General features: G+C 63.3%; 61 protein-coding genes (1 of these 61 running past the window's edge). 30 read left to right on the top strand and 31 right to left on the bottom strand.

Annotation, left to right across the window (positions count from 1 at the left end; all coding sequences use genetic code 11):
• Positions 1-71 precede the first annotated feature (71 nt).
• Together AC5ZGW_RS29330 and AC5ZGW_RS29335 are read right to left on the bottom strand one after the other, a co-directional pair.
• The gene (locus AC5ZGW_RS29330) at positions 72-569 is read right to left on the bottom strand and encodes a septal ring lytic transglycosylase RlpA family protein (protein WP_245475217.1); all 498 of its coding nucleotides are present in this window, start codon (positions 567-569) and stop codon (positions 72-74) included.
• 395 nt (positions 570-964) lie between these two features.
• Positions 965-1564 carry a L,D-transpeptidase gene (locus tag AC5ZGW_RS29335; RefSeq protein WP_207231196.1) on the bottom strand — a complete coding sequence of 200 codons (600 nt, stop codon included), beginning with the start codon at positions 1562-1564 and terminating at the stop codon, positions 965-967.
• 231 nt (positions 1565-1795) lie between these two features.
• Here AC5ZGW_RS29335 and AC5ZGW_RS29340 point away from each other — a divergent pair, with 231 nt between their 5' ends.
• Together AC5ZGW_RS29340 and AC5ZGW_RS29345 are read left to right on the top strand one after the other, a co-directional pair.
• Complete coding sequence (locus AC5ZGW_RS29340) at positions 1796-2176, top strand: hypothetical protein (protein ID WP_028165837.1); 381 nt, start codon at positions 1796-1798, stop codon at positions 2174-2176.
• Between the two features lie 197 nt (positions 2177-2373).
• Positions 2374-3324 carry a hypothetical protein gene (locus AC5ZGW_RS29345; protein WP_474419477.1) on the top strand — a complete coding sequence of 317 codons (951 nt, stop codon included), beginning with the start codon at positions 2374-2376 and terminating at the stop codon, positions 3322-3324.
• A gap of 26 nt (positions 3325-3350) precedes the next feature.
• Here the strand turns inward: AC5ZGW_RS29345 and AC5ZGW_RS29350 are convergent, their stop codons facing one another.
• Positions 3351-3536: a hypothetical protein gene (locus tag AC5ZGW_RS29350; RefSeq protein WP_028165839.1), complete on the bottom strand. Its 186-nt coding sequence runs from the start codon at positions 3534-3536 to the stop codon at positions 3351-3353.
• A gap of 190 nt (positions 3537-3726) precedes the next feature.
• On the opposite strand from AC5ZGW_RS29350, the gene AC5ZGW_RS29355 reads away from it, so the two are divergent.
• Complete coding sequence (locus AC5ZGW_RS29355; RefSeq protein ID WP_130227962.1) at positions 3727-3981, top strand: hypothetical protein; 255 nt, start codon at positions 3727-3729, stop codon at positions 3979-3981.
• Positions 3982-4001: 20 nt separating this feature from the next.
• Here AC5ZGW_RS29355 and AC5ZGW_RS29360 read toward each other — a convergent pair whose 3' ends face one another.
• Complete coding sequence (locus tag AC5ZGW_RS29360) at positions 4002-4592, bottom strand: NADPH-dependent FMN reductase (protein WP_130227961.1); 591 nt, start codon at positions 4590-4592, stop codon at positions 4002-4004.
• Positions 4593-4690: 98 nt separating this feature from the next.
• Between AC5ZGW_RS29360 and AC5ZGW_RS29365 the strand changes: the two genes are divergently transcribed.
• Together AC5ZGW_RS29365 and AC5ZGW_RS29370 are read left to right on the top strand one after the other, a co-directional pair.
• Positions 4691-6775 (top strand): methyl-accepting chemotaxis protein, encoded by a 2085-nt coding sequence (locus AC5ZGW_RS29365; RefSeq protein WP_130227960.1) that lies wholly within the window; start codon positions 4691-4693, stop codon positions 6773-6775.
• A 119-nt stretch (positions 6776-6894) separates the two neighbouring features.
• Positions 6895-7143, top strand: a complete 249-nt coding sequence (locus AC5ZGW_RS29370; RefSeq protein WP_028165843.1) for a hypothetical protein — start codon at positions 6895-6897, stop codon at positions 7141-7143.
• A gap of 81 nt (positions 7144-7224) precedes the next feature.
• Here AC5ZGW_RS29370 and AC5ZGW_RS29375 read toward each other — a convergent pair whose 3' ends face one another.
• Positions 7225-8169 (bottom strand): AraC family transcriptional regulator, encoded by a 945-nt coding sequence (locus AC5ZGW_RS29375; RefSeq protein ID WP_130227959.1) that lies wholly within the window; start codon positions 8167-8169, stop codon positions 7225-7227.
• A 303-nt stretch (positions 8170-8472) separates the two neighbouring features.
• Between AC5ZGW_RS29375 and AC5ZGW_RS29380 the strand changes: the two genes are divergently transcribed.
• The 4 genes from AC5ZGW_RS29380 to AC5ZGW_RS29395 are packed head-to-tail and all read left to right on the top strand — an operon-like array spanning position 8473 to position 11213.
• Entirely contained in the window at positions 8473-9606 is a 1134-nt protein-coding gene (locus tag AC5ZGW_RS29380; protein WP_130227958.1) for a DUF2336 domain-containing protein, read from the top strand.
• Positions 9606-9908, top strand: coding sequence for a PilZ domain-containing protein (locus AC5ZGW_RS29385; protein ID WP_028165846.1), 303 nt, complete (start codon positions 9606-9608; stop codon positions 9906-9908). The genes AC5ZGW_RS29380 and AC5ZGW_RS29385 overlap by 1 nt, the downstream gene beginning before the upstream one ends.
• A 39-nt stretch (positions 9909-9947) precedes the next feature.
• The gene (locus AC5ZGW_RS29390; protein WP_130227957.1) at positions 9948-10139 is read left to right on the top strand and encodes a hypothetical protein; all 192 of its coding nucleotides are present in this window, start codon (positions 9948-9950) and stop codon (positions 10137-10139) included.
• Between the two features lie 24 nt (positions 10140-10163).
• Positions 10164-11213, top strand: coding sequence for an HD-GYP domain-containing protein (locus AC5ZGW_RS29395; RefSeq protein WP_130227956.1), 1050 nt, complete (start codon positions 10164-10166; stop codon positions 11211-11213).
• A 32-nt stretch (positions 11214-11245) separates the two neighbouring features.
• On the opposite strand, the gene AC5ZGW_RS29400 is transcribed toward AC5ZGW_RS29395, so the two are convergent.
• The 7 genes from AC5ZGW_RS29400 to AC5ZGW_RS29430 all read right to left on the bottom strand — a co-directional run bounded on the left by AC5ZGW_RS29400 (position 11246) and on the right by AC5ZGW_RS29430 (position 17393).
• Entirely contained in the window at positions 11246-12868 is a 1623-nt protein-coding gene (locus tag AC5ZGW_RS29400) for an ABC-F family ATP-binding cassette domain-containing protein (protein ID WP_130227955.1), read from the bottom strand.
• 117 nt (positions 12869-12985) lie between these two features.
• Positions 12986-13135 carry a hypothetical protein gene (locus tag AC5ZGW_RS29405; RefSeq protein ID WP_016843021.1) on the bottom strand — a complete coding sequence of 50 codons (150 nt, stop codon included), beginning with the start codon at positions 13133-13135 and terminating at the stop codon, positions 12986-12988.
• A gap of 50 nt (positions 13136-13185) precedes the next feature.
• Positions 13186-13662, bottom strand: a complete 477-nt coding sequence (locus AC5ZGW_RS29410) for a hypothetical protein (RefSeq protein ID WP_130227954.1) — start codon at positions 13660-13662, stop codon at positions 13186-13188.
• Between the two features lie 232 nt (positions 13663-13894).
• Entirely contained in the window at positions 13895-14719 is an 825-nt protein-coding gene (locus AC5ZGW_RS29415; RefSeq protein WP_474419474.1) for a tetratricopeptide repeat protein, read from the bottom strand.
• 32 nt (positions 14720-14751) lie between these two features.
• Positions 14752-15438 (bottom strand): substrate-binding domain-containing protein, encoded by a 687-nt coding sequence (locus AC5ZGW_RS29420; protein ID WP_130227953.1) that lies wholly within the window; start codon positions 15436-15438, stop codon positions 14752-14754.
• Between the two features lie 6 nt (positions 15439-15444).
• Entirely contained in the window at positions 15445-16089 is a 645-nt protein-coding gene (locus AC5ZGW_RS29425) for a GrlR family regulatory protein (RefSeq protein ID WP_165435380.1), read from the bottom strand.
• Positions 16090-16358: 269 nt separating this feature from the next.
• On the bottom strand, positions 16359-17393 hold the full coding sequence (locus tag AC5ZGW_RS29430; RefSeq protein ID WP_130227951.1) for a glutamine synthetase beta-grasp domain-containing protein: 1035 nt from the start codon (positions 17391-17393) through the stop codon (positions 16359-16361).
• A gap of 558 nt (positions 17394-17951) precedes the next feature.
• On the opposite strand from AC5ZGW_RS29430, the gene AC5ZGW_RS29435 reads away from it, so the two are divergent.
• On the top strand, positions 17952-18152 hold the full coding sequence (locus AC5ZGW_RS29435; RefSeq protein WP_130227950.1) for a DUF2735 domain-containing protein: 201 nt from the start codon (positions 17952-17954) through the stop codon (positions 18150-18152).
• 90 nt (positions 18153-18242) lie between these two features.
• Here the strand turns inward: AC5ZGW_RS29435 and AC5ZGW_RS29440 are convergent, their stop codons facing one another.
• Positions 18243-18557: an MliC family protein gene (locus AC5ZGW_RS29440; protein ID WP_130227949.1), complete on the bottom strand. Its 315-nt coding sequence runs from the start codon at positions 18555-18557 to the stop codon at positions 18243-18245.
• A gap of 100 nt (positions 18558-18657) precedes the next feature.
• Here AC5ZGW_RS29440 and AC5ZGW_RS29445 point away from each other — a divergent pair, with 100 nt between their 5' ends.
• A complete protein-coding gene (locus AC5ZGW_RS29445) occupies positions 18658-19407 on the top strand; it encodes a tyrosine-protein phosphatase (RefSeq protein ID WP_130227948.1) in 750 nt (249 codons plus the stop codon).
• Here the strand turns inward: AC5ZGW_RS29445 and AC5ZGW_RS29450 are convergent.
• Both AC5ZGW_RS29450 and AC5ZGW_RS29455 read right to left on the bottom strand, forming a co-directional pair.
• Positions 19404-19619 carry a hypothetical protein gene (locus AC5ZGW_RS29450; protein WP_474419472.1) on the bottom strand — a complete coding sequence of 72 codons (216 nt, stop codon included), beginning with the start codon at positions 19617-19619 and terminating at the stop codon, positions 19404-19406. The two genes, AC5ZGW_RS29445 and AC5ZGW_RS29450, sit on opposite strands and share 4 nt — an antisense overlap.
• 99 nt (positions 19620-19718) lie before the next feature.
• Complete coding sequence (locus AC5ZGW_RS29455; protein WP_245474889.1) at positions 19719-20495, bottom strand: SGNH/GDSL hydrolase family protein; 777 nt, start codon at positions 20493-20495, stop codon at positions 19719-19721.
• A gap of 57 nt (positions 20496-20552) precedes the next feature.
• Here AC5ZGW_RS29455 and fabG point away from each other — a divergent pair, with 57 nt between their 5' ends.
• Positions 20553-21233, top strand: coding sequence for a 3-oxoacyl-ACP reductase FabG (gene fabG, locus AC5ZGW_RS29460; RefSeq protein WP_130227947.1), 681 nt, complete (start codon positions 20553-20555; stop codon positions 21231-21233).
• Positions 21234-21242: 9 nt separating this feature from the next.
• Here fabG and AC5ZGW_RS29465 read toward each other — a convergent pair whose 3' ends face one another.
• Positions 21243-21950 carry a hypothetical protein gene (locus AC5ZGW_RS29465; RefSeq protein WP_245474888.1) on the bottom strand — a complete coding sequence of 236 codons (708 nt, stop codon included), beginning with the start codon at positions 21948-21950 and terminating at the stop codon, positions 21243-21245.
• Between the two features lie 192 nt (positions 21951-22142).
• On the opposite strand from AC5ZGW_RS29465, the gene AC5ZGW_RS29470 reads away from it, so the two are divergent.
• Together AC5ZGW_RS29470 and AC5ZGW_RS29475 are read left to right on the top strand one after the other, a co-directional pair.
• On the top strand, positions 22143-22847 hold the full coding sequence (locus AC5ZGW_RS29470) for a DUF2161 domain-containing phosphodiesterase (RefSeq protein WP_130227946.1): 705 nt from the start codon (positions 22143-22145) through the stop codon (positions 22845-22847).
• Positions 22848-23109: 262 nt separating this feature from the next.
• Positions 23110-23412, top strand: coding sequence for a hypothetical protein (locus tag AC5ZGW_RS29475; protein WP_028165863.1), 303 nt, complete (start codon positions 23110-23112; stop codon positions 23410-23412).
• 70 nt (positions 23413-23482) lie between these two features.
• On the opposite strand, the gene AC5ZGW_RS29480 is transcribed toward AC5ZGW_RS29475, so the two are convergent.
• On the bottom strand, positions 23483-24100 hold the full coding sequence (locus AC5ZGW_RS29480; protein ID WP_130227945.1) for a GNAT family N-acetyltransferase: 618 nt from the start codon (positions 24098-24100) through the stop codon (positions 23483-23485).
• 166 nt (positions 24101-24266) lie between these two features.
• Complete coding sequence (locus tag AC5ZGW_RS29485) at positions 24267-24665, bottom strand: PaaI family thioesterase (protein WP_130227944.1); 399 nt, start codon at positions 24663-24665, stop codon at positions 24267-24269.
• A 120-nt stretch (positions 24666-24785) separates the two neighbouring features.
• Between AC5ZGW_RS29485 and AC5ZGW_RS29490 the strand changes: the two genes are divergently transcribed.
• Complete coding sequence (locus AC5ZGW_RS29490; RefSeq protein WP_130227943.1) at positions 24786-25568, top strand: cobalamin-binding protein; 783 nt, start codon at positions 24786-24788, stop codon at positions 25566-25568.
• 102 nt (positions 25569-25670) lie between these two features.
• Here AC5ZGW_RS29490 and AC5ZGW_RS29495 read toward each other — a convergent pair whose 3' ends face one another.
• Positions 25671-26948 carry an ArgE/DapE family deacylase gene (locus AC5ZGW_RS29495; protein ID WP_130227942.1) on the bottom strand — a complete coding sequence of 426 codons (1278 nt, stop codon included), beginning with the start codon at positions 26946-26948 and terminating at the stop codon, positions 25671-25673.
• A gap of 44 nt (positions 26949-26992) precedes the next feature.
• The gene (locus AC5ZGW_RS29500; protein WP_130227941.1) at positions 26993-27715 is read right to left on the bottom strand and encodes a pyridoxamine 5'-phosphate oxidase family protein; all 723 of its coding nucleotides are present in this window, start codon (positions 27713-27715) and stop codon (positions 26993-26995) included.
• 77 nt (positions 27716-27792) lie between these two features.
• Between AC5ZGW_RS29500 and pdxR the strand changes: the two genes are divergently transcribed.
• Genes pdxR through AC5ZGW_RS29515 form a run of 3 tightly spaced genes read left to right on the top strand, consistent with a single transcriptional unit; the run spans position 27793 to position 29761 of the window.
• Positions 27793-29292 carry a MocR-like pyridoxine biosynthesis transcription factor PdxR gene (pdxR, locus tag AC5ZGW_RS29505; RefSeq protein ID WP_130227940.1) on the top strand — a complete coding sequence of 500 codons (1500 nt, stop codon included), beginning with the start codon at positions 27793-27795 and terminating at the stop codon, positions 29290-29292.
• A gap of 56 nt (positions 29293-29348) precedes the next feature.
• A complete protein-coding gene (locus AC5ZGW_RS29510) occupies positions 29349-29501 on the top strand; it encodes a hypothetical protein (RefSeq protein ID WP_165435379.1) in 153 nt (50 codons plus the stop codon).
• Between the two features lie 5 nt (positions 29502-29506).
• Positions 29507-29761, top strand: a complete 255-nt coding sequence (locus AC5ZGW_RS29515; RefSeq protein ID WP_165435378.1) for a DUF6719 family protein — start codon at positions 29507-29509, stop codon at positions 29759-29761.
• A 136-nt stretch (positions 29762-29897) separates the two neighbouring features.
• Here AC5ZGW_RS29515 and AC5ZGW_RS29520 read toward each other — a convergent pair whose 3' ends face one another.
• The 4 genes from AC5ZGW_RS29520 to AC5ZGW_RS29535 form a co-directional block, all read right to left on the bottom strand.
• Positions 29898-30302: a hypothetical protein gene (locus AC5ZGW_RS29520; RefSeq protein ID WP_028165871.1), complete on the bottom strand. Its 405-nt coding sequence runs from the start codon at positions 30300-30302 to the stop codon at positions 29898-29900.
• A gap of 45 nt (positions 30303-30347) precedes the next feature.
• Positions 30348-30509 carry a hypothetical protein gene (locus AC5ZGW_RS29525; protein ID WP_165435377.1) on the bottom strand — a complete coding sequence of 54 codons (162 nt, stop codon included), beginning with the start codon at positions 30507-30509 and terminating at the stop codon, positions 30348-30350.
• A 428-nt stretch (positions 30510-30937) separates the two neighbouring features.
• Entirely contained in the window at positions 30938-31123 is a 186-nt protein-coding gene (locus tag AC5ZGW_RS29530) for a hypothetical protein (protein WP_165435376.1), read from the bottom strand.
• A 190-nt stretch (positions 31124-31313) separates the two neighbouring features.
• The gene (locus AC5ZGW_RS29535; RefSeq protein ID WP_051396930.1) at positions 31314-31862 is read right to left on the bottom strand and encodes a CreA family protein; all 549 of its coding nucleotides are present in this window, start codon (positions 31860-31862) and stop codon (positions 31314-31316) included.
• 240 nt (positions 31863-32102) lie between these two features.
• On the opposite strand from AC5ZGW_RS29535, the gene AC5ZGW_RS29540 reads away from it, so the two are divergent.
• From AC5ZGW_RS29540 to AC5ZGW_RS29555, 4 genes are all read left to right on the top strand, one after another.
• Positions 32103-33686: a L,D-transpeptidase family protein gene (locus tag AC5ZGW_RS29540; RefSeq protein WP_130227938.1), complete on the top strand. Its 1584-nt coding sequence runs from the start codon at positions 32103-32105 to the stop codon at positions 33684-33686.
• Positions 33687-33995: 309 nt separating this feature from the next.
• The gene (locus AC5ZGW_RS29545; protein WP_130227937.1) at positions 33996-34571 is read left to right on the top strand and encodes a glutathione peroxidase; all 576 of its coding nucleotides are present in this window, start codon (positions 33996-33998) and stop codon (positions 34569-34571) included.
• A 145-nt stretch (positions 34572-34716) separates the two neighbouring features.
• On the top strand, positions 34717-35718 hold the full coding sequence (locus tag AC5ZGW_RS29550) for a polysaccharide deacetylase family protein (protein ID WP_496114000.1): 1002 nt from the start codon (positions 34717-34719) through the stop codon (positions 35716-35718).
• A 14-nt stretch (positions 35719-35732) separates the two neighbouring features.
• Positions 35733-36293 (top strand): dihydrofolate reductase family protein, encoded by a 561-nt coding sequence (locus AC5ZGW_RS29555; RefSeq protein ID WP_245474899.1) that lies wholly within the window; start codon positions 35733-35735, stop codon positions 36291-36293.
• 107 nt (positions 36294-36400) lie between these two features.
• On the opposite strand, the gene AC5ZGW_RS29560 is transcribed toward AC5ZGW_RS29555, so the two are convergent.
• A complete protein-coding gene (locus AC5ZGW_RS29560) occupies positions 36401-36853 on the bottom strand; it encodes a DoxX family protein (protein WP_130228060.1) in 453 nt (150 codons plus the stop codon).
• Positions 36854-37013: 160 nt separating this feature from the next.
• The gene (locus AC5ZGW_RS29565; protein WP_130228059.1) at positions 37014-39323 is read right to left on the bottom strand and encodes an NADP-dependent malic enzyme; all 2310 of its coding nucleotides are present in this window, start codon (positions 39321-39323) and stop codon (positions 37014-37016) included.
• A 259-nt stretch (positions 39324-39582) separates the two neighbouring features.
• On the opposite strand from AC5ZGW_RS29565, the gene AC5ZGW_RS29570 reads away from it, so the two are divergent.
• Positions 39583-41559, top strand: a complete 1977-nt coding sequence (locus tag AC5ZGW_RS29570) for an aq_1923 C-terminal domain (protein ID WP_130228058.1) — start codon at positions 39583-39585, stop codon at positions 41557-41559.
• 3 nt (positions 41560-41562) lie between these two features.
• Here the strand turns inward: AC5ZGW_RS29570 and aspS are convergent, their stop codons facing one another.
• Complete coding sequence (gene aspS / locus AC5ZGW_RS29575; RefSeq protein ID WP_130228057.1) at positions 41563-43335, bottom strand: aspartate--tRNA ligase; 1773 nt, start codon at positions 43333-43335, stop codon at positions 41563-41565.
• Between the two features lie 192 nt (positions 43336-43527).
• Between aspS and AC5ZGW_RS29580 the strand changes: the two genes are divergently transcribed.
• The 3 genes from AC5ZGW_RS29580 to AC5ZGW_RS29590 all read left to right on the top strand — a co-directional run bounded on the left by AC5ZGW_RS29580 (position 43528) and on the right by AC5ZGW_RS29590 (position 45932).
• Entirely contained in the window at positions 43528-45006 is a 1479-nt protein-coding gene (locus tag AC5ZGW_RS29580) for a protein adenylyltransferase SelO (RefSeq protein ID WP_130228056.1), read from the top strand.
• A gap of 201 nt (positions 45007-45207) precedes the next feature.
• Entirely contained in the window at positions 45208-45411 is a 204-nt protein-coding gene (locus tag AC5ZGW_RS29585; protein WP_130228055.1) for a hypothetical protein, read from the top strand.
• Between the two features lie 17 nt (positions 45412-45428).
• Positions 45429-45932, top strand: a complete 504-nt coding sequence (locus AC5ZGW_RS29590) for a NuoB/complex I 20 kDa subunit family protein (RefSeq protein WP_080663859.1) — start codon at positions 45429-45431, stop codon at positions 45930-45932.
• Positions 45933-46190: 258 nt separating this feature from the next.
• On the opposite strand, the gene AC5ZGW_RS29595 is transcribed toward AC5ZGW_RS29590, so the two are convergent.
• Entirely contained in the window at positions 46191-46742 is a 552-nt protein-coding gene (locus AC5ZGW_RS29595) for a hemerythrin domain-containing protein (protein ID WP_245474898.1), read from the bottom strand.
• Positions 46743-46941: 199 nt separating this feature from the next.
• Positions 46942-47151, bottom strand: coding sequence for a hypothetical protein (locus AC5ZGW_RS29600; protein WP_130228053.1), 210 nt, complete (start codon positions 47149-47151; stop codon positions 46942-46944).
• 138 nt (positions 47152-47289) lie between these two features.
• Between AC5ZGW_RS29600 and chrA the strand changes: the two genes are divergently transcribed.
• From chrA to AC5ZGW_RS29615, 3 genes are all read left to right on the top strand, one after another.
• Positions 47290-48558, top strand: coding sequence for a chromate efflux transporter (gene chrA, locus AC5ZGW_RS29605; protein ID WP_130228052.1), 1269 nt, complete (start codon positions 47290-47292; stop codon positions 48556-48558).
• 733 nt (positions 48559-49291) lie between these two features.
• The gene (rnd, locus tag AC5ZGW_RS29610) at positions 49292-50446 is read left to right on the top strand and encodes a ribonuclease D (RefSeq protein ID WP_130228051.1); all 1155 of its coding nucleotides are present in this window, start codon (positions 49292-49294) and stop codon (positions 50444-50446) included.
• Between the two features lie 125 nt (positions 50447-50571).
• On the top strand, positions 50572-51636 hold the full coding sequence (locus AC5ZGW_RS29615) for a LysR family transcriptional regulator (protein ID WP_245474897.1): 1065 nt from the start codon (positions 50572-50574) through the stop codon (positions 51634-51636).
• Here the strand turns inward: AC5ZGW_RS29615 and AC5ZGW_RS29620 are convergent.
• Entirely contained in the window at positions 51626-52807 is a 1182-nt protein-coding gene (locus AC5ZGW_RS29620) for an autotransporter outer membrane beta-barrel domain-containing protein (protein ID WP_130228050.1), read from the bottom strand. The two genes, AC5ZGW_RS29615 and AC5ZGW_RS29620, sit on opposite strands and share 11 nt — an antisense overlap.
• Before the next feature lie 372 nt (positions 52808-53179).
• Between AC5ZGW_RS29620 and AC5ZGW_RS29625 the strand changes: the two genes are divergently transcribed.
• On the top strand, positions 53180-53383 hold the full coding sequence (locus AC5ZGW_RS29625) for a cold-shock protein (RefSeq protein ID WP_028165888.1): 204 nt from the start codon (positions 53180-53182) through the stop codon (positions 53381-53383).
• A gap of 90 nt (positions 53384-53473) precedes the next feature.
• Here AC5ZGW_RS29625 and purN read toward each other — a convergent pair whose 3' ends face one another.
• A protein-coding gene (purN, locus tag AC5ZGW_RS29630) for a phosphoribosylglycinamide formyltransferase (RefSeq protein ID WP_130228049.1) crosses the window boundary here: on the bottom strand, positions 53474-53534 show its 3' portion. The gene runs 593 nt beyond the window's last position; 61 of the gene's 654 nt are visible here — the last part of the coding sequence; its start codon lies off the right edge, out of view; it ends in the stop codon at positions 53474-53476.

Below are 53534 nucleotides of genomic sequence, written 5' to 3' on the forward strand. Positions count from 1 at the left end.
AAGGCTTCCTCCTAAAAGAAAGCCTTGAATCACGTTCCGTCTGATTTGAGAATCCCAAGAGTCCACACAGCCTAGTGGACCACATCAAGCTTGACGTTGGTGACGCCCTTGCCGACCATTCCGAGTTCTTGCGCGGCGGAATAGGAGACGTCGACGACTCGTCCCCGCACATAAGGTCCGCGGTCGTTGACCCGCACCGTCACCGAACGGCCGCTCTTCACGTCGGTGACGCGAAGCTTGGTGCCGAACGGCAAGGTCGGATGGGCTGCGGTCAATTCGTTCTTGTCGAACTTCTCTCCGCTCGCGGTCTGCGAGTCCTCACTGTAGAAGCTCGCGACACCCTGGGATGCGACCTTGACATCGCCACCCTTGCGCGACGCCAGCCGCGTGTGCTTGCGCATTGCCGCTACCCGCTTCTTCATCGCGACCGCCGCCGTGCGGGTGTACACGTATGATGCCTGCCTGCTCGCGCCGATCTCCGATCGTTGGCTGACGACGGTTGACTGCGCGCAGGCCGCCAATGAAGCGGCCCCGACGACCACCGCAATGAGCCGCGTGGCCCTCCACATAGAACCGGATGAGACCAAGTGCGCATCAACCTGCGCGCGCGCCCTGATGTCGACGTACGAATTTGCGGCAGCGTCGAAGCACATGTTGCATCCCCAACTCGCGCCCCTAGCCCAAGCCGAAATCCAACATGGTTAAGGGCGGCCTCCAATCGGGCGTAACCGGGGCAGGAAGCGTCAGGGCGCGCTTGTCGCTGCGCAATTCCTTCGATGTGTGGTGATTGCGCCACAGCCGGCGCTGTCATTCTGGCGGCCCCACACCTCTGTCATTCCGGGATGCGTGCGCGAGCACGCAGGCCCGGAATCCATCGGGCCGCAGACGTGGGGTGAAATGGATTCCGGGTTCGACGCTAACGCGTCGCCCCGGAATGACGAGTGGAGAGTTGGATTAGATCAAATCAGCCGCGGCGCGCGCTGAACGGCCCAACCGACGCCGTGCCGGCGGCAGGCGGCAGCACGACGACTGTGGCGCCCTGCTTCACCCGGCCAAACAGATCGATCACGTCGGAATTGGCCATGCGGATGCAGCCGGAGGAGATCGCCTGCCCGATGTATTCCGGCTGATTGGTGCCGTGGATGCGGTACAGCGTGTCCTTGTTGCCCTGGTAGAGATAGAGCGCACGCGCACCGAGCGGATTGGCCGGTCCACCGGCGACTCGCGACGGATAAGGTCCGAGCCGCTCCTGGATGTCTTTGGTCGGAACCCAGTCGGGCCACTCGGCCATGCGGCCAACGGTGGCGACCCCGGAGAACGCCATCGCCTCCTCGCCGACCGCCACACCGTAGCGGATCGCCTTGCCACCTGGCAGCACGTAATAGAGATAGCGCGCGTCGGTATCGACCAGGATCGAGCCCGGCTGTTCCTTGCGCGAATAGTCGACGATGTGGCGCTGGAACTGCTCCGGGATAGCGGCCTGCGCGTAAGGCGGATGGGCCAACAATTGCCGATCGCGCGGCGTCATGCTTGCATCTGTGGATGGCGACAGCGTCGTCTGCATGCAGCCGGCGAGCCCCACTGCCCCCGTCAGCAAAACTGCGAGCCCCAATCTCGACACCGCACGTCTCCCCTGCGTTAACCTATTACCCAGTTGCTGCCAGAATAATGCTGAAATCATGGCAACAGCCATTGGAACACGTCTGTTTGATTGAATCAGCATGTTCTGCCTTGCCTCGGTTGCACGGCGCGAGCGTCGACGCTAGCCTCCTCAAAAAACAGGAGGTTCCCAAGGATGCGCTCTCGTTTATTGATCGCGGGACTGTTGCTTGCTGCTCAGCCCGCGCAGGCCGATCCGCGCTCGGCCTATGTCACGTTGGTGCTGCAGGCGTTTGCCGCCAAGGTCGAGTGCCCCAACACCGACCTCGTCTATCAGGACCTGGTGCAGAAGGCCCAGGAGATGCACCTGCCCGATGGCACCACGGAGAAAGTGCGCAAGGCGATCGCGTTCATGCACACCGGGGGCAAGATGGGCGAGCGGCAGGACGACGAGCTCATGGCCGAAGTCGCGGTCGCCACGCAGGCGACTGATCTCGACCAGCGGCGGCTGGGCATGACGACATGGTGCGAAACGCAGAAGACTCACCTTGCCGGCTTCATCCGTCCGAAGAACTAGCTGCGTGCCCCTTGCGCGGCTGATTCCCGAGTTCCGGGGAAAACAGTCGCCGTGGGCGGCCCCAGACTCTCCCTCCTCTCGCCTTGCTTTGGTCACACCTGGCTGGAGTCGTGGGGCTGGGCAGAGGATGGTTGACGTAGTGTTAATCCGCCGGCCGCTTCCAGAGCGGGTGGCATTGGACTGAAGATGGAGCGCCAATGCTTTCCACGCTGAACACTAATCCTGCTAAAGAATCCGATCCGCACGATGTTTTCGTGATCGACCCCGAAGTCGTTCTCGCCGCGCGCGGAGATCGTGTACCGCCAACGCCGCCTGCCGAAGTGAACCAGACGCCGGCACCGCAGAGCTACGTGACAACCGGCGCCTCGGCGCCATCGCTCGATACTGCCTTTCGCGTGACGGCCAGCGATCACATCCAGCTCCCGAGCGAGCCTTCGCCGTTCGCCAAATGGGCCAAGCGCGCCGCGATGGCCTTCCTGTTCGCTCTGCTCAGCGCCTTCGCGGCGGCAGCCTGGAAGCATCATGGCGACACTGCCAAGCAGATGATTGCGGACTGGATACCGCAGGTCTCGCTGTTGTCGTCGTTGTCCTCGTCACCGTCGGGTAAGGCGACGGCGCCCGCCGAGCAACCGGCCCCGCCCGCCGATCAGGCCGCGACAGAGCAATCAGTCTCACCCGCCGTTCAAACCGCCTCGACCGATCAGGCGGTCGCTCAGCCGGACACCCCTGCTCAGGCACAGCCAGCGCAAGCCGCCGCGCCGACCACGGCCGCCGCCCTCTCTGCTGATTCCTCACAGTTGCTGCAGTCGATGGCGCACGATCTCGCGACGATGGGCCAACAGATCGAGCAACTCAAAGCCAGCATCGCGCAGCTCAAGGCTGGCCAGGATCAGATCGCCCGCGACATCGCCAGGAATTCTGAGGCCAGGGTGTCGGCACAAGCCGTGCAGCCGCGTGCCGCGCTGCCGCCGCGGCCGGTCGCAGCGCCCGTGCGCAGGCCGAAGCCGCCGACATATCCGCCCGCGCAAACCGCCGCTGCAGCTCCGCCCCTGCCGCCACCATCAGCGCCGGCGCCGTTGCAAACGGTGCCCGAGCCGCCGGCGCAGGATGGCGGACCGGTGGTGCGGCCGCCGATGCCGGTGCGATAGCTCTCGTCAGCTAGTGCGATAGCTCATCAGCTCTGGTGGGGGCCGCGCATGATCTTCATGGCGGCTTCGATGTGGCGCCATTCACGGGCCTCGTCGGCCTCGCCCTGGCTCTCGCAGGCTTGCGCCTTCTGCGCGGCCCGGGCGATCGCTTCAAACCCGTGCTGCTCCAACATCTGCCGCGCGATCACGTGAATCTGCGTCTCTGGCATCATGTCGCTCTCCCGATGTTGCCTGCGCCGGTCGTCAGTTGGTTCTAAACCGGCGAACGACAACGACGTTCCCAAGACCTGGGCTCATCGGTCATTTTCCGATTGTTAAGCAAAGTCCGGCGCATGGGGCCGCTTGGCAAAAATTTTCCACAATTGCTTCTAGAAAAGTCTGCATCGAAAAGGAGAACCTCCGATGCGGATCGCAGCAGTGATCTTCGCAGGTTCGGTGGCCGCGCTCGCGCATTTTGCGACGCCGGTCCTCGCGAAGAACTCGGAAACCCAGCCGGACGCCCAGAAGGCCGACGAGAATCGGGCTACATCGCCCTGCCGCGCCTATCAAAAGGCAGCCGACGGTTCATGGCAGGAGATGCCCTGCCAGGAGATGGGCGCGCCTGCCGAGACCAAGCGCAAATCGGCCACCGGAAATTCGGATCAGCGAACGCGCTAGTTAAGGGCCCTCCCCTCAACTCAGTAAGGCGGCTTCTTGCGCGCCCGCTGCTCCTTGGCGGCTTCGACCCACCACATGAGATCATCGGCAAAGCGCGGAAAGGCCCGCTCCAGCGCCTTGCCGCCCTCGCCGATCGGCTTTCCATCCGCCGACAGCGTCTGCCCGATCGGTCCGACGCCGATCGTGCTTGAAATCACCACCATGCCCATCTCGGAGAGCGTGCCATGCCAGGCGGTCGCGGCACGCGCGCCGGAGAGACGTCCGGCGGAATAGCTTGCGATCGCGGCAGGCCGCCAGAACCACTCCTCCAGGAAATGATCGGTGAGGTTCTTCAGCCCCGGCTGGATGCCCCAATTGTATTCGCCGGTGATGAACACGAAGCCGTCGGCCTCGCGGATTTGGCCCGCAAGCTTCTCCAGCGCAGCGGGCGCCGTGCCCTTCGGATACTCCTTGTACATGCGGTCGAGCATGGGCAATCCGACCCCCTTCGCGTCGATGAATTCGACGTCCTCGCCGCGGGCGCGCAGGCCCTCGACCACGAAGCTTGCAAGCCGAATGCCCATGCGGTCGGAGCGATAGGAGCCGTAGAAGACGAGGATACGATGGGCCATGCCGGTCACTCCGATCGGAAAGCGTAAACGCGGATTTAATCCGCGCTGGTTACCATGGAGCTGAACGCTCCTCTATCGTCCAGAATGGCATCAGTCACATGAAAATCGGAACCCTCTTGACCACCGCCATCGTCTCGCTCTCCGCCGTGGGCGGTGGACTGGCCCTCTACGTCGCGGTTTCGAAATACCAGACCATGGAGAACGTGTCGGCAGCGCAGGAGCGGCTCGCAATCGTTCGCGCGATCAGTGACATCCCGCGCTATCTCAATTCGGAGCGTGGCTTTGCCACCAACATCCTGTTTGGGCCACCGGTGATCGATCCGAAGCAGCGGGCCGATCTGAACGAGAAGGTGCGCACGGCGACCGATCGCGCCCGCGACAAGATGATGGCGCTGCGTAAAGCGCTGCCCGGTTCGCTCGAGGACGGCGGAGCGATCGGCGCCGGCATCGATGGGGTGAACGCAAAATTCAACGCGTTGCGCGAGGCGATGGACAAGGCGATCGACGGCCCGGCAGAAGCGCGCAAGGACGCCGCCAAGAAAATCGTCGCCGACAACGCAGTGCTCAACAATGCCGCAGCCTCCCTGCTCGACGGCCAGGTGCGCAAGTTGGCCCTGATCGACGGCGACGCCTATCGGCAGTCGGTCTACGCGAATATCGCCTGGTCGCTGCGCGACGTCGGCGGCTTCAATGCAAGCCAGCACAAGAACCTTGTCGGCGCCAGGCGCGCGGCGACCGAGACCGAGAAGGTCGATCTCGCTCGCGCCCAGGGGCGCGCGGACCAGGTGCTGATGTCACTGCAGGAACTGCGTGGCAATCCCAACCTGCCCGCCAACGTCGCAGTCGCACTCGACCGCATGAACGAGGCCTATGTCGAGCGGTTCGGCAAGGAGCTCAAGCTCGTGAAGGAAGGTGCGGCCAGCGGCAAGTACGAGCACGATGTCGATGCCTTCTACGTGGAATCGCAGCACGGGCTCAATTCGATCATCGGGGTGCGCGACGCCTTCTACGACAATGCCGAGCAGGTGCTCTCTTCCGCCTACTCCTCTGCGCGTGTCAGCTTCCTGGTCGCGCTCGCCGGCCTGATCGCCGTGGTCGCGGCGAGCATTGCGCTGGTCATGATGGTGCGACGCCGGATCTGCAGGCCAATCGTGCAATTGACCGCCAGGATGTCGCGGCTTGCTGCGGGCGACGTTGCGGACGAAATCGCGGGCGCCGAGCGCAGCGATGAGATCGGCGCAATGGCGCAGGCCGTACGCGTCTTCAAGGACAACATGATCAAGGCCGATCGCCTCGCGGCCGAGAAGGAAGCCGAGAACCAGGTCAAGATGCGCCGCGCGCAAGTGCTCGACAACCTGACACACACATTCGAGGCGAAGGTCAGCGAGCTCATCGGCGGGCTCTCGGCCGCCTCTGCCACTATGGAGGAGACCGCACAGTCGATGTCCTCCACGGCGTCCGCCACCAACCGGCAGGCCGCTGTCGTAGCGACGGCCTCCGACCAAACCTCGACCAATGTGCAGACGGTTGCCAGCGCGACCGAAGAGCTGACGTCCTCGATCTCGGAAATCGGGCGCCAGGTCACGCAGTCGACCGAGATCGCGGCACGCGCCGTGGAGAACGCCCGCCGCACCGGCGACACCGCCCGCTCGCTTGCCGAGGGCGCGCAGAAGATCGGCGATGTCGTCACGCTGATCCAGAACATCGCGGCGCAGACCAACCTGCTGGCCCTGAACGCGACGATCGAGGCCGCGCGCGCCGGGGATGCCGGACGCGGCTTTGCCGTGGTCGCCTCGGAGGTGAAGTCGCTGGCCGGCCAGACTGCGAAGGCGACCACCGAAATTTCCGAGCAGATCGCCACCATTCAAGCCGCAAGCGATGAGACGGTGAAAGCGATCCAGAACGTCGTCGACGTCATCACCGAGATCGACCAGATCGGCACCGCGATCGCCGCCGCGATCGAGGAACAAGGCTCGGCCACCAAGGAGATCTCGCGCAGCGTGCAGGAAGCGGCGCGTGGCACGCAGGACGTCAATTCGAACATTTCCGGTGTCCAGCGCGCCGCCGACGACACCGGAGCCGCCGCCAGCCAGGTCCTTGGCGCCGCCGAACAGCTTTCCGCGCAGTCTCGCGACCTCGCGGGCCAGGTCAACCGCTTCCTCGCGGAAGTCCGGGCGGCCTAGTCGCGGGTATGGCTTGTCGATTTGGCGGAGGAATCCGTGCGCTATCAACTTGATTGGCGCAAGATTCCGATATCCAATCCGCCCGGCTATTTTGGCAAATCAAATAGGGAGAGAAGCCCATGCTCAAACGGATATTGTTGGTAGCGGTCGTCACCACCTTTGCGATCGGCTCGGCATTCGCGCAGGAGTCCTGCGAGACCAAGGCCGTCGGCAAGGACGGCAAACCGCTGTCGGGCGCGGCAAAGACCTCGTTCATGAAGAAATGCACCACCGAGTCCTGCGAGGCCAAAGCGGTCGGGTCCGATGGCAAGAAGCTCGCCGGCGCCGCCAAGACCAGCTTCATGAAGAAGTGCCAGAGCGGCGCATAACCGCGCAGTCTAGATTCTTGTTTTGACGCGTTTTCTTCACGCGAACCGGTGTCCACTTCGCTCGAAAACGCTCTAGCTGATTCAGGATCGCCGCGACCTCGAAAGGGTCTCCGATGGCGATTCGCCGAAATGCGCCCGATATATCCTGGAGAAGTCGCTGAGGTGCCAAAAGCCACAGGCGAGTGCACAGGCCTTGACGCTATGGGTGCCGGCCAAGAGGTTTTGGCGAACGAGCCACAGCCGTCGCAGGCGGAGATATCGGTGCAGGCTCATGCCCCGATAGCGCTGCACCGCATCGTGCATGGTACGCACTGACACGCCGATCTCCCTGGCAAGATCGGTGCTGTAGATCGGCTGCGCGAGCTCGCTGGACAGGACCGCCTGCACATCCTTGAAAACCTTGAACTGCCGCGCAGCGTTCGCCCGCGCCGTCCACTTTGCCGGCACGACCTCCGCGAACGCATGATCGATCGCGGCCATCAGGGATTCGCGGATCGCGACCGCTACTCCGGGAACCTCAGGCGCCTCGGCCAAATGCGGCGCGATCGCCAGGATCTCCCGCACCAGCTGGCGCAGCCGCCGTTTCGCCGTCTCGCTGGTTTCATAGAGATTGAAGCTCAGTCCGGTCTTCGGCCACCCGCGATCCTCGACCTTGGGCTTGAAAACGATCGAGGCATATTGCCGGGGGGTTCTCTCAAGTGCGCTATAGGCGGCCCCGCCGCTGCCAATCACCAGCAACGACCGATCGTGCTCGATACCATTGAAGCGAATGGCGGTGCCCTCATCCATCGGGAACCCGACGGCGGTCGTGTTCGGCGCCAACTGCACGTCGATGACCCGCGGAAACGCCTTCGTGTAGTTCAGGTCGCAACCCGGCAAGTTCAGGATGGTTTGCTCGGCCGAAATATCCCGGGCGAGCGGAATGCACTCCACCTGCACGTTTCGAATAAAGCTCCGAAACGTGTCGATATCATCGAACCGAAATATCTTCGGCACCAGCGTCGGCGCCGGTGAATGATCGTTCATTTAAAATAGTTCTTGTAAGAGCAACACCAGTCGAGGGCACGGCAATCATGCCGCGCTGCAAAAAAGCGGCGATCTTCGCTCGACGACTCGTCTCGTACTCTTCTCCAGTCTCCACCCAGTTGGAGCGCAGTGACTGCGAAAGACAACGTGGCAAAATACCATTGCCGAATTTCGATACTGTTTTCTGGTAGAATCTTAAAGAGGGCACAACCCCAAAAGACCAATTTACAGTGGTAATTAACAATCTAGGCGCGAAATCGGCTGAGGGACAGCGACGTCCTGCAGCGGATTATTGGTGCCGCCATGACTGCCATTGCCTCGACTGAGCTTATTGCAGAACTCGAAGATGTTGTCAGAGCCGGTTCGCCCGAACGCCGCATCCGGATATTGCGGCAGGTGGCGAGCCTGTTCCTCGCGGACGCCGACCGGCTCAGCGAGCACCAGATCGAAATATTCGACGACGTCCTGGTCCGTCTGATCGGGGCGGTCGAAGCACGCACGCTGACCAAACTCAGCGCCCCCCTTGCCGATTTGAGGTCGGCCCCGAGGGAGGCGGTGCGCCGCCTCGCCCAGCACGAGGACGCGGCCGTCGCCGTCCCGATCCTTCGCAAGTGCGAATGCCTGTCTGAGGACGACCTCATCGAGGTCATCAGGACCCGCGGCGAAAAGCACCTCGGCGCCATCGCCGGACGCAGCGCGGTGAGCCGCAGGCTCACGGATGCCCTGCTGATGCGCGGCGATGCCGCCATCTGCGGCATCCTCGCAAGGAATCCCGGTGCGCAGTTCTCTGTTGTGGGCTTTGCGACCCTGGTCGATATGGCCCTGCGCGACGATGATATCGCCGACGCGCTGGTGCAGCGGCCGGATCTGCCGCGCGATGTGCTTTGCGAGTTGGTGGCGAAGTGCAGCCCCTCCGCGCAGGCCCGCCTGCTCAAGACCGCGCCGCCCGAGCGACATGTCGCGATCAGAACGCTGATCGAAGAGACCACCGCGCGCGGGCGCGCCCGCAAGCCTGTTGCCGTGGACTATTCCGAGGCAAAGGCGACGGTGCTCGCGCTCAACAATGCCGGCCAGTTGAACGATTCCATCGTCAACCGTTTTGCGATCCGGCGCGACCACCCCAGTGTCATCGCCGCGCTGTCGCTGCTGGCAACCGTTCCGATCGAAACCATCGAGCCGCTCCTGGAGACGGAGGATTGCTACGGCCTGGTCCTCGCCTGCCGGGCGTCGCGGCTCGATTGGCAGACCGCGGTTGCCATCATCAGGAGCCGCAAGGGCGTGAAGCCGGCTTCGCCGCAACAACTCGAACAGGCCAAGGAGGCCTTTGACACGCTTTCGCTTTCCACCGCGCAGCGCGCCATCCGCTTCGGATCCGTAAGCGACATCGGCGCCAGGCCCTTGTCTGCCGATACAGCTTCAGTTGGGGGAGTGCATTGATGGCTTATGGAAACCGAAAAGCCGAGCGCGTTCATTTCGAGCACCGCTATCCGGTCAACCTGATGGGCGTTGACGGCACCTGGCAACGAAGCTGCGTTCTTCTCGACGTGTCGCAGACCGGCGCCAAGCTCGAGGTCGACGGCCCGCTCGACGTGCTGCGGGCGCAGGAATTCTTCCTGATCCTGTCATCGAGAGGACTTGCGTTCCGGCGCTGCGAACTGATCCGGGTCGACGGGATGCAGATCGGTGTGAAGTTTGTCGCCGAACGAAAGAAGAAAGGGCGCGCCATCATTCCAAAGTGAGCATGCCCGCCGCACAATTTTCCCAGGGAGGAACGACCGATGACCGTCCACAAGATCGCAGCCTTCTCCGTCACCACGAATTGCGCGGAGCCGCTGCGCGGAATCGTCGAGATCGACATGGCCGGAAAGACGCTGCGATTCGAACTCAACGAGGATGTCGCGCACAGTCTCTGCAGTGACCTCGATCATTTTCTCACCCAGGCCGAGCAGCGCGCCTTCGACAACATCTGAAGCAATGCCGGCAATACCATCTCGATGTCTATTTACGTTGTAGCCGATACGCAGGCCGGGCTTTCGTCCTTGTGCGCCATGCTGGAGCCGAAGCATCCCGTTACAGGGGATCTGCTTGGAGCCGCCAGCATTCGCGGCAATGACATCGCGGCCGTTGTCGTCAACGCCGACCTGCGTGTCGTCGACAACATCACGGCGCTCAAAGCCCTGTCAGGCACGTTCTCGCGAATCCCAAAGCGCATCTTCGTCGTCAACGAGCGGACCCGGCTGGCGGTGGTCCAGGCCTACGCGCTCGGCGCGACGCATGCGTTGCTCAGTCCGGTCAAGCCGGCCCAGTTGCTGGCAAAGCTCGCGCCGGGCGAGACCTCATCGATCGTTCCGAGCGAACCCGCCTCGAGCGCGCGGGAGGCTGCATCGGTCGGAGCGGCCAGCTTCGCCTCGATGTTCTCGGCGGTCACCTGCGGCTGGGCCGTCAATGTCGCGGAGGCCAAGGACGCCGGCAACGTGATCGCAGAGACGATCGCCGAGCGTGGGCTGTCCGACTGGCTCGCGACAGTTCGCCGTCACCATGAGGGCACCTACCAGCACTGCTTATTGGTCACCGGCATCGCCGTCGATTTCGGCCTCAGCCTTGGCATGGCGAAGGCCGATATCGAGCGTCTTTATGCGGCGGCAATGTTTCACGACCTCGGCAAGGCAAGGATTCCGCTCGCCGTCCTGGACAAGCCCGGCAAGCTCGATGCCGAGGAACGTACGCTGATCGAAACCCATCCTGCCGCGGGCCATGCCGTGCTGAAGGGAACGCCCGGCATCTCGGCCGAAATCCTCGATGCCGTACGGCACCATCACGAGTTTCTTGATGGCAGCGGCTATCCGGACGGGCTTTGCGCCGAAAGCATCTCCGACATCGTGCGTATCCTGACCATCTCCGACATCTTCTCCGCATTGATCGAGCAGCGGACCTACAAACAGGCGATGCCGCGGGCGGCGGCATACGAAGTCCTGCAGGGCATGAAGGGCAAGCTCGAGCGGCCGCTGGTCGAGGCGTTCAGGGACGTCGCCCTGAACCGTTGATCCGCCCTCGCCGTCCCCGAGGCAGTCGAAAGCTAGCTCCGCAGCCCCGGTGCTTCCTGGCCAGTGCGGGCGACGTACTCCGTATAGCCCCCGCCAAATTGGTGGATACCGTCCGGCGTCAGTTCCAGAACGCGGTTGGAGAGCGCGGCGAGAAAATGCCGGTCGTGCGAGACGAACAGCATCGTGCCCTCAAACTCCGACAGCGCGTTGATCAGCATCTCCTTGGTCGCGAGATCAAGGTGGTTGGTCGGCTCGTCCAGCACCAGGAAGTTCGGGGGATCGTAGAGCATCTTCGCCATCACCAGCCGTGCCTTCTCGCCGCCCGACAGCACCCGGCACCTCTTCTCGACATCGTCGCCGGAAAATCCGAAGCAGCCGGCAAGCGCGCGGAGCGAGCCCTGCCCTGCCTGCGGGAACGCGTCTTCGAGTGATTGAAACACCGTGCGTTCGCCGTCGAGCAGATCCATCGCGTGCTGCGCGAAATAACCCATCTTGACGCTGCCGCCGAGCACGACCGTGCCATTGTCCGGCTCAGTCGAGCCGGCCACCAGCTTCAACAACGTCGACTTCCCGGCGCCATTGACGCCCATCACGCACCAGCGCTCGCGCCGGCGGATCATGAAGTCCAGTCCTTCATAGATTCGCTTGCTGCCGTAGCCCTTGTCGACGTTCTTCAGCGCAACCACGTCTTCGCCGGAGCGCGGCGCCGGCAGGAATTCGAACGCCACGGTCTGGCGGCGTCTCGGAGGCTCGACCCGCTCGATCTTGTCGAGCTTCTTGACGCGGCTTTGCACCTGGGCCGCGTGGGAAGCGCGCGCCTTGAAGCGCTCGATGAACTTGATCTCCTTCGCCAGCATCGCCTGCTGACGCTCGAACTGAGCCTGCTGCTGCTTGTCGGCCATCGCGCGCTGCTGCTCATATAACTCGTAGTCGCCGGAGTAAGTGGTGAGCGCGCCGCCATCGATCTCGATCACCTTGCCGATCACGCGATTGATGAACGCGCGGTCGTGCGACGTCATCAACAGCGCGCCCTCGTAGCCCTTCAAGAATTGCTCGAGCCAGATCAGGCTTTCGAGATCGAGATGGTTGCTCGGCTCGTCCAGCAGCATGACATCCGGACGCATCAAGAGAATGCGCGCCAGCGCCACGCGCATCTTCCAGCCGCCCGAGAGCGAGCCGACGTCGCCGTCCATCATCTCCTGGCTGAAGCCAAGGCCGGCCAGCGCCTCGCGCGCCCGCCCCTCGAGCGCGTAACCGTCAAGCTCCTCGAACCGTCCCTGCACCTCGCCATAGCGCGCGATGATGTCGTCCATCTCATCGGCGCGTTCAGGATCGGCCATCGCAGCCTCGAGCTCCTTCAGCTCGGCCGCAACGATGCTGACGGGGCCTGCGCCGTCCATCACCTCGGCGACCGCGCTGCGGCCGGACATCTCGCCGACATCCTGGCTGAAATAGCCGATCGTGATGCCGCGATCGACCGCCACCTGCCCTTCGTCGGGCACATCCTGGCCTGCGATCATCCGGAACAGCGTCGACTTGCCGGCGCCGTTCGGCCCGACGAGGCCGATCTTTTCACCCCGGTTGAGCGCTGCGGAAGCTTCGATGAAGAGGATTTGGTGGCCGGCCTGCTTGCTGACGTTGTCGAGACGGATCATTGCGCTATCTGGTGGGACATCTGTGCGGGGCGCTCTTAGTCGATTTCGCCCGCCAGCGCAAAGACGTTCCGCCACCCGCTCCGCTTCAGCGCGATTTTCCTTCCGAAACGAGCCCTGCTAGTGCCGCTTGAAATACTGCACGTCGCGCTCGTGCTTTTCGGCCGCGGCGCGAGACTTGAAGGTGCCGAGATTGCGACGTTTGCCGGTCTTCGGATTGACCTTCCGCGAATAGAGGCGGTATTCGCCGGATCGTAATTTGCGGATCATGGTCGGGTCTCCTTTTGCCCGATCAACCACGCCGCACCCTCTCGGTTCCATTACGGCTTGCGCTGCGGCGGAAAGAGCTGATTGCCAAATGGCTGCGGCCCGGTGGGAACACGGATGGCGATGAAGCTTCGGCCCATCGATGTGTGACAGGAGTTGCAGCCTTCGGTCAGACTGGCATAAGCCTTCGCAAATTTGCGGCCATCCTTCGCCGCGATCGCGTCGGAAACCGACTGCAACGGATCCTTCAGCGTGGTGACATTGCTGACGGGGATGCCGGAATACATCATGGCCGCCTCCGCAAGACTGGACTCGAGCTGGCCCAGTTCGTACGTCGCAAGCTCCCAATTCTGGGCCGTGGCGGCCAACCACAATTTCTGGTGTTGCCGTTGCGCAGCGCTCATGATGTCGCCAAGCCGCGGGACATATCGGTCGCTCGAAGAAGGCTGCTTCAGATCCGACTGCGCGATCGCCAATGTTGTCGACGCCGCAGACAGAAGCAGAGCCATCACCAGAGCACGCCGTTTCATCGCAAACTCCATTTCTTCCCGCGGCAGCGACCGCAGAACATTGTTTTGCTTGCAGCCTAGCGAGGAGAGTCGTGGGAGTCTTGCGCTTGATCAAAGCCGCCTGGGAAATTCGGCCAAGCAACACAACAGCCGTCATTGCGAGCGTAGCGAAGCAATCCATTGTCACCGCAAGTTTCGAGAGATGGATTGCTTCGCTTCGCTCGCAATCACGGCTGGGTTACCATTGATCGCTCTAGAAGCAGAGATTAGTCACGACGTTGCCGCGCTTGTCCTTGATCGTCATCGGACATCGCGCCCGCTCCAGCGCCTTCTTGGCGTCCTCGTCGCCGAGGGCGGCGGCGCGCTCGTAATAGGCTTTTGCGGCATCCGAATCCTTCGGACCGCCGCGGCCGGATTGCGCGAAGGCGCCCATCCGCTCCAGCGCGGCGGGATGATTTTGCGCCGCCGCCTTCACGAACAGCGCGCGTGCCGCGACATCGTCCTTCTCGCCGCCGGAGCCCTCGGAGAGCATCAGGCCGAGCTGATATTGCGCCTCGGGGTTGGTCTCGGCGGCCTTCGCGAGCAATTCGCGGGCGCGCGCCGGGTCGGCCGCCGAGGCTCCGCCGAGCGCGGCCAGATTGGTGACGCCGCGCGGATTGCCGGCCTGCGCCGCGCGCTCAAACAACTTGCGCGCCTGCGCTTCGTCCTTCGCGACGCCCGCGCCGGTCCCATAGAGCACGCCGAGCTCGACCATCGCCGAGGTCGAGCCCTTGTCTGCCGCCTTCCGCCAGGCCGCGACCGCTTCCGCCGTTTGCCGATTGGCTGCATAGGCACGCCCGAGCTGATACATCGCCCGGCGCGAGGATTTCGCAGCAACTGCGCAGTATTTGATCGCGGTCGCAATGTCGGCCGAGGCGACCTCCGGCACGCCCTTGACGTCGGCGGGCTTGTCGGGATCGGAGGGATCGGCCGCGAGGCGGTCGCACAGCACGAGGTCGGCCGATTGCGCATGGGCATGGCCCGGCGCCGCGAGCACTGTGACGGCGAGAAGTGCGGCTGCATGAATTCGCTTGATCATGGCTGGCAAGTTGCGTCCAACGGCCGGCAAATTCAAGGCTCAAGCCCCGACTCGCGCAGCACCGGCGCGACCTCGTCGGAAGCGAGATAGCGCAGCAGCCGGTCGGCCTGCTCCGCCTTCCCCGAAGCTGTCATGCGGCCGGCGGAGAACACCGCCGGCGTCTGCAACACGCGCGGAATTGGTCCGACGACCTCGATGCCGGCAACCTGCTTCAATTCGCTGATCTGCTGCACGGCGAGATCGGCCTCATCAGTGACGAGCCGTTCCGCGGTGAAGCCCGACGGGATAATGGTCGCGCGCGCGTTGATCTCGGCCGCGATGCCCAGGCTCTCGATCAGTCGCGCGAAGAAAATCCCGCTGACGCCGATCCGCGAATACGCCACCGAGCGCGCAGCCAGCAGCGTCGCGCGCAACCCCGCCTCGCTGGCGATGTCGGGATGCAAGGCTCCCTCCTTCACCGCGATGCCGACACAAGAGCGCGCGAGATCGACGCAGCTCGCCGCGGCGACGCTTGCTTCCCGCGCGAGCTCGGCGAGCCCCTCTTGCGTCAGGATGAGGATGTCGGCGCCCTCGCCGCGCCTGATCCGGTCAAGCAGGGCGAGCGTCGGCGCGAAATCGGCGTCGATCCGCACGCCGCCGGCGGCCGCATACTGTCCGGCAAGATCGGCAACTGCGCCTTTCAGCGCCAACGTGGAGAGCAGGCGAATGGTGTCGGGCATCGCGTCTTACAGTCGGCGCATCAGCTTCAGCACCGCCGTCAATCGCAGGCTGCGCTTGCCGGCGAGCGCGGTTGCTTCCAGCACCGCTCCCTCTTCATTACAGGTGCCGGAAAAGCCAATGCCGACTTCGTGGCCGCCGAAGATCGGATTCTCGCCCCTGGCCGGTGTGTGCTCCTGGTTGAGGATCTGGCCTTTCCAGCGGCCATTCTCCGAAACGTAAGTACCGAGATAATAGAAGAACGCGTCACCGCCGACGATCCGGCCATCCTTGAGCAGCATCACGCCAGTCAGGCCGCCTGAGACCCCATCGAGCAGGCGGAGATGAATGGAATAAAGGCCGTTGGCAATCCCGCCCTCGCCGACACCGCCGGCGATCGGGACCGCCTGCTCCTCGATCGGCGTCAACAATGCCTGAAACGGGACGCCCGGCACCTCCCGCAACCCTCCCTCGAAGCGATAGGTGTCGCCATTGGGCCGGCCCTGCGCCACCAGTGTCGCATCATCGGTGCCGGCCATGGCGGGATAGTTGGGATCCGGATTGTGGCGCACGGTCCTGACCACGACCGAGACATCGTCGCCGCTTTCCTCATAGGTGCCGATATGGGCAAAGGCCGAATTGCCGCCGAGCATCTTGCCGTCATGCGCGTGCATGACGCTGCGGCCGACCGCATCATTGAGCTGAAATCTGACCTTGTAGAAGCCTCCGAAACCCACTTCGGCCCCCGGCCCGCGCGCATCCAAGCCAAGTGTAGCGCGCTTTCGGCAAGGTCGATACCGGCTTTGCGCTAAACAAAGCGTGTCGACGGTCTGGAAGCGCAACCAGTCCAATGCCGTTTAAAATGCAAAAGTCCGCCAAAGCCGAACGGCATTGGCGGACTTGATTGCGGTCCCAGGCGCCCCCAGCCCGGGCCGGGAGCGTCTTAGGCCGCGGCCTTCTTGCCGGTCGGGACTTGAGAGACGGTCTTCAGGATCTGCGAAGCGATCTGGTAGGGGTCGCCTTGGGAGTTCGGACGGCGATCTTCCAGATAACCCTTGTAGCCGTTGTTGACGAAGGAGTGCGGAACGCGGATCGAAGCGCCGCGGTCGGCCACGCCGTAAGAGAAGGTATCGATCGAGGCCGTCTCGTGCTTGCCGGTCAGGCGCATATGGTTATCAGGGCCGTAGACCGCGATGTGGTCAGCGCGGTTGGCCTTGAAAGCTTCCATCAGCGCCTCGAAGTACTCCTTGCCGCCGACTTCGCGCATGTACTGGGTCGAGAAGTTGGCGTGCATGCCGGAACCGTTCCAGTCGGTGTCGCCGAGCGGCTTGCAGTGGAATTCGATGTCGATGCCATAGCTCTCGGTCAGGCGCAGCATCAGGTAGCGCGCCATCCACATCTGGTCAGCGGCGGTCTTGGAGCCCTTGCCGAAGATCTGGAATTCCCACTGGCCCTTCGCCACTTCGGCGTTGATGCCTTCGTGGTTGATGCCGGCAGCAAGGCAGAGGTCGAGATGCTCTTCCACGATCTTGCGGGCAACATCGCCGACATTCTTGTAGCCGACGCCGGTGTAGTACGGGCCCTGCGGAGCGGGATAGCCGCTCGAGGGGAAGCCCAGCGGACGGCCGTCCTTGTAGAAGAAATATTCCTGCTCGAAGCCGAACCAGGCGCCGGCGTCATCGAGAATGGTGGCGCGCTTGTTGGACGGATGCGGGATGACGCCATCGGGCATCATGACTTCGCACATCACGAGCGCGCCGTTGGTGCGCGCAGCGTCCGGATAGACGGCGACCGGCTTCAGCACGCAATCGGAGCTGTGGCCTTCAGCCTGCATGGTGGAGGAGCCATCGAAGCCCCAGAGCGGAAGCTGCTCGAGCGTCGGGAACGACGCGAATTCCTTGATCTGAGTCTTGCCGCGCAAGTTCGGTGTCGGCGTATACCCGTCGAGCCAAATATACTCGAGCTTGTACTTAGTCATTGAGCCTCTCTGTTGATGATGCAAAACGCGAGGGGCCGAAAAGCCACTCGGTTGCCCCGCGCGTACCCGGCCACCATCGGCCAAGAATGTACCAAGCAATTTGAATGCCAATCGCTGCAATGCGGGAGCGGGTCTCTGGGGAAAAGTCCAGACGGCGCTAGCTCTTTTTTACTGCGACATAGAAGCGCGGCTGGCATGCGTACCAAGCGGCCAATTGACGCTCCCAGGGTACCGCCAGCGCCCGATTCTCCGGCAATTTCCTCTAGGCGCCCACCGTCCGATTAAAGCCTTGGCAGGCTTTCGCGGCATTGCTCGGAGACGCCGCCGCCCGACCGCAACCCTCGGCCCGGCTCAAGCGTTGGTCACCTGCTTGTTGCCTCACGCGAAGCAAAACCAAAAATGCCTAGAGAATAATCATCGAGTGACATTTTTTGATCAACTTGCATCCGGGCGGGGCACGGCCGATATCGCAAGTCCAAGTAACTATCCAAGTAACCACACGAGAACGAGTCGGGCGCACCATGGAGGATCGCGGCTCCGATCAGAGGAGAGGATGACATGAATACGGGTCTGAATCAGGGATCTGCCAAGATCTACCAATTCCCGGTTGGCGGCCGGGCGTCCATCGCAGGACGCCGCTATAGTGAGACCAAGTCGGCGCTCGAGATTGCTGCTTCACAGGTGAACAAGGCCGATTGCAGCGGTAGCTGGTACCACCAAGCGGCGATCGAAGAATCCAAGCCAACGCGTGACCACTAATGCCGGGTCAATATCGGATAGCTTCCCGACGGGAATGTCGGGGATCGGTAGCGTCGAAAAGGGTCGGAACGAGCGCGTTTCGGCCCTTTTTCATGCCAGCTCGCAGGCCGTGGCCCGGCGCTTGGCGTGCTTGAGCGTGGCAAGGCCGGCTTTCGTGATCCTTAGCGTAACGCCACTGCCGGAGTAGCGCGCGCCTGATAGCGTCAGCCGCTTCAACAGCGTTATCGCCTTGCCGTCGAGCTGCAGATGGGCGCGGGAGTCGTATTGGAAAAATCCGACGATGAACTGCGTGCCGTCGGCGCAGCGATAGTTCTGGAACGAGCTTTGGGCCGAGGCTTGCGACCTGCCGGCGAGGGTTCCCGCCACCAAGACCGCCGCGAAAATGGCCGCCTGCCGATGATTCATGCTTCGCCCCCGGAGCTGCCTTGAGTATAGACGAGCGCGGGATGCGCACCATCTCCTATCCGGTCATCTGCTTGCCGTACACGATTGCTTAAGTCACCCGATGCAAGACTCCCCTGCCCGACATTTCAATCTCGCCGGCGCGAGCAATTTCCGTGACCTCGGCGGCTACCTTACGCGCGACGGCCGCAGCGTCCGTTGGCGCCAGATCTTTCGCTCCAACCATCTCGGCCGCCTCACCGACGACGATGTTGCGGTGATCCGCGGCCTCGGCGTCCGCAGCGCCTTCGATTTCCGTGGCCGCGAGGAGCGCGCCGAGGGGCTTTGCGGCGTGGCCGAGATCACCGTGCATTCCCTGCCGGTCGAACCGACGGTGATCGCCGCGCTGCACGCCATCGCCGCCAGCGGCAATCCGCCGACCGAGAACGACGCCATCGAGGTGATGCGCGATTCCTACCGCAGCTATGTGCAGGAGAACACGCCGCGCTTCCGCGCGCTGTTTGCGCATCTGTTGGAGGACCGCGCGCCGCTCGTCATCCATTGCAGCGCCGGCAAGGACCGCACCGGCTTCGCCTGCGCGCTGATCCTGCATACGCTCGGCGTTCCCGACGAGGTGATCTCGGAAGATTATCTGCTGACCAACCGCTTCTATCGGCGCGATGCTTCCGTGCCGAGCGATCTACCGGACACTGTCCTGCAGGTGATCGGCACGGTGCGGGCGGCGTTCCTGGCCACGTCGTTCGAGGCCATCAGCGCCGGCTATGGTGGCCTCGACAATTATATCCGCGACGGCCTTGGTGTCGGAGAGAGCGAGCGCAAGCAGCTTGCCGCGCTCTATCTCGAGAGAACTTAAGCAGCCGCTTCCAGCTCGGCGTCGAGGTCGGCAATGACTTCCTCGAAAGCCGAGATCGCCTGCTGCACGGCCGCGATGTGCATCAACTCCCAGCCGCTGACCGGACCGGTGCGATTCTGCAGCGCGACGACCAAGTCCCGCCGCTGCTCCTTAAGCTGAACGAGCGGTAAACCGTGATCGGGTAAGTTTCCCATGGTCTGATCCCCTGCCATGATGAGACCTCGCTTCTAGCGAACGGATTCTGCAATCGACTTACGGAAGTCCGGCAAATTTTACCAATCAAGGGCAAGGCCGTAGTCTTACGTGCATGGCTACGCTACGGCGGCAGCTTTCCGGATAGCATCGTTAAGGCCCCTAGACATGCGGAGCGTGCTGCCGTCGCTCTGATGCAATCGATCGGGATCGGTGGGGTCGACCATACGATCGAAACCGATATTGTTCTGCGCGTGCCAATGCTGCATCAGCGCCCAGCGGCGAAACACATTGACTCCTGCCCGCTCTGCCACTGCGGCGATCAGCCAGACCATGCGCTCGGAAAGCTCGGCCTTATCGTCGATCAGCATCGCCGGGACATGTTGCGGATCGATCAGTAGCACGTCCATCTGGCCTGCATGGGCACGAAGCCGGTCTACGCCGACGGCAATTTTCTCCGCGACGTCGTCGACGTTGTACTTCTCCTTGTGGAAGACGGCGTTGGTGCCGACCTGCCAGATCACCAGTGACGGTGCCGGCGCTTCGGCGAAAATGTCCGAATCGAAGCGATCCAGTTCTTCGATCGCCTCTTGACCGCCTACCCCCCTGTTGAGCACATCGATCCTTGGATTATCGCAGGCACGCCTCAGATACATTTCCAGCCAGTATGGATAAGGCAAGACATCTTCCCGGCCAGCGGTCGACGATGATCCCATCGCCACGATCTTGAGCGGCCCGCCGTGCCGAAGCGCCTCGGCCAGGCGTGTCAGCGGATATTTGAAGGCGATCAACTGATCAGGCAATTCGGCATCTGCAAAATTGTCAATCATTTCGGGCCTCACAAATTGAATACTATTTAACGTTGAGGGCCTATTTCGCGACGATTTTGCCGGCATTGCAAATGAATTTCCGCTGAGTTTAGTCTGTCTGCTCGGGTAGTGCGGAGCTGTCTCATGAACGGAAAAGTTATCGTCATCACCGGCGCATCCGGGGCGCTCGGCAAGGTGGTCGCTGAGGAAGCCCTGGCGCGCGGCGCACGCGTGTCCGGCATTGATCACGCGCCGTCATCGCTTTCGCCGACGTCGGGCCGGATCGAGTTCGGCGGCGTTGATCTGACCGACGCAGCCCAGGCAAAAAAGGCGATCGACACTGCGGCGGCGCATTTCGGCCGGCTCGATGCGCTCATCAACATCGCCGGCGGCTTTGCCTTCGAGACGGTCGCAGACGGCGATCCCGCAACCTGGCAGCGGATGTATGCGCTCAATGTCACGACCGCGCTCAACGCCTCGCGCGCGGCGATCCCGCATCTTCTTGCGTCCAGCGCCGCGCGTATCATCAATATCGGCGCGCTCGGTGCACTGCAGGCAGGCGCCGGCATGGGCGCCTATGCAGCTTCCAAATCCGGCGTGCACCGCCTGACCGAAGCGCTCGCCGCCGAGCACAAAGGCAAGATCACGGTCAACGCCGTGTTGCCTTCGATCATCGACACCGCAGCAAACCGCGCCAGCATGCCGAAGGCGGATTTCTCAAAATGGGTGGCGCCAAAGGAACTCGCCGACGTCATCCTGTTCCTCGCCAGCGACGCAGCGAGCGCAGTCACCGGCGCGCTGTTGCCGGTGAATGGCCGCGTTTGACTCTCTCGCTCACGCCTCCACCAGCTTCTTCAGCACCGCCTTGAAGCGGACGCTGCGCTTGCCAGCGAGCGCAGTGGCTTCAGCTTCGGCACCTTCGGAATCGTAGGTCCCGGAGAAGCCGATGCCGACTTCGTGGCGGCCGAACAGCGGTCGCTCTCCCAGGCTCGGCGTATGCTCGCGGTTGACGATCTCGCCCTTCCACCGGCCGTTCGCGGCGGTGTAGGCACCGATATAGTCGAAATAGGCGTCGCCGCCCCAGATGCGGCCGTCATGCAGCATCATCACGCCGGTATTGCCGCCGTCGAGCCCATCGAGCATGCGAATGTGGATGGAATAGAGCCCGTTGCCGATGCCGTCGGGTCCGACTTTGCCCGGCGCAGGCGCATCCTTGTCGTTGATCGGGGTCAGGATCGCCGTGAACACGACGCCGGGTAAGGCAGTGGTCCCGCCTTCGAAATGAACCTCGTCGCCCTTGTGCGTGCCCTTGAAGGTCATGACGATGTTGTCGACCGGGAACATCGGCACATAGTTCGGATCGTGGTTGTGGCGCGTCATCTTCACCTCGGATGAGATGATGCCGCCTTCCTCCGTGTAGCTGCCGATGAAGGACGAACCGGAATTGCCGCCATAGAACTTGCCGGAGGCGGTTGCGAACATCACGCCGCAGCCAGTGCCCCGCACTGTCCTGAACGAGAATTTGTATAGTCCCTGCAGCACCCTGGCGCCTGCTTCTCACGCGACAAATGCACCATACCCCGCGCGGACCGTTTGCTCGCGCAGGCTCACCGATTGCCATTTGGTCTAGTCGTCCCGCAGGAAGACTAACCGTTTTGCCACCGTCCCGGCAAACGCTTTGCGGTAAACTTCTGCAACTGAGTCGCGGCATTTCGCGACTGGAGAGTTTTGCGCGTGGAAACCTCGCTCTATCTGCCCGTCAAACGATTTCTCGAAAAGCTCGGCTTCACGGTGAAGGGCGAGATCGGCGGGTGCGACCTCGTGGCGCTCAGCGGCGACGATCCGCCGGTCGTCGTGGTCGGTGAGCTGAAGCTCACCTTCAACCTGGAACTGATCCTGCAGGCGGTCGGTCGCGCCGGCGCCTGCGACGAGATCTGGATCGCCGCCAAATTGTCGTCGCGCGGCAAAGGCCGCGAGAGCGACGCGCGCTACCGCAATCTCTGCCGCCGCCTCGGCTTCGGCATGCTGGGAGTGACCAGCGCCGGCGAGGTCGAGGTGCTGGTGAAGCCGCCGACCACGGCGCCGCGCCGTGATCCGAAGAAGCGCTCGCGCCTGGTTGCCGAGCACAATCGCCGCAAGGGCGATCCCGTGATGGGCGGCAGCACGCGCTCGCCGATCATGACGGCCTACCGCCAGCAGGCGCTCGCCTGCGCGTCAGCGCTCGCCAATGGACCGCGGCGCGTGCGCGAGCTCCGGGTGGATATTCCGGATGCCGGCAAGATCCTGCTGCACAATGTCTACGGCTGGTTCGACCGCGCCGAGCGTGGAATCTATGTGCTGACCGAAGCGGGCCGCGCCGCGTTGAAACGTTGGCCACAGCCGCCGGTTGATGCTGCGGCCATCGAAACAGCGCCCTCGATCCGGATGACGACCGCGTAGCGACGCACGATTGCGGTGCATAAGCGGTCACGATCGCGCGATCTGGAGAAAGTCTACCGTGCATGGCTGGATTGCCATGTCAGTTTCATATTGCAATGCAACAATATGCAGCCTAGGTATCCGCCCAAAGCATGATCCGGAAAAATAGCTACCGGAATTTCCTCGCGACAGACGAAGCGTTTGCGCGGAGATCATGCTCAAAACGAAGCGGCGGGCGGATGACGACTGATGGAACCCTCATCCCGCTCCCAGTGAGGCCCCGATGAGCGAAGACTGGCAAACGAAATATGGTCCCCGACGCGTGAGGCGCGATCCGCCGACGCTGGAGGAAGCGATCTTCGCCGCCGTCGGCATCACCGACGACCTTGAGCAACAGGCCGAGATCGCGTCCGCCTTGATGGGCCTCCCTTACGAGGAGGTCCTGGCTGAGGTGAAGAAGACGGCGCGCACCACCGCGAGGTCGGCGACCCGCGTGATCACGGGCGAGCAAGGCGCGCAGCGCGCGGTCGTGGTCGAGCGGCGCGTGGTCCGGCGGTTTGGCAACGACAAGCGCACTGGCACCTGAACTGCGATTGGCGATTCGTTCAGCTGAGCGAATTGCCCGCAGAATTGGGGCGCACGAGTGCGCGCGCCGATCAGGCGGCGCGGCCCCAGCCGTACATCTTGAACACCATCTGCCAATAGGCGCGGTTGAGATCGGCGATCGCGCGCGCGGCCTCCAGCGGCGCGACGGTCGTCGCGGGGACCAGTTCCGGCTGGCCATGCCGCGCAAGATCGATGCTGCCGGTGGATTCGCCGTGGCGGAAGGTCAGCTTCGCACCGAACTTGCTGGCGAGCGCACGCATCGCCTGGTTCTGCGCGCCTGTGGTGATCCGAAGCGAGCGATAGCCCCTCGCCCGCGCCTCCGCGATCACATTGCGGAACAGGATGCTGCCGACGCCCTTGCGGCGCGCCGAGCGCTCCACGCTGAAGGCGATCTCAGGCTCTCCGTCCGGCGATTGCTCCGGCGGATGCAATTCGGCCGCACCACGCACCACGCCGTCCTCGAAATAGGCGATGATGACAGTGCCGTCGTTGGCGCATTTCTCGGCGTAGCGCTTGATGAAGCCGTCATCCATGAAGCCATGGAAGCGATCATAGCGGCTGGTTCGGTCCAGCCTCAGCAGATGGTCCTGCAGAAGCGGCAATTCCGATTGGCTCAGCGTCCGAACAGTGCCCTTGGCTGGCGCCGAACGGGTAGAATCGTAGTTCATTCCATAACTCCTCGTGGTAGCCCTCGAGGAGGCGTCGAGTCCCTAGATGCCCAATATTGTGCGTCGCAGCATGAAATTCAAGTACCTAGATTCACCGAATGTTGCATTTGGATTCACTTGATCTTTCACCCTGAATCTATTGATGAATTTCGGGACGGCGAGCGCACTATAGTACCATTTGGGTCTGGGTCACGATGGCGACCAGTCTGCCGTCCTCGGTTTCCAGCCGAGTCTGCCAGACCTGCGTGCGCCGGCCGCGATGCACAGGCGTGGCGATGGCGATCACCGTGCTCCCCTCCTTGGCGCCGCCGATGAAGTTGGTCTTACTCTCGATCGTGGTGGTTCCCTTGGCATCCTCGGGCAGATTGATCACGGTCGCAGCCGCCCCGACCGAGTCCGCAAACGCCATCACCGCGCCGCCGTGAATGGTGTGATGCAGCGTGCAGAGGTCCGCCCGCACCAGCATCCTCGCCACCACGCGGTCCTTGTCGGCCTCTGTGAACGTGACGCCCTTGAGTTCCGCAAACGGCATTTTCATCGATTGGATCTTTTCCAGCGGCGTCATGCGTCCTCCCGTTTTGTTGTGCGCGCGGCAGCGGCGGAGAATGGACGGAGCCGGTAAATCAGGCAATGACGCCCGAGGTAATGGCCGATGTGACAATGCGCCAATGAGAGAGATTTTCCGATGCGCCACTTCCCTCCCCGCCGGATCGTCTGCCTGACCGAGGAGACCGTGGAGACGCTGTATTTGCTCGGCGAGCAGGACCGCATCGTCGGCGTCTCCGGCTATGCGGTGAGGCCGCCACAGGTCCGGCGCGAGAAGCCGCGCGTCGCGGCGTTCATCTCGGCGGACATCCCGAAAATCCTGGCGCTCGAGCCCGACCTCGTGCTCGCCTTCTCCGACATCCAGGCTGACATCGTCGCCGATCTCGTGCGGGCCGGTGTCGACGTCCACGTCTTCAACCAGCGCGACATTGCCGGCATCATGGCCATGATCCGCACTCTCGGCGCCATGGTCAGCGCCGCCGAACGCGCCGACCAGCTTGCGACGAGCTTTGAACAGCGCCTCGCCAGCATCGCCGCGACGCCGCGTCCGCAGCCGAAGCCAAAAGTCTATTTCGAGGAATGGGACGATCCCCTGATCAGCGGCATCGGCTGGGTATCGGAATTGATCGAGATCGCCGGCGGCGAAGACGCACTGCCGGGCTTGCGGTTACAGAAGGCGGCGAAAGATCGCATCATCGCGCCCGAGATTGTGCGCGACGCCGCGCCTGACGTGATCCTCGCCTCCTGGTGCGGCAAGAAGGTCGTGCCCGATCGTATCCGCAACCGCCCCGGCTGGAACGACATCCCCGCCGTGCGCAACGACCGCATCGTCGAGATCAAGTCGACGATCATCTTGCAGCCGGGCCCAGCCGCGCTGACCGATGGGCTGGATGCGATAGTAGCTGCACTGTGGCCGTCGTGAGCCTCGCTCTCGCCTTCGTCATTGCGAGCAACGCGAAGCAATCCATTTCTCCACGCGCGGCGGCATGGATTGCTTCGCTGCGCTCGCAATGACGGAGGGAGCCTACACCCTCTCCACCCCGCACCATTCCGCGATGAACAGTGCGGTGGCCTTGGTGGATTTGCGCAGCGACTCCAGGTCGACATATTCGTTGAAGCCGTGCATCGCCGCGCCGCTGGCTCCGAAGCACAGGCTCGGGATGTTGTAGTTCAATCCATAGAAGCGGGTGTCAGTGAGCGCGGTGAAGGCGCGGTCTTCCACCGTGCCGCCATAGACGGCGCCGAACGCCTTCGCGAACGCCGCTTCCGGCTCGGCCGCGTCAGTCAGCTCATAGCCCTCGGACAGGAAGCCCGACCACTGCACTTCTGGCGGATTGTTGGAAAGGAAGCGATGATCGCGCGCGGCCGCAGAGACACAGGCCAAAATCTCCTTCTGGCGCTCCGCAATCGACCAGCCCGGCAGCACCGCGATGCGGCAGTCGACATCGCACCAGGCCGGCACGCTGGAAGCCCAGTCGCCGCCCTTGATGATCCCGGGATTGAAGTTGATGGGATGGGCGACGTCCTTGAAGTGCCGGTCGGCCTTGGCGCGCTCGTTCCATTCAGCCTCCAACTTTTCCAGCGCGTGGATCAAGTGATACGCCGCCATGATCGCATTCGACCCGGCGCCGGCCTCGAACACATGCACGGGGAAGCCGCGCACCTTCAGCCGAAACCAGATCACGCCGACCTGCGAGCGGATCATCTTGCCGTCGGTCGGCTCCGGGATGAGGCAGGCATCGGCGCGATAACCGCGCTGCAGGGTCGAGAGCGCACCGACGCCGGTGCTCTCCTCCTCGATCACGGACTGGAAGTGGATCCGCCCCGTGGGGCGCAAGCCTGCAGCCTTGATCGCATCCAGCGCATAGAGGGCGCCAATCGTGCCCGACTTCATGTCGCAGGCGCCGCGGCCATACATGCGCCCATCCTTGATGGTCGGCGAGAATGGCGGCGTCTCCCACATGTCGAGCGGGCCGGTCGGCACCACGTCGCAGTGCCCCTGCAGGATCAGCGATTTGCCGCCATTGCTGGGCGGCCGATAGGTGCCGACCACCGTACGGGCCCTGGAGAAATCATGCTCGATCGGGCCGAAGCCGCGCAGGTTCTTCAGATCGTCAACATTGATATGCCAGTCGTCGACCTCGTAGCCGCGTGCGCGCAGGAGATCGCCGATCATGTCCTGGCACGGACCTTCCGCGCCACGCGTCGATGGGATCGCGACGAACTCCTTCGTGGTCGCGAGCTGCGCGTCGAAGCCGGCATCAACGGCGTCCAGGATCCTTTGTTGCGTATCGGCACTCATGCGGCGGCTCCAACTCCAGGTTCGATCAACGCTATAGCGTGATCTCAGCCACCGGGGTACTGCGCAAAATAGGCATCTCGCAATGCTTCTTCGAGCAGCCTGCCTTCCGAATAGCCGTCGAGCGACGCCGGCCGCGTCACCCCGTCGAGCAGCCGCGAGCACGGTTCCGGCGCGCCAAGCACGGTGCGCACCGGAATGCGCTCGGCATAGATCGGGAGCTCGTAATCCTCATCATCGTCGGCGACGCCTTTGGCGCGGATCTTGGCGGAGGCCTCCTCGATCTCCATCGCGATGAAGGAGGTCGCCTTGATCTCCTGCGTATTGCTCGGCCGCAGGCTCGCGGTGCGATCGGGAAAGAAGCGGTCGACCATCGCGACCAGCGCACGCTGCTTCTCGTCCGGATCGGTGACGATATAGGCCGTCCCGAACGCCATCACCGCGCGGTAGTCCGCCGAATGATTGAAGCCGCAGCGCGCCAGCACCAGGCTGTCGAGATGCGCAACCGTGAGACAGACCCTCTGGCCGGCGGACTGGTTCCTCAGCATGCGGCTCGCGCTGCTGCCGTGCCAGTAAAGCTTGGTCCCCTCGCGCCAGAAGAAGGTCGGCGTGCAATAGGGCTGGCCGTCGATCGCATAGGAAACGTGGCACAGCATCGAGGAATCGAGGATGCGGTGCACGGTTTCATGATCATAGAAGCCGCGATCATGGCGGCGCTTCACCTGGTTTCGTGGTGACAGCGGATAAGAGGCGGCAGCACCTTCGCTCACGGCAGCTCCTGTTTCTGGATTTTGAACGTTTCGAAGCAGTTGTAGCGCCGGATTTGGTCTGCGATAGTGCCAATTCCATGCGAAAAATTTCGACCAATTCTGCGTCGCCGCGCAAGGCCGAGCTGCCGCTCGACCTTTCCGGACCGCATGTCACACCAGGCGCTTCCGCCCAGCAGCGCCTCTACCAGGCGCTTTGCCACGCCATCCTCGGCGGCATCGTCAAACCCGGCGAGCCGCTACCGCCCTCCCGCACTCTCGCAAAGCAGACCGGCTTTCGCCGCAACGCGATCGTCACCGCGTATGAGCGTTTGATCGCGGACGGGTTCGCAGTGGCGACCACGGGCTCGGGGACGTTCGTCGCGGCGCGCATCCCTGCGCGAGCCCGCGAGGCACCGAAGCCGAAGATCACCATCGATGCGCCCCAGCAAGGCGCGCTGGCGCTTGGCTGCACGCATATCGATAGCCGCGCCCTGCAGCGCTTCCGCGCCTTCGTCGGCCGAAGGATGCGCGCCTTCAGCGCCGAGCATTTCCACTACGGCGATCCCAGGGGCAGCCGCGAGCTCCGCGCCGCAATCGCCGACCATTTGTTGTCGGCGCGCGGCCTGCGCTGCGATCCCGAGCAGATCATGCTGACGTCCGGTACGCTGCACGGCCTGCGGATCGTGCTCAGCGCGATCCTTAGGCCGCGCGACCAGATCTGGTGCGAGGACCCGGGATACCCGATCGCACGCCGAACCATCGAGCATTGCGGCTATCGCGCGGTTTCCGTTCCGGTCGATGCATCGGGCATGGTGGTTGCGAACGGCCGGGCCCGGGCACCGGCGGCCCGTGCGGCCTATGTGACGCCATCGCATCAATTTCCGCTCGGCGTGCAGATGTCGATGCCGCGCCGGCTGGAACTGCTGGACTGGGCCAAGGCCGCCGATGCCTTCGTGTTCGAGGACGATTACGACAGCGAATTCCGGTATGACGGCGCTCCCCTGCTGTCGCTCGCCGGCATCGACCATCTGCGGCGCGTCATCTACATGGGCACATTTGCCAAGACACTGTTTCCCGGATTGCGCGTCGGCTATTGCGCGCTGCCTGAAAAATTGATCGGCTCGGTGACGGCGGCCCGCGCCGCGCTCGATCGCTTTCCCGGCACGCTGATGGAAGGCGCGGTCGCGGACATGCTCAACTCCGGCGCCTTCGCCGCCAACCTGAAGAAGGTGCGCAGGCTCTACCGCGAGGCCCGCGACGTGCTGGCTTCGACGCTGTCGGCGGCTTCCGAAGGCGAGCTGTCGGTGCCGGTGCCCTCGCAGGGTCTGCATCTGGTGGCACGGTTCGATCCATCGACCGAACCGCTCGTCGCGTCAGAGGCTAGGAGCGCGGCCGGGGTCGACGGCTGGCTGCTCGCGGAGACCTATCATCGTGCGCGTCCCCTGCCCGGCTTCGTGCTGGGGTTTGCCGGCCACGACCTTCCGCAACTGAAAGCATCGGCCGAACGACTGGCGAAGGCCTCGCTCACCGCGCTGCACGAGAGCCGTAAGCCGAGAGCCCGCGTCGCCAAAACGTCAACGGCGCCCGCGGCTCTATGAGAATCGCGGGCGCCTCATTAAGCTGAAAATGAAAAGCTGTACGGCGGAGATACCGGATGCCCGGCAATCGCAACGTCCTGTATCTGATCATCGGTGTGCTGCTTGCCGCCATCGGCGTGCTCAGCTACCAGCTCTACCAGGCCAAGAAGCAGCCCGAAGGTTTCCAGATCAACGTCGGCCCCGACGGGTTGAAGATCCAAGGCAAGTGATGCTGATGATTTCGAAAAGAGTTCTGCGCGTCGGTTGCATCGTGCTGCTTGGCTGGCTTGCATCACCGCTGTCAGCGTCAGCCCAGGTGCTGGGACGCGAGCAGGACATCATCGATTTGCGGCTGGGCCAGCGCGTGATGGTCGACGACGGATCATGCCCTGCGGGCCAGATCAAGGAAGTCTCGGGCTCGCAGATGACGAGCCAGGGCGTGACGCGCGTGCGCAAATGCATCCCGCGCCTCGGCACCAAGAAGCGCTGAGGTGTCCGTTATGCCCCGCCCAGGCGGGGCATCCAGTAACCAACATCGCCAGTTGTGCGCACAAGAAGCGCCGCGGAATACTGGATCGCCGGTCAAGGCCGGACGATGACCTCGTGGGATGATCGAGAAACGCCGCTCACTCCGTCGCCGGATCGAACATGCACTGCAGCGTCGGCTTCGCGATCTTGGTGAAGGTCGGGCCGATCTCGGACTGCTTTGACGGCGGCACCCAGTCGGTCTCGATCGTCGGCACGCCGGTCTCGCTGATCCCGCGCAGCAAGGCTTCGCGCAGATCGGGATCCTCGACGGTGGCGGCAGCATAGTCGTGCAGACAGCCGCATACGGCTTCCGGATGCGCCCAGCGGCCAAGCATGTGGGGGGCGCACTGGCGCACGAATTCACCGCGCGGGTCGGGCAGCACCTTGAACAGGGTGCGGAATTGCACCGGCTGCGTCTGATGCGCTGTCGGCGCCTGCGCTTGCGCCGAACTGGCAGAAATGATCGATGCCGCGATGACGGCGAGACAGGTGCGCAAGAGCATGCAGTTCATTTACCGTCGGCTTTCCTGCAGACTTCTTTACGACGCTCAGTTGGCGGCAACGACGATAGCCTGAATCGTGGCGCCTGCAATCGGCGAACCCGTATAGGAGAAGCTGCCGATCCCCGGAAGGTCGCTGTTGGAGGACCCGGCCATTGAGGGTCCAGCCAGGACGAAGGCGAAGGCAAGGATGAAGCTGATCGTCCGCATTTGGCTGTCTCCGGTCTTCCAGCGTTCCCGCCGTCGTATGGCGGTTTGATAACCACGCCCTGTTTCCGGACATCTGCGCGAAAACCTCAAAATGGTTTCATTCCACTGCCGAAATGTTTCGTCAGCTCCGTGCGACGAAACATTGGTGCGAAAAACGCAATGATTTCAGTACCCGCATTTCTGGTACACCAGCGCCCTCGTGCCGTGCCTCGCCACTAGCGAAGAAATGATCACCGCGCGAATGACATAGATCAACGCCGGCAACCGCGGTTTGGCGCTAGATTATTGGGGTGCCGGTCAACAACGTCGCGAGTTCTTAATCTTTGGCCGCTAGGAGCACTGCAGTGAACTGAACCCAACAGCTTGCTCCGCCGACTCAGTCGCACAACTCGCAACCTTTGTTGATGGTCGCGCGTTAGCTACTTCTCTCAATCCAACGAAGGATCGCAGTCGTGGGCAATGGCAACATCGACGTTGGCAAGGAAACCGCGACCCGCAAACCCGGCCAGCAGCAGATGGCGGGTGCGATGTCGCAGCAGGACATCCACGTCATGGGTGACAATGAATGCGCGCAGCAGAAGCTTGTCCGCCTCGTAGGCTGCCGCGATCCCCAAGCCCGCCTCCAGGCCAGCATGCGAGGGTCCGACTGGAAGAAACGGCAGTTCTAGAGCGTTTTCGAGCGAAGCATGCCCTCGGACTTGATCCGAGGGTGGACACCGGTTCGCGTGAAAACGCGTCAAAACAAGAATCTAGAGCTTCGGTTCCGATTCAATCAGAACCGAAAATGCGCTAGCCCTTCCTCCACTACTGGATGAAGTCGCCGCACTTCTGCACGACAGCGTCGGCCGCGCCCCACGGCATGATCGGCACGGAAGAGGTCGAGTTCTTCGGCGAGCCTTCGATCAGCTTGTCCGAATAGACCATATAGACAAGCACGTTGCGCTTGGCATCGCACCCGCGGACGATCTGCATCTTCTTGAAGAACAGGGACCGGCGCTGGCGGAACATGTCGTCGCCCTGGCTCATCTTGTCCTTGAAGCGGATCGGGCCGATCTGCCGGCAAGCCAGTGAAATGTCGGAGACTTCCTCCGCTACTCCCAGCCAGCCCTTGAAGCCGCCCTTCTCCGGCACCGTGAAATGACAGGCCACACCCTCGACCTCGGGATCGTCGACGCCATAGGTCGCGAGCTTGTCGTTGGGCGAAATCCATTTGAACACGGTGGAGCGGCGGAAGATCAGGTCGGGCTCGTCGGCAGCGACTGCCGCCTGCACCAGTCCCAGCGCCAGGACGACTGTGGCCAAAGCCAGCCTCTTCCAAGGCAGTTGCGGAGAAGTGATGGCTTTGGCGTGCATGATGGCTCCGCTACGTTGTTGGCGCGGCCTATGTATGGCGAAAAGGCTGCAAGGAAAGGCTGAAAGGAAAGGCTGCGCGCATTGAGAGGCGCGTTGGCCGGTTTAACCTAATGTGAGGCTTTTTTGCTACGCTTTCTACGAAAAGCGCTACGATCACAGAAGGGTTAAAGTGCCTGCGCTGGTGAACGTATTTCGCCTCTGCGACAACCAACCAATAGCGGACTGGGAATCTTAAGGACTATGCGCGTGAGCGGACGTCGGGTTTCAACATTGCATACTGCAAGTGAACGGGCTTGGAAGATCGCGCTTCTGGCGACGGTAGGCACGCTCGGCGCCGCCTCGCAGGCGGATGCCGCGCTCTACTACTACCGTGACTATGATCCCACCTACTATCAGCCCGAGCCGCAGATTCAGCCGCGGCGGCAGAAGCCGCGCAAGCCCGCTGCAAAAGCTGCAGCCCCGGAGAAAGAAACCGGTATCAAGCCTCAGACTCCGCTGATCATCACGGTCTCGATCCATGACCAGAAGATGCGGGTCTTTGACGCCAACGGTCTGTTTGCCGAGAGCCCGGTCTCGACCGGCATGAAGGGCCACTCCACCCCGATGGGTATCTTCAGCGTCATCCAGAAACACAAATTCCATCACTCCAACATCTATAGCAACGCGCCGATGCCCTACATGCAGCGGATCACCTGGTCGGGTGTCGCGATGCATGCCGGCGTGCTGCCCGGCTATCCGGCTTCGCACGGCTGCATCCGGATGCCGATGTCATTCGCGATCAAGATGTGGAATTGGACCAAGATGGGCGCGCGCGTCATCATCACGCCCGGCGAGATCACACCCGTTGCTTTGTCGCATCCGCTGCTCGCCACGCAAAAGGTGGCGCCGCAACCCGTTGCCGAAGAACCGAAGGTGGATGCTCCGCTTGGCGTCAAGGGCGACAAGGGCGCGGAGCTCAAGCCTGCCAACGAACCCGGTATCGAGCTGCGCGCCACCGTGGGTCATGCCGAGTTGCAAACATCGCTGCGCGAGCAGACCCATACTGCGGACGCTAGCGGTGCGATGCCGGCCACCCGGCTGGACAACAGCGCGGTCGGCGAAGCGAACTCAGCCGGCGAGCAGAATCCGATCGACATCACTGCCAGCACGGAAGCTTCGAAATCCGAAATCCTTGCCGGTGAACGTGTGAAAGCCGCGAGAACGGCCGAAGCGGTCAAGCAGGATGCACCGAAAGTCGACGCCGCCAAATCGACCGAGCCCAAAGAATCCGAGCAAGCGGCCGAGCCCGCCAAGCCGGGCGACGCGCCCGCTGCCGACGTCAAGAAGGATGGTTCACGTTTGCCAGCCGCCGCAAAGCTCGATCAGCCGAAGCGGACCGGCCAGATCGCCGTCCTGATCAGCCGCAAGGATTCCAAGCTTTACGTTCGGCAGAATTTTGCGCCGCTGTTCGAGGTGCCCGTGGTGATCGCGCCTGGCGACCGGCCGCTGGGCACGCATGTGTTCACCGCCCGGGTCGACAAGAGCGATCCCAACCTCCTGCGCTGGTCGGTGGTCTCGTTGCCGACTGCACGCACAGCGGCGCGGCTCGAGGAAGATGCCTATCCGGGACGGCGCCGCCGCGGCGCGACGGCCTCCGCCGAGGTCAAGCCGCAGCCGCTCGCGAGCAGCCCGGCAGAAGCGCTCGACCGCATCACCATCCCGCAGGACGCGATGGCGCGCGTCAACGAGGCGCTGACCACGGGCGGCTCGATCATCGTTTCCGACCAGGGCATCAACCAGGGCGAGACCGGCGAAGGCACGGACTTCATCATCCCGCTGCGCTGAACGTCTTGGCTGGGAGCGCAGACCAGCTCCGGCCTTCTCCAGCACAATAAATTGAGGCTCTCTCCTCCGTCATTCCGGGATGCGCCGAAGGCGCAGACCCGGAATCCATCGGGCCACAACACGTGCGGATGAATGGATTCTCTGATGTGCAATTGCACATCATAGCTCGCGCTTCGCGCGCCCCGGAATGACACGCAAATCGACGCCGCAAGCACGGCTTCGCCTCTCCGCCGTAACGTCTTGTTGAAAGCCCCGCTCCACCCGGCCGGGTTATTGTTCACCGAATCTTCACGCTGAAGGGGAATGGCCATGATCAGCCGCAGGATTTTTGTCGCGGGTGCGGTGGCGGTATTGGCCGGACCTTTGTACTCCCGGAGCTTGCGAGCGGAGCCGGCGATGAGCCGGGTCACCGCTTATGCCTTCTCGTTTCCGGCGCTGGAGGGCGGTGACATCCGGCTTGCCGAGCATGCTGGCCGTCCGCTCCTGATCGTCAACACCGCCTCGCTCTGTGGCTTCACCCCGCAATATGCGGGGCTGCAGGCGCTGTGGACGGAGTTCCGCGACCGTGGCCTGGTCATCATCGGCGTCCCCTCCAACGATTTCGGGAGCCAGGAGCCCGGCGGCGCCACCGAAATCGCCGAGACCGCGCATCACCAATATGGCGTCACCTTCCCAATGGCGGCCAAGGCCGTCGTGAAAGGCCCCAATGCGCATCCCTTCTACAGATGGGCTGCCGAGGCGCGTCCGAAGGATGTCCCGCGCTGGAACTTTCACAAATATCTGATCGGCCGCGACGGCTACATCGCCGACGTCTTCCCTGAACAGGTTGCGCCGGAGGACACGAGGGTCAAGACCACCATCGCCCGGGCGCTGGCGGCGGCCTGATCCCCTGCAATTTACCTGTGCAGGAAGTCGGCCTCCGTTGCATTGGCGGGGTGTGACCATCTAGGCTACTATTAGTTGGGGTGGGCGGCAGTTCGAGCGGGCTTTGGATACCTCCACCCGCACGATAGCTCTAGGGAACACAGCCATGCGCATTGCGGCAGGTCTGATTTTGGCGGGCGCAGTTTCGCTGCTCTCGTCCACCGCGGTTTGGTCGCAGACTCCCCCAACGGTCAAAGGTGCTCCCGTCGCCAAAGGCGCGAACGCCGCTCCGGCGCCCGCGCAGCCGGCGGCCACTCCGCAGGCAGCGCCTGCGCCGGTTCCTGCGGCCGCCCCCGCACAGCCACCGCAGCCAGCACGCGCCGCTTGCAACAATCCGAACGCGCTCGGCGTCGGCCGCACGGTCGAGATCGACACGACAGGCGGACCCGGCTTCGGCTTCGAGCATTTCAAGCAGCTCGACTTCCTGCGCGACCACGAGGTGGTCCTCACCTTCGACGACGGCCCGTGGCCGAACAACACGCCCGCCGTGCTGAAGGCGCTGGCGGACGAATGCACCACCGGCATCTTCTTCCCGATCGGCAAGCACGCGACCTACCATCCCGAGATCCTCAAGCAGGTTTACAACGCCGGCCACACCGTCGGCGCGCACACCTGGTCGCATGCCAACCTGAACAACAAGAAGCTGACTGAAGACCAGCGCAAGGACGAGATCGAGAAGGGCTTCGCCGCGGTCAAATGGGCGCTCGGCGTCTCGCCTTCACCGTTCTTCCGCTTCCCGGCGCTGCAGCATCCGCCCGAAATGGTGACCTATCTCGGCACCCGCAACGTCGCCATCTTCTCCTGCGACCTCGACTCGTTCGACTTCAAGGCGAGCAAGCTGCAGACGGTGATCGACACCGTGATGAAGAAGGTCGACAAGCTCGGCAAGGGCATCATCCTGATGCACGACTTCCAGAAGCACACCGCCGAAGCCCTGCCCGAATTGTTGAGCCGGCTGAAGGCCGGCGGCTACAAGGTCGTCGCAATGCGCGCCAAATCCCCGGTGCAGGTGCTGCCGAAATATGAGGAAGAGCTGGCCAAGGACGCCAAGCTGCCGACGGTGAGCGCACGGCCGGTCAACAGCGTCGTGACGACGGTCAACGAATAGCCTCCCGAGTCGTCGTGCCGGCGTTGCGTTTCGAAGGCTATGTGATTGTCTCCGCCGATGGCCGGCTGGCGAACGCAAATAATGTGATGCCGAACGAATTGAAGTTCGAGGGCGACAAGAAGTTCTTCTCCGCCGCCCTCGACCGTGCCGACTTGATCGTGCATGGCCGCAATTCCTACGAAGACCAGCCGAACTCGCCACAGCGAAAACGCATCATCGTGACGCGCAAGGTGCCCGCCATCGCGGCCGATCCCGCGAATCCGAAAGCTACGCTCTGGAATCCCGCCGGCGCCTCGTTCGAGACGGCGAGCGCGCAAGCGGGTGTCACTTCCGGCACTGTCGCGATCATCGGCGGTCCTTCAGTGTTCGATATGTTCATGGACCGCTACGACACGTTCTGGCTGTCGCAGGCGCCGCGGGTGAACCTGCCGGACGGGGAGCCATGCTTTCCCGGTGTCCCTGCCCGCTCGCCGCAGCAGATCCTTGCATCCCACGGATTGAAGCCGGGCGAGCCGCAAATCCTCGATGCCAACCAAGGCGTCACCGTCACGCCGTGGCGGCGCGACACAGCGTGAGGCTGCCGTAGCCCGGGTGGAAGCGCCAGCGTAACCCGGGGCCGCTCGCAAATACGGATACCGCCATCCCGGGTTACGCGTTCCGCTCCACCCGGGCTACAAGTCTCTCACGCATCGCCGTAAGCTGCCTCAGTGCTCCGCGGCGTGCGGCCGTAGCCGGCGAGGATGAACAGCGCGCCGATGATCGACAGGTTCTTCAGCGCCTCCATCAGCGTGTGGGCGTTGTCAGGCGCCGGCTGATTCCAGAAATCGTGGAAGTAGAAGGTCGCGCCGACCACGAGGATGATGAGCAGGATCGAGAAGAATCGCACCAGCCAGTTCAATGCGATCATCAGGCCGGCGATAACTTCGAACACGCCGACCGAAATCGCGATCAACTGCATGATCGGCATTGCCGCCAAGGTTTCAAGCTGGTGCGCATAGGGCGCTGCAATCTCGGGAATGGTGATCTTGGCTGCGAAGGAATCCGCGGTCGCCTGGATCGCCAACAGCTTGGTTGCTCCCGAATAGATGAACAGGACGGCGAACAAAACTCGTCCGAAAGCAATGAACCCCGGCATGGTCGTCCCCATTGATCGCAGTCGTGAACCGAGCCCGGAACGATTATGGTCGTTCCGCCTGCCGCGAGCAATTCGAATTCGTCTCCGCCAAGATCATGATCCGATGAATCGGATCATGATCTCATCTTCTTGTTTGAGCAGGAGCTTTTCGGATCATGCTCTAGCCGAACAAGGTCGGCTGCGCGCGGCCCGCACGCTCCTGCGCCTCGACCGCGGCGACCGCCGTCATGTTGAGGACACCGCGCGCCGTCACCGACGGCGTGAGGATATGCGCCGGCCGCGCCGGGCCGATCAGGATCGGGCCGACGGGAAGCGCGTCTCCCAGCGACTTGATCATCTGGTAGGCGATGTTGGCCGCATCGAGATTCGGCATGATCAGGATGTTGGCCTCGCCTTCCAGCTTCGATCCCGGCAGCACCAGGTCGCGCACGGCCTTGGACAGCGCGGTGTCGCCCTGCATCTCGCCGTCGGCCTCGATCTCCGGATGCTTTTCTTTAAGGAGCTGCGTGGCGCGCCGCATCTTGCGCGAGGATTCGGTGTCGTAGCTGCCGAAATCCGAATGCGACACGAACGCGACCCTAGGCTTGAAGTTGAAGCGCTGGACGTGGATCGCTGCGAGCGAGGCCATCTCCGACAGCTCTTCCGGGCTGGGATTCGGCCGTACCTGCGTATCGGCAATGAAATAGGCGCCCTTGGTCGAGATCATCAGCGCCAGCGCCGCGTAGTCGCTGACCCCGGGCAGGAAGCCGATGATCTCGCGCACGTGGCGCAGATGGCTCATGTAGCGGCCCTCGACGCCGCACAGCATGGCATCCGCCTCGCCGCGCACCACCGCCAGCGCCGCGATGACAGTGTTGTTTGTGCGCACCACCGTACGCGCCGCATCCGGCGTCACGCCGCGCCGGCCGGCGACCTCGATATAGGACTGCACATAGGAGCGATAGCGCGGATCGTCCTCGGGGTTGACGAGGTCGAAATCCTTGCCGGCCTGGATCGCAAGGCCGAACCGCTTGATGCGGGCTTCGACCACCGAGGGCCGCCCGACCAGGATCGGCCGCGCCAGCTTCTCTTCCAGCACCACTTGCGTGGCGCGCAGCACGCGCTCGTCCTCGCCTTCGGCGTAGATCACGCGCACCGGCTGCGTCTTGGCCTTGGCGAACATCGGCTTCATGACGAGGCCGGAGCGGAAGGCGAAGCGCTCGAGCAGCGCGGTGTATTCGTCGAAATTCTTGATCGGCCGTGTCGCTACGCCCGATTCCATCGCCGCCCTTGCCACCGCCGGCGCAATGCGCAGGATCAGGCGCGGGTCGAAGGGGCTTGGGATCAGCGAGCCGGGCCCGAAACCCTGCGTCTCACCGGTGTCGTAGCGCGACGCGACCGCATCCGAGGGCGGATCGCGCGCGAGCTGCGCGATCGCGTCGACCGCCGCATGCTTCATCGCCTCGTTGATCGCGGTTGCGCCGACGTCGAGCGCGCCGCGGAAGATGAAGGGAAAGCACAGGACGTTGTTGACCTGGTTCGGGAAGTCCGAACGTCCCGTGCAGATCATGGCGTCGGGGCGCGCCTTCCGCGCCTCGTCCGGCATGATCTCCGGCACCGGGTTGGCGAGCGCCATGATCAGCGGGTTCTCCGCCATCTGCTTTGCCATTTCCGGCTTCAGCACATTCGGCGCCGAGAGGCCGAGGAAGATGTCGGCGCCGCCGATCACGTCGGCCAGCACCCGCGCATCCGTGTTCTGCGCGTAGACCGCCTTCCAGCGGTCCATCGAGGTGTTGCGGCCCTCATGGACGACGCCGTCAATGTCGCAGACCCAGATGTTCTTGCGCTGCGCCCCCATCGACACCAGCAGATTGAGGCAAGCGATCGCAGCCGCGCCTGCACCGGAGCAGACGATCTTCACCTCGGACAGCTTCTTGCCGTTCAGCAGCAGCGCGTTGACGATCGCAGCCCCGACGATGATCGCGGTGCCGTGCTGGTCGTCATGGAAGACCGGGATCTTCATCCGCTCCTTGAGCTGCGCCTCGATCTCGAAACACTCGGGGCCGCGGATGTCCTCCAGATTGATGCCGCCGAAGGTCGGCTCCAGCGCCGCCACCGTCTCGACCACGCGCTCGATCGTGTCGGCCTTGATCTCGATGTCGAACACGTCGATGCCGGCGAATTTCTTGAACAGCACCGCCTTGCCTTCCATCACCGGCTTCGAGGCCAGCGGGCCGATATTGCCGAGCCCAAGCACCGCGGTACCGTTGCTGACCACCGCGACCAGGTTCGCGCGCGCCGTCAGCGAGGCCGCCTCGGCGGGGTTTTTTGCGATCTCGGTGCAGGCGGCGGCGACGCCGGGCGAATAGGCGAGCGCCAGGTCGCGCTGGTTGGCGAGCGGCTTGATCGCCTGTATTTCGAGTTTGCCCGGTCGCGGCAGCCGGTGATAGGCCAGCGCCGCCGAATGGAGATCTTCAGAAGAGGATGACATCGTACTCTCGCGTTTCCGGCCTCAAGCTCTTATTCTATGCAAGTCTTGTTCTATGCAGTCTAACAAGGCCAGTTGTCCGGCAGATGGAGCCGGATGTGAAGCACGCCGGGCCCCCTCGATGCAACATCGGATCGCACTCCCGTCAACAGCCGCCCGCCTGCGCAATATTTGAGGCCATACCGCCCTTTCCTTCTCCGGTCATCCCCTTGAGAACATGGCAGTTTGTCCCCGGGATGATCGGTAATTCGGAGCTGACCGGATGATACGGATTTTGATCGGCCTGATCGCCGCGGTCGTGGTCGCCGCCGCCGGCCTGCTCGGCTTCAATCTCTACGTGCAGCATCGCATGACCAGCGGCATCGAGGCCGCCTTCGCGCAGGTCCGCGCCGCCGGCGGCAAGGCCAGTCATGGCAAGGTGACGGTGGATATGCTGGCGCGCACCGTCACGGTCGTCGACATCGTGGGCGAATCAGCGGCGCAGCCACCGGCGCGCTTAAGGATCGCGAGCCTGACCGCCGCCGGCGTCCGCCAGCCCGACCGGACCCGCGTCTCCGCGGAGAGCATCGAGCTGGCCGATATCGAGCTGGCAACCGAGGTGACCGACAAGATGCCGGTCAAGGTGACCTACAAGGTGCCGCGCTTCACGGTGAAGGACTATTCCGGCCCCTCCAACTCGGCGCAACTGCCGGCCTCGGAATCCCTGCTCGACATCTATCGCTTTGCGCTCCAGCAGTTCACTGCGGTTGCGGCCTCATCGGTCACGATCCCGTCGGTGACCGGCACGATCAATGGCGGCGCGGCGACGCCTGATGGTGGCGAGTTCGCCTATTCGGGCGTTGCGCTGCAAGACATCAGGGATGGCAAGGTCGCCAGCACCAAGGCGGACAGCTTCACCTTCACGTTGAACACGCCGCAGGCGGGCAAGCGCGCGAAACTGACCGGCACTCTCTCCAATCTCGTCGCCCATGATTTCGACGCCGCTGCGGCCGGCACCGTGCTCGATCCCGGGAGGTCGAACGACGACAGCTATCACCGCATCTACCGGGAAGTCTCGGCCGGCCCCTATGTGCTGGCCACCGACCAGGGCATGCGGGCGCAGATCGACAGCATCACGGTCGACGATATCGCCGTGCGGCCGTCAAAGCTGCAACTGGCGGCGATCCTCGCGCTGATGCCGCAGCCCGGAGCCGGCCCTCCGACCCAGGCTCAGGCGCGCCAGATCATGGCGAAGATGGCTGACGTCTATGAGGGCATCCGCATCGGCAATGCGGAATTGCGCGGACACACGATGCTGACGCCGCAGGGGCCTTTCAAGCTGGCGGCGATCCGCGCCAATCTGGAAAACGGCCGCGGCCAATTGGCGCTTGAGGGCCTGGACGTCGAGACGCCAAAGGGGCCGTTCAGGTTCGACCGTCTTGCGCTGAATTCCTTCGACATCCCGCAATTGATGCGCTTCGCGGCGCGCGCCAACGCCGAGCCAAGGACCACGCCGGATGAAATTTTCGGTCTGTTCAGGGTGCTCGAAGGCATCGAGGTCAAGGGCGCGGCCACGCCCTTCCGCGACACCGACAAGCTCGTCAATATCGACACCATCAGCCTGAGCTGGGGCCAGTTCGTCGGCCCCGTCCCAAGCAAGGCGCATCTGGTGGCGAAGCTGAACGTGCCCGTAGACGCGACCGATCCGGCGATGCAGCCGCTTGTGGCGGCCGGCATCGACCGGGCGGCCATCGCCCTGGATCTCGGCGCGGGCTGGACCGAACAGTCCGGCGCCTTCGTGCTCGCGCCCGCAAGCCTCGAGATCGGCAACCTGCTGAAGGCGTCCGCCCGCGTTGCGCTCGCCAATGTGCCGCGAGCCGTGTTCTCCACCGATCCGATGCAAGCAGCGAGCCTCGCCGGCCAGATTGAGGCCGGAGCCATCGAGCTCAGCTTGCGCGACGGTGGCTGCGTCGATCTGATCGTCGCGCAATATGCCCGAGCTCAGAATGTCAGTCGCGAGGCGGCGAGAGGTGCCATCATCGACCAGATCAAGGCGTTTGGCCAAGCCGTCGCCGCCAATCCCGATGCCGCCGCCGCGGTGGACGCCGTGGTCCGCTTTGTCGAGAGTCCCGGACAAACGCTGATCATCAAGCTGACGCCCCGCGGCAAGGTGCCGGGGCTTCAGCTCGTTCAGCTCCTCAAGACCGACCCGCTGATCGCGCTCGCGCAATTCCAGGTCGAGGCCTCGACGGGACTCTGAGCATCACTTATTGGGCAAATTCACCCTGATGTGAAGCTCGCGGAGCTGCTTCGTCGTGGCTTCCGACGGCGCGCCCATCAGGAGATCGACGGCCTGCTGGTTCATCGGAAACAGCGAAATCTCGCGCAGGTTCGTGGTGCCGCAGAGCAGCATCACGATGCGATCGAGCCCCGCCGCCATGCCGCCATGCGGCGGCGCGCCGTACTGGAACGCGCGGTACATGCCGCCGAAACGCTCGACCACGTCCTCTTCGCCATAGCCCGCGATCTGGAACGCCTTCACCATCGCTTCCGGCTTGTGGTTGCGGATGCCGCCGGAGGCGATCTCATAGCCGTTGCAGGCGATGTCGTACTGGAAGGCCTTGATGGTCAGCGGATCCTGCGTCTGCAGCGCTTCCAATCCGCCCTGGGGCATCGAGAACGGGTTGTGCGAGAAGTCGACCTTCTTGTCTTCCTCGTTGTACTCATACATCGGGAAGTCGACGATCCAGGCGAGCTCGAACCGGTCCTTGTCGATCAGGTTCAATTCCTCGCCGAGCTTGGTGCGCGCGAGGCCGGCGAACTTCCAGAACTTGTCGGGCTCCCCGGCGACGAAGAATGCCGCGTCGCCTTCCTGCAGGCCGAGCTGCTCACGGACCGCAGCGGTCCGTTCGGGACCGATGTTGTTCGCAAGCGGGCCCGCGCCCTCGCCGCCTTCGCGCCAGAAGATGTAGCCGAGGCCCGGCTGGCCCTCGCCCTGCGCCCAGGAGTTCATGCGGTCGGCGAACGCGCGGCTGCCGCCGCCCTTGGCCGGGATCGCCCACACCTGGTTCTTCGAGTCTTCCAGCATCCGCGCGAACACCTTGAAGCCGGAGCCGCGGAAATGCTCTGAGACCTCCTGCATGATGATCGGGTTGCGCAAATCGGGCTTGTCGGTGCCGTATTTGCGGATCGCGTCAGCAAATGGAATCCGCGGCCAGTTCTTGGTGACCGGCTTGCCCTTGGCGAAGTCCTCGAACACGCCCGTGATGACCGGCTCCATCGCCGCAAATACGTCGTCCTGAGTCACAAAACTCATTTCGACGTCGAGCTGGTAGAACTCGCCGGGCAGGCGGTCGGCGCGCGGGTCCTCGTCGCGGAAGCAGGGCGCGATCTGGAAGTAGCGATCGAAGCCCGACATCATGATCAATTGCTTGTACTGCTGCGGTGCCTGCGGCAGCGCGTAGAACTTGCCGGGATGGATACGCGAGGGCACCAGGAAGTCGCGCGCGCCCTCCGGCGAGGATGCGGTGAGGATCGGCGTCTGGAATTCGAAGAACCCCTGCTCCTTCATCCGCTTGCGCATGGAATCGACGATCGCGCCGCGGGTCATGATGTTCTGGTGCAGCTTCTCGCGACGCAGGTCGAGGAAACGGTACTTAAGCCTTATGTCTTCAGGATATTCCTGTTCGCCGAACACCGGCAGCGGCAGCTCGGCGGCGGGGCCGAGCACCTCGATCTCGCTGACATAGATCTCGACCTGCCCGGTCGGAAGTTCCGGGTTGTCGGTGCCTTCGGGGCGGCGGCGGACCTTGCCGTCCATCCGCACCACCCATTCCGAGCGCAGCTTTTCGGCATCGTGGAACGCCGCCGAATCCGGGTCCGCCACGCATTGCGTGATGCCGTAATGATCGCGTAGGTCGATGAACAGCACGCCGCCATGGTCGCGAACGCGATGAACCCAGCCGGAAAGGCGGACCGTCTCGCCGATGTGGCTCTCGCGGAGCGCGCCGCATGTATGTGACCGGTAGCGATGCATGGACTTCCCAAACAGATGTCGGAGGGTTCGAATCGGGCGACCAGCGGCCTGCCCGAATTTGGGGGTCGGTTTACCCGAGGCCGCGAGGTGCGGCAACCAAGGGAACGCCTTGATTTGCGCCCGAACCGGACATTTTCGGCCCCGATGGCGCGAAGTGTTTGCCTAATCGGGGCCCGAGCCTATCTTTACACTATGACGGTGCATTTCCCCTTCCAGAACTCCTATGCGGCACTGCCGGCGAACTTTTTCGCCCGTGTCGCGCCGACCCCGGTTGCCGCCCCGCGCCTGATCAAGCTCAACCGGCCGCTCGCGGTTCAACTCGGGCTCGATCCGGACCTTCTGGACACCCCGGAAGGGGCGGAAATCCTCGCCGGCAAGCGCCTGCCCGAGGGCGCCGACCCCATCGCGATGGCCTATGCCGGCCACCAGTTCGGCCAGTTCGTTCCGCAACTTGGCGACGGCCGTGCCATCCTGCTCGGCGAGGTCATTGACCGGGACGGCGTCCGCCGCGACATCCAGCTCAAGGGTTCCGGCCCGACCCCGTTCTCACGCCGCGGCGATGGCCGCGCCGCGCTCGGCCCGGTCCTGCGCGAATACATCGTCAGCGAAGCGATGTTCGCATTGGGCATTCCCACGACGCGTTCGCTCGCGGCCGTCATCACCGGCGAGCATGTGATCCGCGAGACCGCGCTTCCCGGCGCGGTGCTGACACGTGTGGCGGCGAGCCATGTGCGCGTCGGCACCTTCCAGTTCTTCGCCGCCCGCGGCGACACCGATGGCGTGCGTGCCCTCGCCGATCACGTGATCAACAGGCATTATCCTGAAGTGGCAAAGTCGGATCGTCCGTATCACGCTTTGCTCGAAGGCGTCGTCGCCCGCCAGGCCGAGCTCGTCGCGCGCTGGCTCCTGGTCGGCTTCATCCACGGCGTGATGAACACCGACAACACCTCGATCTCGGGCGAGACCATCGACTACGGCCCCTGCGCCTTCATGGACGACTACAACCCCGCGCAAGTCTACTCTTCAATCGACGAGATGGGCCGGTACGCCTATGGCAACCAGCCGCGGATCGCGCTGTGGAATCTGACGCGATTGGCTGAATGCCTGCTGCCGCTGTTCTCCGACGACCAGGAGAAGGCGATCGAACAGGCGCAATTCATCCTCGGCGATTTCTCCGAGAAGTTCAGCGCCGCCTATGCAGCGGGTCTGCGTCGGAAGATCGGCCTGTTTAGCGAACGCGACGGCGATGAGGCGCTGATCGAGGGTCTCCTGGATGCCATGGCGAAAAACCAGGCCGACTTCACCCTCACCTTCCGCCGCCTCGGCGATGCAGCCCTGGATGCATCGGCCGACGAGAACGTCCGCGCCCAGTTCATGGATCCGCAGGCCTTCGACGAGTGGGCCACGCGCTGGCGGGAACGCCTTGCCCTCGAGCCACAAACGCCGTCCGAGCGCCACTCGGCCATGTGCGTCGTCAACCCCGCCTTCATCCCGCGCAACCACCGCGTCGAAGCAGTGATTGCGGCGGCGACGAACGATGACAACTACGCGCCGTTCGAGGAACTGTTGACGGTGCTGTCAAAACCCTACGACGACCAGCCGCAATACGCAGCTTACGCCGAGCCGCCGCTGCCGGATCAGCGCGTGCTGCAGACATTTTGCGGGACGTGAGCCGACCTCCCCGTCATTCCGGGGCGATGCGCAAGCATCGAGCCCGGAATCCATTTCGCCGCCAGCGCAGGCGGTCCAATGGATTCCGGGCCTGCGCCTTACGGCGCATCCCGGAATGACGCGCTAAGCTTGCCTGCCTTCCTTAGCAACAATTCGCCGCTCCCGTCGTTGGCCCGACACCCATCAGCGATGGAGCATGGCATGAACGAGCGCAATCGCGATCCGGGAACTCCGATAAAGCGCGTCGAGCCGAACGGCGTCGAGCCTGAGTTCTCCGAGGATGATCTTCAACGACAGCAATTCGGTCCGCGCGGAGTGCCCGGGCAACCGGACCCGGCAAGGATGACGCCGCAACGGGCCAAGAAGACACCAAAGAATGCCAATCCGGGCGGACATACCGCCTGAGTGTTGGGAGACCGCGTATGTTGGACACCCTGTCACTGGCAGAAAATGTAGAGCATAACCTCGGCGATCGCGGCTACTTCGTCGCGCCGCTCGATGACCTCGTGACATGGGCGCGATCGGGTTCGCTGATGTGGATGACCTTCGGCCTTGCCTGCTGTGCCATCGAACAGATGCAGGTCTCTATGCCGCGCTATGACATCGAGCGTTTCGGCGCCGCGCCACGCGCCTCACCGCGACAGTCCGATGTGATGATCGTCTCGGGAACCCTCTGCAACAAGATGGCTCCCGCCTTGCGCAAGGTCTACGACCAGATGCCGGAGCCGCGCTATGTGATCTCGATGGGCTCCTGCGCCAATGGCGGTGGCTACTATCACTATTCCTATTCAGTCGTGCGCGGCTGCGACCGCATCGTCCCGGTAGACATCTACGTCCCCGGTTGTCCGCCAACCGCAGAGGCCCTGCTCTACGGCATCATGCTGTTGCAGAAGAAAATCCGTCGCACCGGCACCATCGAACGATGATAATCGCGGTAGGATCGGTAGAGCGAAAGCGAAACCCATCGCGATGAGCAAGCCGCGAATGATGGGTTTCGCTTCGCTCTACCCATCCTACGGATTTCGCTCCACTCAATCTTACGAAGATTTAAGGTGGGGCCCGGTGTGCCTAGGAGGCCGAGCCCCATAACCTCAACAACCTGGCCGTCAAGCTGTTCGGCTACATTGATATCCTAGTGCCGCTGGCCCACCTCGTATTGATCTGCCGCAACTGCGGCGCGCGTTTCATCGCGGGGTGAATTGGGAGAGATCGTCGATCCCGGTTTGTCGTTCCAGATCAGCCACCCGCTTTGTCATCATCTCGAACCCGTCGTCGCCAAAGAGCTGATGTTCCTTTCGCTCGAAATCCTCGGCCATTGCATCGAACCCATGCGCGGAAACCAGGCTCCTCAGCATCGGGAACAGCTCGGTGTCTTCGCGCGCTGCGTGGGGACGATACATCGCGATGAAGGCGCGAACCGAGTCGGTAAGCTGTCGCCGGTCCTCGCCATCCTGCCGACTGCCCGGTGCCGTTCGGAGGATCGTCTCGGTCACACCCCGCCCGGCCTTGTGCTGGATCAGCAGCGTGTCGACGAGATCGACCATCTTTCCGGCTTTCTTGAAGCGTGGAAAGACCGCGTGCTCCTCCGACTCCTCGTGATAGTTGTGGATGAAGTCGCGCACGATCTCGGCAGCGCGCGTCATGACCGAGGGGTCGAAATCCTCCTTAGCGGCAAACTTGCGGAGCCCCGCTTCGTAGACCAGAAGCACCCGATCGAGCACGCCGTGCTCGCGCATCAAATCTTCCGGCGGCGTGACCTCTGTCTTCTCCTTTTCCTCCTTGGACCGCGCTACAGCGAGTGACGGCGGGATCAGTCCCGCGGTCGCGATGATTCCCGTCACGGCAGTCCCCGTGATCAGAGCGCGTTTCCTGATATCGACATCCCGGTTCATCTCACAGGCTCCTCACAGGGATGATGCCCGCCGTCATCCTGCTCTAGCGCCAAGCCGCTTCGTTCTTCTGCTCGTAATCCGTGAACGCTTTCTCCAGCCCGCCGATCACCTCGGCTGAGGTCTCGAACATGGCCTTGAGCTGTGGTTCATCGACCTTCGCGATGTCCTCGCGAAGGTGGGTTTTTATGTCGTGTAACGCCTTTCGCATTTTCTGCGTATGATGGCGGGGATCCCGTTCGGCGGCACTTGCCATGACCAGTCTCGTGCTGAGTTGTGATAGCCCGACGCACTCGATGGACGGGCGTCACGGTTGGCGCGCTAACAGTTCAAGAGAACTGCGGTTCCTGCATCGATCCCGGCGCGGGAACTTGTCTGATGGGAATTCTGGACGATGAACATTGAGCGGACTTCAGACAGCGAGGCCAAACCTCCGCGCGCGGGCTCGCCGCTCGAAGTGCTTCTGGTCTTCCTCAAGCTCGGGCTGACGTCGTTCGGCGGCCCGATCGCCCATATCGGCTATTTCCGTAGCGAATTCGTCGAGCGCCGCAAATGGCTCGACGAACAATCCTATGCGGACCTCGTGGCGCTCTGCCAATTCCTGCCCGGTCCGGCGAGCAGCCAGGTCGGATTTTCGCTCGGATTGATGCGCGCAGGTTATCGCGGCGCGCTGGCGGCATGGACGGGTTTCACGCTGCCATCGGCCGTCGCGCTCCTGCTGTTTGCCTATGGCGCCAGCGCATTGAGCGGACCGGTCGGAACGGGGCTGGTGCACGGCCTCAAACTCGTGGCGGTCGCGATCGTAGCTCAAGCGGTATGGGGCATGGCGCGGACCCTATGCCCCGACCGCGAGCGCGCCTCGATCGCGACGGTCGCCGCACTCATCATCCTGTTCAGCACATCATCGGTAGCGCAGATCGGCGCGATCCTGCTCGGCGGCATCGCCGGACTATGGCTCTGCCGCGCCGCGCAGCCGAGCGGAGAAAGCCATTTCGCCGTGCCGGTGTCGCGCGCCGCCGCTCTCGTCGCACTGGCGGCGTTCCTGATCCTGCTCGTCGGCCTGCCGGTCCTGGCACGGCTGTGGCCGTACGCGGGCATTGCCTTGTTCGACGCCTTCTATCGCTCCGGCGCGCTCGTGTTTGGCGGCGGCCATGTCGTGCTGCCGCTGCTGCGCGAGGCCGTGGTGACGCCGGGCTGGGTCGGCGACGACGTATTCCTGACCGGCTATGGCGCCGCCCAGGCCGTCCCCGGACCGCTCTTCACAGTTCTGTGCGTCAAGTTCAGCAAAATTGATCATGGGGTCCGGCCAAGCCATCCCCTCGGCGCCGTCGTCAAAACGTCGTCGCACGGCATCGCCGGAGCCCTCATCGGCTTGTTCGGCATATTCCTTCCGGGCGTCCTGATCCTGCTGGCAGCGCTGCCGTACTGGGACAGCTTTCGCAAACGTGCGGGCGCCCAGGCGATGATGCGCGGCGTGAACGCAGCGGTCGTCGGCATCCTGGGCGCGGCGCTCTACAATCCGGTATGGACCAACACGGTGCAGACGCCCACGGACTTTGCGATTGCCCTCGTCGGATTCGTGCTGCTCATCGCCTGGCGCGCACCGCCGCTCGTGGTCGTCGCCTTCAGCGCCATCGCGGGAATTGGCGCGGCGATCCTGTGACGCTTGACCAGTGTTTTTCCGGATAGGATTTCGGTCGCCTTCGTGTTCTAGGGTGAGGCGTTCATGTAGGCATATTTACGTGCGCCCGGCAGCCAACGCTGTCGGGCTATTCGTTAACCGCAGGATGGGTACTCGAGCCATTCCCTCACCCCTGAGGAGGTTGCGAAGCGACCGTCTCGAAGGGCGAGGCCTCCGGCGGGGCCTCATGGTTCTCAAGGCGATGCGAAGCAGCGTCCGGAGACGCGCGAAGCCTGTCATTCGGGCCGCGCTTTGCGCGGACCCGGTGCGCTCCTCACCGTGAGGGGTGACAGTGCCCGCCTCACCAGCGACCGTCACGCGGCCCCGCCATTAACCCGGCATCCACCATCGCGGCGGCGGACGGCCGGTAACCAAATCCCTTAACAGACCGTCAACCCGATCCCGACAAGTCTTACGACTTTGTTAGGGAGATTGCCGATGGAAGCCTTTGCTCTTGAATTCGTGGGAATGGCGATGGTGGCTCTCTGCCTGGTCGTGCTCGCAATGCCCGCCGCTCGTCGGCCCTCCAGGCACGGTCGTCACGAGTAAGGCGGCGGCCCAACCACCGTTTTCGCGCCCTGCGACGCCCACGCGGCGTCCGCCGCCTGTTCCGCGCGGCCTGACCTGAGCCTATGCAGGGCCAGAATTGCAGCCAAGCCCCTTGACATACCTGCGCTTTCGGCAGAACGCGTGTCGGAAGCGTCATGGACTGTTCATGGATCTGATTAACACCACCTGGGAACTGCAGGCGGCCTGCGACCGCTTGGCCGCCCACCCCGTTATCACCGTCGACACCGAGTTCCTGCGGGAAACGACCTACTACCCCCTGCTCTGCGTGCTGCAAATGGCGAGCCCGGACGAGGCCGTCGTGATCGACGCGCTCGCTCCCGACATCGACCTCACACCGTTCTTCAAGTTGATGGCCAACGAGCAGGTGCTGAAGGTATTCCACGCCGCCCGGCAGGACATCGAGATCGTCTGGCACCGCGCCAACACCATCCCGCACCCGATCTTCGACACGCAGGTTGCGGCCATGGTGCTCGGCTATGGTGACAGCATCGCCTATGACCAGCTCGTCGAGCGCATCACCGGCCATCGGCCGGACAAGACCCACCGCTTCACCGACTGGTCGCGTCGGCCGCTCAGCGCCGAGCAGACCCAATACGCGGTCTCCGACGTCACGCATTTGCGCGATGTCTTCAGCGCGCTCGATGCCGACCTGAAGAAGCGCGGCCGCAACGACTGGGTCAGCGAGGAGATGGAGATCCTGACCTCGCCCCGCACCTACGACTTCCATCCAGAGCGCGCCTGGGAGCGGCTGAAAACCAGGGTGCGGAAGCCGCGCGAGCTCGCGGTGCTGATCGAGGTCGCCGCATGGCGCGAGCAGGAGGCGCAGAGTCGCGACGTGCCGCGTTCGCGCGTGCTGAAGGACGAGGCGGTGGGCGATATCGCAACGCATGCGCCGACGTCGCTGGAGAAGCTTGCCAACCTACGCTCGCTGCCGAAAGGATTTGAGCGCTCGAAATGGGGCACGGACATCATTGCCGCCGTGCAGCGCGGGCTCGCCCGGGATTTCGCCAAGCTGCCGAAGATCGAGAAGCCGCGCAACAATTCCAACGGTGCGGCGATCGTCGAACTGTTGAAGGTGCTGCTCAGGATGACGTCCGAGCGGCACGCAGTCGCAAGCAAGGTGATCGCGACCGTCGACGATCTCGAGCAGATCGCCGCCGACGATCATGCCGACGTCGCCGCCCTGCACGGCTGGCGCCGCGAATTATTCGGCGAAGCGGCGCTCAAGCTCAAGCACGGCCGGCTGGCGCTTGCGATCGACAAGGGACGCGTGGTCAAGGTGGAACGCGCCAAGGAGTAGCCGGGTAGTTATCGCCGTGCGCAAACCCAGCGGACTTGTGTTGAAATTCCAGGTCGCAAGCAACACTTTGTGCACTTTCATCCCATAGGTTGCGGCATCATCCCTTTACACGGGACAAGAAACGTATGCCGCATGATCTGGTCGGCAGCGCTGCGCCCATGCAGCGCAAGAAACTTGAAGACGCGCTTCGCCCTGAGTGGGGAGATTTGCGGGTGTTCCTGCTCTGCGCACGGAGCCGCAGCTTCAGCCGCGCCGCCGACGTCCTCGGCGTGCCGGCAACCGCAATGATGCGCAAGATCGACAAGCTCGAGGACGATCTCGGCTGCCAACTGTTTTCGCGCGACGAGGCACAACTGGCGCTGACCGGCGAAGGACGGGCGCTGCTGTTCGATGTGGAACAGATGGAGCGTCTCAGCCTCAACATCGTCAGGCGCGCGCGGGCGCCGGCGGAGGTGAGCGGCACCGTGCGGATCGCGGTGACCGAGGCACCCGGGAACTTCTGGGTGCTGCCGCGGCTGATCACGTTCGAGCGGACCTACCGCAACATCATCGTCGAGCTGCGTTGCGTATCTGACTGCGCTGAAGTTCCGCGGCAGGAGGCGGACATCTCGCTGCAGGTCGAGCGCCCCAGCGATCCCGAACTGATCGCGACGAAGATCGGCCGGTTGCACATCCACGCTTTCGCCTCGAAAGCCTATTGCGATGCCTACGGCCTGCCGACGTCGCTCGACGAGCTAAGACACCATCGCATCGTCAAGCAGGATGGCGTGCCGCATGGCGACGGCACCTACAAGCGGATCCTCGGCGTGGACTCGCTGGAGGGCATCGTCGGCATCTCCACCAATTCCAGCGTGGCCGCGCTCTACGCCGTCGAACAGGGCGCGGGAATCGGCTTCCTGCCGAGCTCGGTGATTGCGCTCGGCGCGCCGCTGGTCGCAGTCGACCTCGGCGTCAACCACCAACTGGATCTATGGCTCTGCTATCATCGTCAGTTCCGCCACTCGGACCGTCACACGCTGATGATCGAATGGCTGAAGAGCATCTTCGATCCCAAGGTCTATGCCTGCTTCCGAGACGAATTCATCCATCCCGACGAATTGACGCCGTTGATGGTGGGATCGCGCGAACATTTCGGATTGCAGAACTACGTGGCTCCAAAGCCTTTCCCGACGGGGGCCACTACCACTTGAACTCGACGCCGAGTGTGCCCTGGTGCGACTGCATCGCGGCGCGGAATTTGCCGTCGTAGTTGAGATAGAGCCGCGCGGCATTGGTCAGGCTGAGCGACGCCGCCGCGCCGGCATCTGCGCCGTATTGGCTTTCGGCAATGCCCTGCAGCGTGATGCTCTGGCTGCCGAGGCTGACGGTGATATCGCCAAAGTTCTGCGCGACATTGTCGACGAACTTGCCATAGGCTGAGAGGTCGAACACCTTCTGGTCGAAGATCCAGTAGTGTCCGACTTCCACCCCGATCATGACCCGCATCCGCTCCACGGTGGCGGCGCTGGCAAAAACGGGATCGAGGCCGCCGAATTCCTGGAACGATCCGGTCCTGACGCGGACATATTCGAGGCTCGCCTTCGGCACGATGCGGCTCTGGTCCTTGTCCCAGTAATAGCTGAGCTCGCTCAGCGCGCCATCGAGCTTGGCGTTGTAACCCGCCGCGGCAAAACCAAGACCGGTATCGCGACTGGAGCGGATGTTGCCGAAGCCGTGCACCACGGCGATCGCCCAGGTCCACGGTCCCTTGTCGACGGTGGCGTGGGCACCGAGCTGGGTCAGGTCGATGGCCGCCGATTGCAGCGCGAGAGGCACTTCGATGTCGGTGCGGCTCTGGTCGACGGAGAAACCGAGATTGACGCCTGGGGCGATCCGCGCACCGATGCCGGCCACCCCGCCCCAGGTCTTGCGGCGGTCGCCGACGAAATCCCCGACGGCGTCGTTGCGCGCGGAGATGCCGTAGCCCTCGAACCAGGTGCGAAAGCGCGGCGCCTCGACGCTCTCGGAGGCACCTCCTCCACCGGGGTTGGTCCGCCATAAGCGGTTGAAGCCACTGGTCGCCTGGTTGCCGATCCGCTCCAGGAAGTTGCTGCCAAGATTGGCTATCGCCGGGCCCGCCGCGAGATCGGCGTTAACGATGCTGGCTCTCGGCGACGGGATCGGCGCCCGACTTACGCTCGGCGTCGGGCTCGGCGCTGGGGGTGGAGTCGGGGTTAGTGTGGGCATCGTCGGCGGCCGCGATTGCGCCTGCGCCGAACCGATCGTGCCGATGGCCAGGCAAAGCGCGGCCGCAAACGCCCATGCAAGGCCGCGGCCCCCTCCGGCGGAGCTTGCTCGCGACGGACGCCACGAGCAGCGCATGTATTTAATTCCCAAACGACGCGAGCCTGAAAAATGCGAAAAAAGCGATCGATATCGGCCGATTTGCCCTTAACTCGCCGGGACCGTCAATCGCGCGGCCCGGCACACTTCGCCCGAAGCCGCAACGTTGTTGTCGATCGGCCACAGGCGTTGCCGCGGAGCACCGATTTTCCGTGGCACACCAAAGGCTTGCTAACCCGCAATTTTCGTGTTGCAATCGCCGGTACAATCGGATTGGGCCGTTCGACTGTGCGTTTCGTGACCTTGAAGTCTAAGAATCGGAATTTGATCAGACTGCCGGAAGCCGGTTTGTGGCGTGGCACGCGCGAAGCGTGGCCGCGTCTTTTTTACGTCTAGACGAGGAGACAGGCGATGCCGAAGGGTACCGTCAAGTGGTTCAACCCGACCAAGGGTTATGGGTTCATCAAGCCGGCCGTCGGCGACAAGGACGTCTTCGTCCATATCTCGGCGGTTGAGCGTGCGGGACTCTCTACGCTCAACGAAAACCAAACGATCGAGTACGACCTGGTGGAGAACCGCGGCAAGGCATCCGCGGAAAACCTCAAGGTCTCCTAGACTCCATCACGATCCACTCAGGCAATCATGATTGCTACCCCCGGCATCACCCCGGGGGGATTTCTTTATGGCGTCAGATGTAGCGTTGCACTATTTCGCCGCGGGCGAAATCAGCGTGCCGGATAGCTTTGCGCTCTCCGCGGTCTTGCAG

This window comes from Bradyrhizobium sp. Crot121 (genome assembly GCF_059512385.1).

Excerpts from the sequence above, each read along its gene's own strand:
- AC5ZGW_RS29330 (WP_245475217.1), bottom strand. The coding sequence starts at position 569 with ATGTGGAGGGCCACGCGGCTCATTGCGGTGGTCGTCGGGGCCGCTTCA.
- AC5ZGW_RS29335 (WP_207231196.1), bottom strand. The coding sequence starts at position 1,564 with ATGCAGACGACGCTGTCGCCATCCACAGATGCAAGCATGACGCCGCGC.
- AC5ZGW_RS29340 (WP_028165837.1), top strand. The coding sequence starts at position 1,796 with ATGCGCTCTCGTTTATTGATCGCGGGACTGTTGCTTGCTGCTCAGCCC.
- AC5ZGW_RS29345 (WP_474419477.1), top strand. The coding sequence starts at position 2,374 with ATGCTTTCCACGCTGAACACTAATCCTGCTAAAGAATCCGATCCGCAC.
- AC5ZGW_RS29350 (WP_028165839.1), bottom strand. The coding sequence starts at position 3,536 with ATGATGCCAGAGACGCAGATTCACGTGATCGCGCGGCAGATGTTGGAG.
- AC5ZGW_RS29355 (WP_130227962.1), top strand. The coding sequence starts at position 3,727 with ATGCGGATCGCAGCAGTGATCTTCGCAGGTTCGGTGGCCGCGCTCGCG.
- AC5ZGW_RS29360 (WP_130227961.1), bottom strand. The coding sequence starts at position 4,592 with ATGGCCCATCGTATCCTCGTCTTCTACGGCTCCTATCGCTCCGACCGC.
- AC5ZGW_RS29365 (WP_130227960.1), top strand. The coding sequence starts at position 4,691 with ATGAAAATCGGAACCCTCTTGACCACCGCCATCGTCTCGCTCTCCGCC.
- AC5ZGW_RS29370 (WP_028165843.1), top strand. The coding sequence starts at position 6,895 with ATGCTCAAACGGATATTGTTGGTAGCGGTCGTCACCACCTTTGCGATC.
- AC5ZGW_RS29375 (WP_130227959.1), bottom strand. The coding sequence starts at position 8,169 with ATGAACGATCATTCACCGGCGCCGACGCTGGTGCCGAAGATATTTCGG.
- AC5ZGW_RS29380 (WP_130227958.1), top strand. The coding sequence starts at position 8,473 with ATGACTGCCATTGCCTCGACTGAGCTTATTGCAGAACTCGAAGATGTT.
- AC5ZGW_RS29385 (WP_028165846.1), top strand. The coding sequence starts at position 9,606 with ATGGCTTATGGAAACCGAAAAGCCGAGCGCGTTCATTTCGAGCACCGC.
- AC5ZGW_RS29390 (WP_130227957.1), top strand. The coding sequence starts at position 9,948 with ATGACCGTCCACAAGATCGCAGCCTTCTCCGTCACCACGAATTGCGCG.
- AC5ZGW_RS29395 (WP_130227956.1), top strand. The coding sequence starts at position 10,164 with ATGTCTATTTACGTTGTAGCCGATACGCAGGCCGGGCTTTCGTCCTTG.
- AC5ZGW_RS29400 (WP_130227955.1), bottom strand. The coding sequence starts at position 12,868 with ATGATCCGTCTCGACAACGTCAGCAAGCAGGCCGGCCACCAAATCCTC.
- AC5ZGW_RS29405 (WP_016843021.1), bottom strand. The coding sequence starts at position 13,135 with ATGATCCGCAAATTACGATCCGGCGAATACCGCCTCTATTCGCGGAAG.
- AC5ZGW_RS29410 (WP_130227954.1), bottom strand. The coding sequence starts at position 13,662 with ATGAAACGGCGTGCTCTGGTGATGGCTCTGCTTCTGTCTGCGGCGTCG.
- AC5ZGW_RS29415 (WP_474419474.1), bottom strand. The coding sequence starts at position 14,719 with ATGATCAAGCGAATTCATGCAGCCGCACTTCTCGCCGTCACAGTGCTC.
- AC5ZGW_RS29420 (WP_130227953.1), bottom strand. The coding sequence starts at position 15,438 with ATGCCCGACACCATTCGCCTGCTCTCCACGTTGGCGCTGAAAGGCGCA.
- AC5ZGW_RS29425 (WP_165435380.1), bottom strand. The coding sequence starts at position 16,089 with ATGCACGCGCATGACGGCAAGATGCTCGGCGGCAATTCGGCCTTTGCC.
- AC5ZGW_RS29430 (WP_130227951.1), bottom strand. The coding sequence starts at position 17,393 with ATGACTAAGTACAAGCTCGAGTATATTTGGCTCGACGGGTATACGCCG.
- AC5ZGW_RS29435 (WP_130227950.1), top strand. The coding sequence starts at position 17,952 with ATGAATACGGGTCTGAATCAGGGATCTGCCAAGATCTACCAATTCCCG.
- AC5ZGW_RS29440 (WP_130227949.1), bottom strand. The coding sequence starts at position 18,557 with ATGAATCATCGGCAGGCGGCCATTTTCGCGGCGGTCTTGGTGGCGGGA.
- AC5ZGW_RS29445 (WP_130227948.1), top strand. The coding sequence starts at position 18,658 with ATGCAAGACTCCCCTGCCCGACATTTCAATCTCGCCGGCGCGAGCAAT.
- AC5ZGW_RS29450 (WP_474419472.1), bottom strand. The coding sequence starts at position 19,619 with ATGGCAGGGGATCAGACCATGGGAAACTTACCCGATCACGGTTTACCG.
- AC5ZGW_RS29455 (WP_245474889.1), bottom strand. The coding sequence starts at position 20,495 with ATGCCGGCAAAATCGTCGCGAAATAGGCCCTCAACGTTAAATAGTATT.
- fabG (WP_130227947.1), top strand. The coding sequence starts at position 20,553 with ATGAACGGAAAAGTTATCGTCATCACCGGCGCATCCGGGGCGCTCGGC.
- AC5ZGW_RS29475 (WP_028165863.1), top strand. The coding sequence starts at position 23,110 with ATGAGCGAAGACTGGCAAACGAAATATGGTCCCCGACGCGTGAGGCGC.
- AC5ZGW_RS29480 (WP_130227945.1), bottom strand. The coding sequence starts at position 24,100 with ATGAACTACGATTCTACCCGTTCGGCGCCAGCCAAGGGCACTGTTCGG.
- AC5ZGW_RS29485 (WP_130227944.1), bottom strand. The coding sequence starts at position 24,665 with ATGACGCCGCTGGAAAAGATCCAATCGATGAAAATGCCGTTTGCGGAA.
- AC5ZGW_RS29490 (WP_130227943.1), top strand. The coding sequence starts at position 24,786 with ATGCGCCACTTCCCTCCCCGCCGGATCGTCTGCCTGACCGAGGAGACC.
- AC5ZGW_RS29495 (WP_130227942.1), bottom strand. The coding sequence starts at position 26,948 with ATGAGTGCCGATACGCAACAAAGGATCCTGGACGCCGTTGATGCCGGC.
- pdxR (WP_130227940.1), top strand. The coding sequence starts at position 27,793 with ATGCGAAAAATTTCGACCAATTCTGCGTCGCCGCGCAAGGCCGAGCTG.
- AC5ZGW_RS29510 (WP_165435379.1), top strand. The coding sequence starts at position 29,349 with ATGCCCGGCAATCGCAACGTCCTGTATCTGATCATCGGTGTGCTGCTT.
- AC5ZGW_RS29515 (WP_165435378.1), top strand. The coding sequence starts at position 29,507 with ATGATTTCGAAAAGAGTTCTGCGCGTCGGTTGCATCGTGCTGCTTGGC.
- AC5ZGW_RS29520 (WP_028165871.1), bottom strand. The coding sequence starts at position 30,302 with ATGCTCTTGCGCACCTGTCTCGCCGTCATCGCGGCATCGATCATTTCT.
- AC5ZGW_RS29525 (WP_165435377.1), bottom strand. The coding sequence starts at position 30,509 with ATGCGGACGATCAGCTTCATCCTTGCCTTCGCCTTCGTCCTGGCTGGA.
- AC5ZGW_RS29535 (WP_051396930.1), bottom strand. The coding sequence starts at position 31,862 with ATGCACGCCAAAGCCATCACTTCTCCGCAACTGCCTTGGAAGAGGCTG.
- AC5ZGW_RS29540 (WP_130227938.1), top strand. The coding sequence starts at position 32,103 with ATGCGCGTGAGCGGACGTCGGGTTTCAACATTGCATACTGCAAGTGAA.
- AC5ZGW_RS29545 (WP_130227937.1), top strand. The coding sequence starts at position 33,996 with ATGATCAGCCGCAGGATTTTTGTCGCGGGTGCGGTGGCGGTATTGGCC.
- AC5ZGW_RS29550 (WP_496114000.1), top strand. The coding sequence starts at position 34,717 with ATGCGCATTGCGGCAGGTCTGATTTTGGCGGGCGCAGTTTCGCTGCTC.
- AC5ZGW_RS29560 (WP_130228060.1), bottom strand. The coding sequence starts at position 36,853 with ATGCCGGGGTTCATTGCTTTCGGACGAGTTTTGTTCGCCGTCCTGTTC.
- AC5ZGW_RS29565 (WP_130228059.1), bottom strand. The coding sequence starts at position 39,323 with ATGTCATCCTCTTCTGAAGATCTCCATTCGGCGGCGCTGGCCTATCAC.
- AC5ZGW_RS29570 (WP_130228058.1), top strand. The coding sequence starts at position 39,583 with ATGATACGGATTTTGATCGGCCTGATCGCCGCGGTCGTGGTCGCCGCC.
- aspS (WP_130228057.1), bottom strand. The coding sequence starts at position 43,335 with ATGCATCGCTACCGGTCACATACATGCGGCGCGCTCCGCGAGAGCCAC.
- AC5ZGW_RS29580 (WP_130228056.1), top strand. The coding sequence starts at position 43,528 with ATGACGGTGCATTTCCCCTTCCAGAACTCCTATGCGGCACTGCCGGCG.
- AC5ZGW_RS29585 (WP_130228055.1), top strand. The coding sequence starts at position 45,208 with ATGAACGAGCGCAATCGCGATCCGGGAACTCCGATAAAGCGCGTCGAG.
- AC5ZGW_RS29590 (WP_080663859.1), top strand. The coding sequence starts at position 45,429 with ATGTTGGACACCCTGTCACTGGCAGAAAATGTAGAGCATAACCTCGGC.
- AC5ZGW_RS29595 (WP_245474898.1), bottom strand. The coding sequence starts at position 46,742 with ATGCGCGAGCACGGCGTGCTCGATCGGGTGCTTCTGGTCTACGAAGCG.
- AC5ZGW_RS29600 (WP_130228053.1), bottom strand. The coding sequence starts at position 47,151 with ATGGCAAGTGCCGCCGAACGGGATCCCCGCCATCATACGCAGAAAATG.
- chrA (WP_130228052.1), top strand. The coding sequence starts at position 47,290 with ATGAACATTGAGCGGACTTCAGACAGCGAGGCCAAACCTCCGCGCGCG.
- rnd (WP_130228051.1), top strand. The coding sequence starts at position 49,292 with ATGGATCTGATTAACACCACCTGGGAACTGCAGGCGGCCTGCGACCGC.
- AC5ZGW_RS29615 (WP_245474897.1), top strand. The coding sequence starts at position 50,572 with ATGCCGCATGATCTGGTCGGCAGCGCTGCGCCCATGCAGCGCAAGAAA.
- AC5ZGW_RS29620 (WP_130228050.1), bottom strand. The coding sequence starts at position 52,807 with ATGCGCTGCTCGTGGCGTCCGTCGCGAGCAAGCTCCGCCGGAGGGGGC.
- AC5ZGW_RS29625 (WP_028165888.1), top strand. The coding sequence starts at position 53,180 with ATGCCGAAGGGTACCGTCAAGTGGTTCAACCCGACCAAGGGTTATGGG.